Source organism: Yoonia sp., from assembly GCF_036007805.1.
Classification (GTDB): domain Bacteria; phylum Pseudomonadota; class Alphaproteobacteria; order Rhodobacterales; family Rhodobacteraceae; genus Yoonia.
Map to the genome: position 1 here is coordinate 1 of NZ_DASYOK010000043.1, position 44,266 is coordinate 44,266.

A 44,266-nucleotide genomic window follows, 5' to 3' on the forward strand; every position below is an offset into this window, starting at 1 on the left:
CGCGAGACGGCGGGCCTGTCCCATATCATGCGTGGACATCACAAGGCGGGTACCGGCGGCAGAGGTTTCCTGCAAAAGCGCCTCGATGTCGCGTGTCGTATGGCCGTCAAGGTTGGCGCAAGGCTCATCCAGAAACAGCACCTGCGGTTTGCGGATCAGGGCGCGGGCAATGGCGAGTTTTTGCCGCTCGCCGCCGGACAGGCGTGTCGCAGGGTTACCCGCGCGCTCGGTCAGCCCGATCCGGTCAAGCCAATGGTCCACGGCCTGCGCGATTTCGGCTTTTGGACGCCCCAAGAGCCTGAGGGGATAGGCCAGATTATCCGCCGCGGACCGCCGCAGGACGATAGGCGATTGAAAGACAAAGGCATGTTGCGCGGGATCATCGTGGTGCCATGTCACCGTGCCGCTCGTGACGCGCTCAATCCCGTGCATCACGCGTAGCAGTGTGGTTTTTCCGGCCCCATTTGGCCCGATCATGATTGTCGGTCCCCCCGCATCAAGCACAAGGTCCGTTGGGCCAATCACAACCTTGCCACGGCGGCGTACCAGTACCTTGTTCAGGGTCAGTGGAAACATCTGTGTCACCAGCGGCCCTCCCGCTCGGTTTGCGAGAGGGTGTGGATGGCAAGATTCACAAAGATCGCAAGACCGATCAGGACAAAGCCAAGACCAAGCGCCAAGGCAAAGTCACCCTTGCCCGTTTCCAGTGCAATTGCTGTGGTCAGCACACGGGTGACGTTGTCGATGTTGCCGCCGACGATCATGATCGCGCCCACCTCGCCAATCGCGCGCCCGAATCCGGCAAGTGCGGCCGTCAGCAAATTGCGACGCCCGTCCCAGATCAGCGTCATGATCCGCTGCCTTTTCGATGTGTTGAGCGATATCAGCAGGTCATGATACTCGGCCCAGAGTTCCCGCATGGATTGGTGCGCGATCGAGGCAATGACCGGCGTGATGATAATGACCTGCGCGATGATCATCGCTGTGGGCGTAAAGAGCAGATTCAGCACACCAAAGGGGCCGGACCGCGACAGAAGTATATAGACAACAAGCCCGACAACGACAGGCGGCAGACCCATCAAGGCATTGATCATCGAGATAACGAACCGGCGATGGCGGAACCGCTGCACCGCAAGGAAAGTGCCTAACGGAATTGCGATGACAGAGGCAATCACCAGCGCGGTCAACGTCACGCGGAGCGAGCGCAGGCTGATTTCCCAAAGCTCGGCGTCAAAGGTGACGACCAGCCAGAATGCCGCGATGAGCCCGTCAAGAATATCAACCATGGAAGCAGCGCACTTGCTTTGTTGCTAGGGGCGCCAAGGTCCGGTCTTCGGGCAGAAAACACAAGCCTCAATCAGGCCCTGAGGCAGCCAAAACTCCGAAATATCTACCGTATTGAGCGGACTGGTGCTGCTAAGCTGACTCGCGCTGGCGCATCTGAGGTTACGAATTTTGATGCGGGATAAGGACAGTGCAAAGACTGTGGTGATGACTATTCTTCGCCAGGTCAAACTTGATGTCGCTACCAAGGTAATCAGCTAATCAGTATATCGGTGTATTGCTAGATGCTTGGGGGTGAGGACGCTGACCAAAATATGACGGCTGCAGCGAGAGCGATTGGCGACAGGAAGACCTTGGGGCAAAGATCATGGCGGGTTGAGACGCGTCGCCGGTCTTTGAGCCTACCAAACATGCGCTCGATACGATTGCGGCGTCGGTAACTGTGCTTATCGTCTCTGACGACCTTGTTGCGGGCCTTCGACCCGGAGTGCAGGGCCTTGTGGCCCTTTCCACCAAGGCTTCTCGGAAACAATCTGCATCATAGCCCCTGTTGGCCAAGAGCCATTCTGCCTCAGGTAAGCTGCTCAGCAAAGCCATGGCTTCCGTGTCGTCGCTGACCTGACCAGCCGTGATGAAGAAGCGGATCGGGAGACCACTGGTGTTCGTGACAGCATGCAGCTTGGTGTTCATGCCGCCCTTTGTCTGCCCATTCAGACACCCACGCCCCACTTTCTCAACCGCAAGCTTGAGGCTATGCAGTGCGCTTTGAGGTAGATCGCATCAATTGAGATTGTCTTGTTGTCCGGGCCTCTGCCGCCAACGCAGTCATGATCCGCGCAAATACATCTATATCACTCCATCGCTTCCAGAGGTTGTACAACGTCTTGGGTGGGCCATAGTTAGCCGGTGCATCACACCAGCGTAAGCCGTTGTGATTGATAAAGATAACTCCGCTTAATACCCGCCGATCATCAACGCGTTGTCGACCTCGGCTCTTGGGAAAGAACGGTCGGCGCCGCACCATTTGCGCTTCTGTCAGCCAATAGGGATTACTCATCTGTTCCCCAAATCAATGGGGTTCGTGAATCATGACAACAACTCAGCATCAAGCCGATTAATGGGTCCTGAACCTAACGCAACAGCCACCGACGAATGGAATCTGAACCCAATCAAAGCCGGTTGACGAACCACACAACCCAAGATTTTAGACATTCCAAACAATACTTTGGACATAATTTTACATCTTCGTCCTAATGCCAGACCAATTGCACTTCAAAAAAGAGGCAACGCTTTCAACAGGAGGTTGCGATGTCTCTCAATGCACGACTTTTGCTAGACAAGGTCAGGCAATCATTCATCGGAACACCAAGCGGTGTGGTCAATGGCAAACACGGCCGCCGTCCAGGTGATATCTTTCCGAATTTCACATCACCGACAACCGCAGGCCCGATAGATTTTTGGGACTGGGCCGAAGGGAACTGGGTCTACATTTTCGGATTGAGCGGTTCCTTCTCGGCATCATTTGACCAACTCTTTTCCTATGCAGTTGCATCTGATGTTTTATGTGACACAGGTATCAAAGTCTTGGGTGTCAGCACGATGAACCTTGGGCTACTGCAGGAATTGTCAGTCGATGTTTCTGCAATCGCGGGACAGTCCATGACTGCGAGACTGGTACCTGATCAAGACACCAAGCTTGCACAACGCCTTGGCCTTCAAGAGCAAAGGGACGGTTCTGGCGCGACCCTGCACAGAAGTTTCCTTATCGGGCCTGATCTTCGGATCAAGACAATCGAGGCCTCAACGTCACACACCAGACGGACCTGTCACCAAACAATGCAACTTGTGGCCGCGATGCAGAGCGCAGCGCCGAGAGTGTCACAGCCACCAAGATTATCTGACCTGTGGGCAGAGCTACCTGTACCGCAATCATAGAAAAGAAACTCCCCGCTGATGAAACGCAGAGTCCTCATTCTGGAATCGTCGCAATTGGACAATGACCGCCCGCATTCCCATCGGCCGGGTCTTTTCCACAAGAAAGGTCAACTATGAGTTTTCTGATAAGTGACGCTATCTTTTCTTCCAATAGCCCTGAAGTCGTCGGGCAGCTAACCACAGACCATTTTGGCGCCATCGCGGTCAACAATTTTGGCTTCAATTACTTTCAGGAACATATCGATACGTTGGGACTAACCGATATTCGCTTCCCCGGCGGTGAGGTGTCAGAGACTGGCTATGTTATAGATGGGCGTATCCGTCTCGGGACGGACGAGGTTAACCTTGCGTCCCTGCAAGGTGACAGGTCGAACTTTGCCTTTGATTTGACCCATCCAGAACTGATCAGCCCCGTAGCGCTCGAATATGACGATATAAACCATCTCCTGCGCGATGATGTGGCGACATTCAGCCAAGTCCTTGATCTTGCGGTGTCGCGCGGAGTGGACATAGGGGTCGTCATTCCTGTCCAGCGATATTTTCAGGGTGCGGATTTCACAGATGAGTCTGTGCGGCAGTTGGCAATGGGTATCGCCCGCGATGATGTCGCCGTGTTTCTGGAGAGATTGAAATCAGGACATTTCAACAATGGCGTTTTGCCCGAAGTCATCACGCTGGATATCGGGAACGAGGCATATTCAAATCCCATCGAATATGCATTGATTGCAAAGGCAATGATCTCGGAGATCACTGTTCAGTTGCAAGATAGCGACATCAACTATGAAATCAATTTCCAGATGGGCCGCGGCAGTTTCGAGTTCAACAACCTCAAGGATGCCGGCTACTTTGACGCGTTCTTTGATGGGTCCGGTGATCCAATTCCCGAACTCGAGGGATTGGACTACCTGCTTTCCGAGACACTCGGCTATAACGAAAGTCAGTTAGCTCTTGATCGCATTTTGGCCGGTATTCTTGACGATACTGTCCAATATATCGATGCAGTGCGTCACCATGTTTTAGCGGTCAATTCAAACGTATTGGGTCATGCGGAAAGCGCGCTCAACCAGCGTGGCGCGATTGTTGATTTCTGGGCCGAAAGATTGGCCGAGTATGGCATCGGCGAAGATGACTTCAAATACTACGTCTCAGCCTGGACAACGAGCACAAATGACGCTGGCGGTTTGCCATATGAGCTTGCCGGGGCGGCAAATACGCTAGAGTTATTTGCGTATTTCATGCAAGCGGGCGTCGACAGCGCCGCAGCATGGGGCATCACAAGCGAATTTCGCTTTAAAGATACTATGTCGTCGACAACAGTGACCGACAGGTTGTCTGATTTCCTTTCACCGCAAGCCGCGATCCTTCAACTTTTGACCGAGAATGTTATTGAAAGTGATTTCCTTGGTGCCGTGGGAGACTTTGCAAGCAGCCAGATGCGCTACTACTACGAAACTGATGATGCGTTCACGGTCTTTGTGACAGTCGGAAGTCTTGCAGATGAGGCGATCCAGTTTGACTTTGATTTGGGCGTCCTGAATGACGTCGAAGCTGTCACAATCACAAATCTGGACATCGCAGACGGTACAGCCAGTGGTGAATCCCGGCTAATCGAAACCTTACAAGTCGTGCAGGAGGGGAGTGTCGTCATCGACTTCGACCAATCGCATGAGGTCGTGATGTTAACAATCAACAAGAATGATAGCGCAAGATTCCTTGCACTAGAGACAATCGAACAGATTATCGGCTATGCTCTGGATAACCCGCTTGCGATCAATTTGATCCTCGGGGAACCCAATATGACCACGCTTGTTGGAGATTTGGGGACCGACATCATCCTTGGTGGCGATGGTGATGAGACCCTCAGTGGCGGCGGCGGATACGCAAGCCTGATGCAGGGAATAAACAGCGCAGAACAGGCAACCGAACTTGGCCGTGGTAATGGCGATTTCATCTTTGGTGGCGCCGGAAATGATATCCTGCATGGTTATTCGGGAAATGATCTGCTGGACGGCGGCTTGGGAAATGATGAACTTTGGGGCGGTAGCGGCTTTGATACCTTTGTCTTTAATGCAGGTCACGATATCATTCACGATTTTGATGATCGTGTGGATAGCATCTTGATCGCAAACAGTTTGTTGCAAGATACCTCTCTGGACAGCTGGGTGGCCGAGAATACCCATTTTGAAAAAGGTGATGCGATAATCTTTTTCTCGGATGATCACAGCCTGACTCTCATTGGTGTTGAAGAAATTGAGGATTTCCTCAGCAGCATGACTATTTATGAACACGCAGATCACTTTGTTTTCTGAGTGTACGCCTTCTGCTTGCCCCCAAAGCGCAGCTGATAGCCGTGCTTACAGAATTCCGTCCCTCAAACGGGGCGGATAAAAGGTCTGATACGAAATTTCACAACTCTTGAACCAATTTCACAGTTGGGTCCGTTACTTGGTTCATGAAGCGCATGAAATGCAATTGGAAGGATGGTCCGATGTATCTTTGCATGAAGAAAATCCAAAGTGACGACCTGGATGCGTTCAGGGAGTTTTCAGCTTCGACGCGGGAAAGTGCCGTGGCTTTCGCCTTGGCCGTACGCGTGCGCAAGTCCCTGACCAAGACATCCGGCGGCGGCTTTTGGCAAAGCAGCACGCAGGCCAAAGATCCAACCCGAAGAACCGCCATGATTTGAAAAAGTTACCCAACCCCGGCCACTCACCGGAAACAGGGCCTTCGCCATACCCTCACCTGGCGAGGGCCCTACCGTTTAGATGTGACCAGCCTGGTTTTGATTTGTTGTCGAACGCGGAATTTAAGATCGGAAATTGATATGGCGATTGCGTGCCCAAAAACGATAGTATTTCTACCGGTCCTTTTGCTGATTGGCTGCGGCGGAGGTGGTACATCCGACCAAGTAGAGACACCATACGATCAGATCAGCGGCGCCTACAGTCTGCTGGAAAAAGACTATGAAATCAACAACCTAACGCCGTTGGAAAATCTACCACAGGGGCATGGTGCAGGCAGTGCTCTCTACTCAGGCTATGTCATGCTGTCTGTCACGAATGCGCCCATTTCTGACATCGCCGGCGATATTCAAATCAATGTGGATTTCGAGACAACAAACGTGAGCGGCCACGCAAGCGGCTTTCACAGCAATGACGGCGCGAGCCTCACCGTCGTCGATGCGAATGCGGTTCCGATTTTAGCTGATGAAATCCCTTTTGTGGGCGGTTTTGACATGGCTAATCGGTCTAATGATTATCCGATCAGTTTTGATCTGATGGGCAACCTCCTAACAAATGAAGGAGCGGTCATTGGGATTGATGTGGCCATGACTGGAGATTTCATCGGAAATGATGCAGATGCTGTGGGCGGCATGGCTGCTGGTGTGGCCACTGTCACTGACGCTATTTCGGGTCCGGTTGTTGGAACATTTCTTGCCGTGCAGTAGTCCGCGATCATTCTATGTTCGCAACATCACTGACACTTCGGTTTTTCGGGCCATCCGCACCAGTTGATGCGCAAATTTCCGCAGATAACTCTACCGTCTGATCAGTCGTCGAAAACCTTGCGGACTTTTGCAGCGAGCGTTGCGCGCCTATAGGGTTTGACCAAAAGATCGACGCCCGGATCAACGCGCCCATGATGGACGATGGCATTTTCGGAATATCCCGAGGTATAGAGAACTTTGAGATCGGGTCTTTCCGCACGCGCGGCATCGGCGATCTGACGTCCGTTCATTCCACCTGGAAGAACGACATCCGTCAGGAGCAGGTCGATTTCGGGATGGTCGCGCAATTTGGCCAACGCTGACTGCCCCTCTGTTGAACTGAAAACTGTGTAACCGAGCCCGCGCAACTGCGCCGTCAGTTGCTCTTTGATCAGGCTATCATCTTCAACGACCAGTATCGTTTCCGCACCGCCACGCAGTCGTTGGTTTGCCTTCTCTGGCTGTAGACTCGCTTCTTTGGCGTAGGATCGTGGAAAGTAGAGTTTGAATGTCGTTCCTTCATCGGTCTCGGAATAGACCCTGATGTGTCCACCTGTCTGTTTGACATAGCCGTAGACCATGCTCAGCCCCAGACCAGTCCCTTTGCCGATGGCCTTTGTCGTAAAGAAGGGTTCAAAAACACGGTCGACCAAACCCTTACCGATGCCATGCCCGGTATCACTGACCGAGATGACCACATACTGACCAACGGTCAGCCCATCTTCCATGGCGACATAATCGTCGTCGAGGTAGGTATTTGCCGTCTCGATCGTCAAAGCTCCGCCATCCGGCATCGCATCGCGTGCATTGGTCACGAGGTTCAGCAAAGCTGTTTCCAGCTGCCCCAGATCTATCTCGGTTTTCCACAAGCCACCGGCGCGGACGATTTCTATGTCGATGTTCTCGCCCAAGGTGCGCCGCATCATCCCTTCCAGACCGGCAATCACAACATTCACATCTAGAACCTGAGGCTGGAGCGCCTGCTTGCGCGAAAATGCCAAAAGCCGGCTTGTCAGTTCCGCCGCCCGTTCTGCGGCCATAGCGGTAAGATCGGCATATCGGCGCAAGGGATGTTCCTTGTCCAATCTGTCTTGGAGCATCTCGCTATTGCCCATAATGACGGTCAGCAAATTGTTGAAGTCATGCGCAACACCACCCGTGAGTTGGCCAACTGCATCCATCTTCTGTGAATGGAAAAGTCTTTCCTCCATCCGTATCTTTTCAGACACATCCATCATGCTGCCGAGGGCGCGGATCGCCTTGCCGGTCTCGTCGCGGATGGCAAACCCGCGGTCTTCGACAGTGGTCCATGTTCCATCGGCCTTGCGGAACCGGTAACGTTCGCTGATTGCGTCCGTCTCGCCGGACAGCAGGCGGTGCATCGCGTCAAGTATACGATCAAGATCATCCGTATGGACATGTGACCGCCAGACGGTTGGGATGCTGCCTTCTGGTGCGGGGCGATGACCGAATATATCGGCCATTTCATCGCTCCACCAAAGGCGCTCTTGCTTGATATCCCAGTCCCAAATCGCGGTCTTGGTCGACTTGGACAAGAGACGAAAACGTTCATCGGAGAAACGCAGCGTTTCCTCGGCATGGCGACGCGCGGTGATATCTTTCTGGATCGAGACGAAATGTGTGCAACATCCGTCGCTATCGGTGATTGGCATGATTGCCAGCTCTACCCAATACTCTGTGCCGTCCTTGGTGTAGTTGATAAGTTCGGCAGTGACAGATTGGAATGCCGAGAGCGCCTCATTGATACGCCTCAGTTCCGCCTTTTGGGTCTTGGGGCCCTGCAACACGCGGGGGCTCTGGCCAATAATCTCCTGACATGAAAAACCGGTCAGATTTGTAAAGGCTTCGTTCACATAGATGATTTTGCTTTGCAGTGCTTTCTCGACAGTGTCGGCTTCGGTAATGATGACCACATCATTGATGTGTCCAACCGCCGCTCCCAGAAGCAACAATTGCTCGTCGCGATGACGCGCTTCAGTGACATCCTTGACGAAGACCGCAAGGCCTGTCGCGGTTGGGTGCGCGCTGATGTTGAATATCTTGCCGATTTGATCGCACCTGTGGTCAAGCCGCACGGTTTGGCCAGTCTCGAGTGCGGTGACAAGTTTGTTGTCCCGCATGCTCCCAAAGACCGCGGGAAAATCGTCAAAACGGTAGCGATTGACAAGTTCGCCACGGTCTTTTCCAAGCAGGTTTTCCGCCCAACTGTTCAGATATGTAAAGCGCCGCTCGCGATCGCATGTGAAGAACGCCTCGCCTAGATTTTCCAGGGTATCCGCGAGCCGCATGCTCAGCTCATCGGCTTCCCTTTGTGCGTTCGCAAGCTCGGTTATATCTTGCATCGCCCCTTGGACTGCGATGATCTTGCCATTGCTATCCTTTACGGGGACCCCAAGCGAACGCACTCTGATCCGGTTGTTCTTGGCAGTAACAAGATAGCGGAGGTCATCGAAAGGTATGCCTTTGGTTGCGCATGCTTCAAAAGCTTGCCGTGCCCCATCTTGGTCTTCCGGTGCGAAGTAGGAAATCCCACTTTCATAGGTCGGGCGGATACCCGGTGGCAACTCGTGGATCACCGCAATCTCATCGCTCCATGAGACCCGCTGATCATCCAGTGACACACTCCACCCGCCAAGCTTTGCCGCACGCCCCGCGATCTCCAAAAGTCTTTTGGACTGCGTGGCACTTCTTTTCTCCGTCATCAGTTCGGTGATGTCTTGAAATGCGCCTTGCAATCCGATTATTGCGCCGTTTTCATCATGTTCCGGTTCTCCGGTTGTCCGCACCCAAAGACGGCGGCCCTTGGCTGACATGATTTCGAAAACATCATTGAATGGCGTGCCGTTTTCGAGACAGGCGATAAATTTCTGATCAATACGGTCGCGGTCTGCAGGAAGGTAATATTCATTGGCCTCTGCGGCATTTGGTGAAAAGCCAGGTAATTCATCGTGAATACGCGCCGTCTCGTCAGACCAGTAAACACGCTGGGCTGCGATATCATAGCGCCATGCTCCGAACCTTGCTGCGCGCCCGGCAATTTCCAGCATCCGTCTGGCACGGGCATGGGTCCTGTCTGTCTCGACGCTTTGCGTGACGTTTTGGACCACACCCTGCAACACCACCCCTTGATCGGTATCGATACGTTCGGCGACGCCCTGCAAGTGAACCTCCTCGCCGTCGGGAAGGATAATGCGATGTCCAAACGAGAAGATACTCTGCTCCGACTCCATGAAGAGCCGGAAGTCTTCGAGCATCTCTTCGCGATCATCCGGATGGACCAAAGCGACGTAATCTTCGAACCCATGACCAAAGGTCTGCTTCTTTGCACCATACATGCGATAAAGATTGCCCGACCATTCGAGATAGTCCGCGTTGACTGCATAACTCCATGTCCCTGTGTCGAGCAGCCGCTGCGTCGTTTTCAGTTGGTTTGACTGCTTCAACAGGCGCAGATTGTCTTTTTGCAGCTCTGCGATATGGGCAACGCTCTCGAAGCTCAGGCTGGCAGGGGCGGACGTTTGATCATTCCAGCCAATATCAATATCACTCGGAATCCTTGAATCTGTCACATCCTGCAAACGCAACATGAGATAAAGCAATTTACCATCCGGACCCGCAACCGGAGAATTGGATGCTATCCAACGGTGTATCCGTTGGCCCTGCGCAGGATCGGCTAGCGGCACAAGGACGGAAAATATCTCAAGATTGTCTGTCGCGCCGCTTCCGACGACACGGTCGCATGAAGCACGCAGTTGCGTATAAGAGCCATCTTCCGGCAGATCCGGCAGGATATGAAACAGTGTCTGACCAACGACTTCATTGCGTTTGAGGCGCAAAGTAGCAAGGTAATCGTCACTCGCGGCGACAACATCAAAGCTATCCGGTGAGAAAACCAAAAACATGCCAGGAACAGCGTCAAACATACTCTGGAATTGACGGGCCAGCCCATCACTGGCTTTTCGAGCAGCCTGTTCGCGCTCAAAAGCATGTCTCGCGCTCTCTTCTGCCTCTACAAGTCGTGAAACATCTCGTGCTGCGACCAATTTTGCGGTGCGCCCATCGCGTGTGAGCGTGTGACTGGTGATATTGGCATGAATGATTTCCCCGGTCTTCACGACGTGCCGCCATACGCCGGATTCACTTCGCCCTTCGTTTGGCATGGCAAGATCGGCGGTCAGTGCAGGGAGGTCTTCTTGCGGGCGAATGTCAGCGATTGTCATCGTCAAAAATTCACGCCGACTATAACCGTATTTCGCAGTTGCAGCTTCGTTAACATCCAGGAACCGCAAAGTCTCAAGATCATAGATCCACATGGGGTCTGGGTGATACAAGAACAGATCGTCTTTCGTAACGTCCATGTTCGTCCCTCCATCATCCTATGGAATTATCGAATAGTGGAATTATTCGTATTAATTCCGTGTAAATACTCTTCAGAAAACCTCTTGCACGTATTCAACTTTGCAGTCGCCCAAACGTTGCAGAGTTTAGCCTTAAAGTGAAGGGTTTCAGGCGCTTTTTATCGTTTATGACAGGTTTGTTTTTTGCTTTTAGGGTGACTGCGCTTTTCTTGAATTTCATGGCTTTTTTGCACAAACCCGCGCCAGTCCTGAAAGCTATTGCAATCCCAAGGCCATGTTTAATTTCTCGATCAGCGTCGCCCTCCTATAAGGTTTTTTCAAGACATTCACATTTTGATCCATGATATTGTTGGTATGACTGACATCCGTCGAGAACCCGGTCGTAAAAAGCACTTTCAGGTCTGGGCGCTTCTTGATCGCCTTTTCTGCAAGCTCTCTGCCGGACACACCACCAGGCATCACCATATCTGTAAAGAGAAGGTCAACCGTGATGTCCTGATCCAGTTTTTCCAAGGCCTGCACGCCATCAGAAGCCTCAATGACGTTGTATCCCAGAGATTTGACCAACTCGACGACATGCTCAAGCACAAGCGCATTGTCCTCCACGATCATGATCGTTGTATTGTCCACTGAGGGTAAATCCACATTACTCATTAACGCATCCATTCTTGTTAGCCTCACACGACCGGAAACAGGAGCTCAACCTTTGTCCCCTCGCCAATTTCTGAAGTAATCGAAATATGTCCTTCGGACTGTTTCACAAAGCCAAAGACCATGCTCAGCCCTAAACCCGAACCGCGACCGACATCCTTGGTTGTAAAAAACGGCTCGAACGCGTGTATTAGCTGATTTTCATCCATGCCAGCGCCGGTATCAGAGACAGTTACCGAGAAATATTTTCCATCAGGAAGGTCATGGCCCACCCAATCACGGGCGTCTGAGATTGTCCTCTCGGCGATTTCGATCTTCAGTGTCCCACCATCCGGCATTGCATCCCGGGAATTCAATGCAAGGTTCAAGATCGCCGCTTCAAACTGTCCTGTGTCCACTTTGACAAGACACTCTTCTTCTTTTGTTATGATTTCAATCGAGATCAATTGACCGATACTGCGTTCCAGCAATTCATGCATGCCATCAAGAAGAAGTGAGATATCGGCAACTCTGGGTGAAAGTGGCTGCCTGCGGGAAAACGCGAGAAGACGAGAGGTCAACTCTGCACCACGTTCCGCCGCAGACAATACCATTTCCGCAGACCGCTTGAGTTCAGGACGATCATCCAGTTGGTCTGCAAGCATTTCGGCGCTGCCAAGGATGACAGTCAGCAGGTTGTTGAAATCATGCGAGATGCCACCAGTAAGCTGGCCGACCGCCTCAAGTTTCTGCGACTGACGCAGCTGCTCTTGCAACTGCTTTTCGGCCGATGCGTCACGGATGATTCCAATAAAGAAATGGCTGCTTTTCGTTTTCACTTCTGTAACGCCCAGCAGGATTGGAAAGACGGTTCCGTCTTTACGCTGCGCCCGAAGATCAGTGAGCCGGCCAATGACTTTCTTTCTGCCGGTGGCCAGATAGGTTTTGACAAAACCCGAATGGAAGATGGCCTGCTCTTCCGTCATGAGAATGGAAATATCACTCCCCAGTATTTCCTCACCGGTGTAGCCGAACATTTTCTCGGCTGCCTTGTTAAACGAAGTGATCTTTCCTTCGGCATCAATTGCGATAACACCGTCAATAACGTTGTCGAGGATCGCCCGTGTGTGACTTGCTGTCTCTTCAATATGGCGTTGTGTATTACGTTCCTCTGTCACATCCCGTGTCACGCCGGTGAGCCTCGTGTCACCATCCGACGTACGGAATGCGCCGAAGGTCGCAATCATCGTCCTGATCCCGCGCTCGCGGCATACAAAACGATATTCCAAAATCTTCGTTGTACCGATTTCGTGTATGTCACTGTTGAAAATATCTTCGACAAGACCTCTGTCTTTTTCGAAAATATGCGCAAGCCAGAATGACAAGAGATCGTCAGTCGCAGCTTCATCAAAGCCATGAAGCTTGTAGTTCAGGTCATTCCAATCAAGCGTGCCGGTCTTTTCATAATATACCCAAACGCCAAGTTCTGCGGCCTCGGTTGCAAGCTGTAGGCGCTGGAGCGAAGTATTGAGAGATCTGGTCAGATCCCTGCGCTCCGTTATATCAGTTTCGATTGCGATAAAGCCGGTGTGCCGCCCATCGCTTCCCACCATCGGGTTGCATCGGATCTCTACCCAATAAGGTGTGCCATCCTTCCTATGGTTCACAAGCTCGACATGAAAAGAATCCGCACGCGCAAGGCTGGTCTGCATGTTCTCAAGGACATGTTCCGCCGGAGGCTCCTTTTGAAGAACACTGCCAGGGGATTTTCCAAGCATTTCCTCCAGTTTATATCCGGTCAGACGCTCGAATGATCTATTCACCCAAGTCGTGTGTCCATGGTCGTCTGTAACAATTACGGCATCCGTTGTTTGCTGTGCCACCCGCGACATCAAAGAAAGCTGTTCTGTCCGCTCTCTGACGCGCTGTTCCAGTGTTCTCGCCAGATCGTCTTGCTTTTTGAAGCTCTCGGACAGCGTGTCGGCCATACCACACATTGTCCCTGCAAGTTCATCCAGTTCGCGTAGGTGGAAAGTTGGCAAAGGCTCTAGCTTCGTACCTGAGAGAATACGATCACCCAACTGCCTGCTGGCGGAAGAAAGAACAGACAATGGCGACACAAGCCAGGAAATCAGGACGTGGGTGACGCTCAGGATCAGGATGGTAATCGTGGCCATTAACAGTAAATTTTGCCGACCGTCGCTTTCCAGAAAGTTGATGACCGGTATGGCAGACAGCTCGATCGTGAGTGCGCCGTCAAAATCTGTCGACGCTACCTTGGCCACATGGATATAGCGGCTGCCCAATGAACGCTGCATTTCCGGCATCTCGACCGCCGGTGACCACCGGCCGAACTGCGGCGAATAAAAATCTGTATCGTCGTCAGAGCGGGAAAACGTGGGATCGCCCAGCAGAACGGCCACATTGCCATCTGGCGCGGTGACGGAAACCGACAGATCACGCAAGGGCTCGAAAGTGACTTGAGACAGGGAAAATAAATCGCGCAGCCTTTGCAATTCGGTCGGTTCAAGCGGTGCAACCTCGCCTGTTTCGCTGATGGTTCTTGCCACTGTTGTTGAGACCGCCGACAAAAGTCTTTCGACGTTATCGATTGCTTGTTGGTAGTGCGCGCGGCTTTCCAGAATGATGATGACGACCGTCGATGTAACCCCCACGAATGCGACGACTTTAAACATCATGGTCCGCAGGGTCATCTCGCCCAGCATCAATGCCCTTGACAGGCCGGCAAACCGCATGAGGAAAAGTAAAAGTCCCGCAAGGACAGCGTTGAAAACAGCATTGACCGCCTGTTTGATGGCAATGAACGAACCGCTCTCAAAAGACAGATCAAGCCCTATCACATAAAAAAAGGTGACAAGCGGTAGCCCGATAGCGCCCCAAAAGACCATATCTGCCAAGACCACGTTTTCCATTCGCCGCAGCAAATATCCAACGCAGGCCACCTCACAAACAACTGTGATGAGGGCAAAGTAATGCCCCCATGCAAAAACAGTGTAGATACCGCCGACGAATGCGACAAAGACAGCAGCAGGAAGCCCGACCAATCGCAGTGCGATAATGGCAAAAATTGAACCAAAAATGAAGGAAATCGAATTGAAGAGTGTCAGGTCTGCCGCATTCGCCGCACATGACAATGCCGCCAGAACGAGGACTGCAATCAAGCTCGTCTTCATTGGAGCGGTCTTTTGCCCGTATGGTGAACAAGAACTATCTTGGTGTAGGCTTGGAAAGGCATCCAGAGTTTTTGCTGCACTTTCACGCGCGTAACGATGTAACATGGTGCAGCCCCAAAGCTTTTCTGGTTCAGTTTAAGCGACGCGCTTGAGACTGTCTGGCAATGATAATTTCTGGCATAATTCGATTATGCGTGCCTCCGATAGCCTGATGGGAATGAACTGCGCGTCGATGAGGTAGGGTGTCATGATCCGGTCCTTGACAGACATCGTCATGATTTCGCGCATCGTCCAATCGGAAAACAATCTTTGAGCGTTATCACGTGCGCTGATGACCTCTATACTATTATGCCTGGGGTCTTTCATGATGCTTGTGAACCGCATTGCGACTTTTGCGCGGTTCCCTTCGAGGACCTGCAGAAAATAGCGTTCGCTGACAATCAGTGCGCCAGAAATATAATCGCGCGCATTGTTCGACCGAGAGACCGTCAGGATCTGATCAATTGCCTCAAAGCTGAGGTTGTTATGACTGGATGCATAGATCAGCCGATAATTTGTCACGATATGTTACTCCTTTTCACTCGTAGGTCCGAGGATCGCGGTCTCTCCATCCCGACAGGCGCAGGTTTCAGCGCAGGGGGATAAACGCCCACAACCTCTAGGGAGCGATCCGTTGTGATCTGATACGACATTTCAAACACGGAAGATGCACAGTCACGACACCGTCCCATAAGATGCCCCTGCAACCATACTTTACGGTCAGGCGCTTTTGTTTGGCGAAACTGTTAAACTTTATAAAAGTTTGTTAAAAACTCATACATGGATCGGATTGTTCCGCAGCCTAACCGGAAAGTCGCTTCCCAGCGGGGTGATCCAGACTTTTCAATTGCTTTAGTCGACACCCTGAAGGGTAATGTCGTCCTTAAAGACAGGTTTTGAGCTGACCCGCCGCGGCACAACCGGTTCGGCACGATCAAGCAACAACAGTGGGGCAATGGCTTGCTCTTGTGTCGTTGCGATCCGTCCGGCCGTCCGGTCATATTGCTGCAGGTTTGTCACATGACCCAAAGCTTCGGCCGCGTTGCGCATAATGCCAGCAGGATATTCGACCATGCTGCGAATTCTCTGCTTGGGGTCCAGCACAAAACTCTTCCTGATCATATGTTCAGAGCTTTCTTTGGGGTGGACCATCCCGAAACACTTGGCCAGCGCCAGGTTGGGATCTTCAATGAAAGGAATATCAATCTTGATCCCGAACTGTGCATCGACCATGGCAAACCAATCGCGCTGACACTGAACCGTCGATTGGCTGAACGCGATCAAACGTACACCGTTTGCATGAAAGTCGGCCTGGTAGCGGGCAAAACTGACAAGTTCTGCCGTGCAAACCGGGGTGAAAGCCCGAGGGAGTGAGAAAAAGTAGATCCAGTTGCTGCCGGAAAGCTCGGCAAGGCTCTTTGTCCCAACACTTGTGTTGAAAGTGCAAAAAGGGAAAGTGTCGCCAAGCTTGGGGTGCCAACGTGCCTTTTCACGATACTCTTGCGGAAGTCGTATAGGTGATTTGCTTGAACTGCGCGGTGCGAAAAATTGATACACTTGCTTACCTCGGATGATTGACTGATCCGAATAAGCAATAAAAATTAGCCCGCTGCGGGGCGCCGATGATGAAATTTATGAAAATTGGTCAAAAACTCGTAAACTCTAGGCATCCGTAAGGATATAGCCACGTCCATGGACAGTCCGAATTTTGCGCGGGCCATCCCCGCCACTATAGAGTTTGGAGCGCAATCTGCTGATCAAACCATCGACCTGCCGGTCGGCAAGGCCTTTGCCCATGCCAGAAGAGACATAGATTTCCTGCCGCGACAGGACCTTCCCTTGGTTCTCTGCCAAAATCCAGAGAACATCAAATTCACGCGTTGTGAGTTCGACCTGGTTGCCTTCGCTGTCGCATAGCTCTCTTCCTGCCCGTGCCAAAGTGAAACCATGGAACGTGAGTGTGGCATTCGTTGTTGGGATCGCAGAGCTGCTGCTATCGCTTGTGTCATTTTCGTATCGCCGCAGGATGGCACGAAACCGTGCGATCAGTTCGCGATGTGAAAACGGCTTCTCCAGATAGTCGTCAGCGACCATTTCCAGCCCAACAATCCTGTCGATATCATCCGCCTGACCGCTCATCATGACAATCGGTGTTGCGGAGGCAGCACGTATTTCACGCGCGAGATCAAGGCCGCTCCCGTCGGGGAGCCTCAGATCGATGAGTGCGATATCGAAGGTTTGCCTTTCCAGTGCATCTATGGCCGCTTTGCGGGTAGGCGCAATGACAACATCAAACTGTGCAACAGAAAGCGCTTCCTCAAGCATTGATGCGATATCAGGTTCGTCTTCAACAATTAGAACTGTTTCCAGGGCCATCAAAAGTTCCGTAGGTTGTATGCTTCAATCTGGTTCGCGCGCGCCGTGCGCGTCTCGACATTTACAAATACAAAAACTCGTAACAGCTGCGTTTTGCCACTCATTCACACAAATACGCTATAGTAGGTATTTTTCATACCACTGAATTACTCTGTAAAATAGATTGTTGCATTGTTTTCTCTTTGACCTGTGATCTGCCGCAGCCCAAATTCAGCATATGCAGAAGGCACTCATGGAGATGCACCTGCAACTTCATCGTGTTATCTCTGACATCACTGATACGACCGGCATGCGGATCATCCGTTCCATTGTCGACGGTGAGCGTGATCTGGAACCGTCCCGCCAGTCGCAGGCAGCGCACTGATATTGTTGTTTTGGCCTGCATTAAGGAATAGTTGCGTCTGAGCCGGGATAGCTATGGCAGGCCCTGAATGAACGAAAAGCTGAAGGAGGCCGGTGCAGATGTGGGGTACCGCCAGGTTGGGCCCTTGATGCACGAGATCGGGATGACTGTTGAGAGAACACGCAAGTTCAAGGCAACAACCGACAGCGATCATACGTTCAACATCGCCCCCAAAGCTGCTGGATCGGGACTTTGGTGCGGCCAGGCCGAACCAAAATGGGCAGGCACATCAGCTACATCCGGACCCGCGAAATACAAGCCACGCCGTCGGCACTCAGCACTGGGCTGGAAAAGTCCCGTCGCCTTCGAAAGGAAAGTGGCTTAAGCCGGCACCCGAGGCGGCAAAAATACGCGACAGGTCCGCTCAGGGTGGCATCAGATACGATCCGCCCCTGCCACACTTGTTCAATCATGTCATCATAGCTAAGCATTCCCGGAGCGACACGTGCCAATGCCACGAGTAGATCAAATACCTGAGGCTCCACATGTACAGGCTCACCGGAGCGTGAGACCTGATCGGTCGTCTCGTCGATCACGCAATCTGCAAAGTCATGGATCATGCGCGATTGTCGCCTGACGGTGCGGCTTTCGACAATTCCGCTACATCGTCTTAGGGTCAGGACCCATTGATTTCCGTCTAGTTGCGTGATTCATCGCAGCAAAAATGGCGGTGAACATGTCTGATCTGTTTTGGTTGAGCGATGGGCAGATGGCGCGTCTTGAGCCCTTTTTCCCGAAGTCCCATGGCAAACCTCGCGTTGATGACCGCCGCGTGTTGAGCGGGATTATCTTCATCAATCGCAATGGCGTAAGGTGGCGCGACGCCCCGGCAGCCTATGGCCCGCATAAGACGCTCTACCATCGTTGAGCACGCCTATGAGACGGACACATCGGAATTATATCGAACCAGCATCATGTCGGCAGCCAAGCGCTGACCACGGACCGAAGCATGTGCCCAAAGGACCTATTTACCAAGTGGAGTGACGATCAGGCACGGAACCCAAAAAATGCAGATCTCTTGCTTCGGCAGGATCAGCTTTTTTGTGGAAAATGACTTGACTCGGAAAGACCCGTTGCCGAAGTCCGGACCCTAACATGGCCGATGAGGGTGTGCCCCAGCGAGGTGGTTGGTGGGGTGCTGCCCCGGGAAGTGGGGCGGGAGCCGACCTTCGCTGTACCTGCAAAGGCAAACTGTCCTATACACGCAAGCGGCCATTCAGGGCTCAGGCTCAGGTGCGCCTGCAACGAAACGCTACTCGTCGCAGGTAGCACACACCTTTTGACTTTGACGCAATACCGTCAAACGACGGTCAGGTTGAGTACCGACAAACGACGTGACTTGTCCTTGTCGCAGCGTGGAATTGTATTTTGGCTTGGTGATCTTATTTTTCACTTACCCCGCGCTTTGCAGCCGAGGCGCAATTTTGTTTGAAGGATTTTCGTGAGATGCGCGTCTTGCTTGTTGAAGACCACCCTCCATTGGCGGATGCCGTTAGAGACGCTCTGCAACGGGCTGGTTTCACAGTTGATCATGTCGGCACTGCTGAAGATGCACGCGAAACAGCAAGACTGGCCGATTATGCCCTCGTCCTGCTGGATCTCGGCCTGCCCGATGGAGATGGGCTCCGACTGTTGCCAGACTTACGCCGCAACGGGCGGGTGCCGGTGATCGTGATGACCGCACGGGATCAGTTGACAGACCGTCTGGCGGGCCTGGATGGCGGGGCGGATGACTATATGGTCAAACCGGTCGAGATGCCAGAACTTGTGGCGCGCTGTCGCGCTGTTTTGCGGCGACCGGGGGATCGGTCAGACAGGCTACTCCGGATCGGGGAACTGGAACTGGATACGGCAGCACGCAGTGTCACAGTGAACGGGACGCCTATGGCCCTTGGGCGCAGGGAGGTTGCCGTTCTGGAACAATTGATGCGGGCAACGGGTCGGGTCGTTGCGCGGCGCATTCTTGAAGAGGCGATCTACGGCTTTGACGATGAGGTGACCCCAAATGCACTGGATGCTGCGGTGTCGCGGCTGCGGCGTGGTCTTGAAGCAGAAAAATGTGCCCTCCCGATCGTCACGGTTCGCGGAATTGGATGGATGATGCCGCGAGAGGCCATATGATGGGCGCGCCCACCCTCGCGCAACGTCTGACGCAGCGGCTGACGATGATTGCAGCGGTTATTGTCGTTCTGAATATCGCGATTGTCGGAATTTACTATGGCTCCGACCAGCGGGAATTGCAAAATGAGGCCCTGATCCACGAGATCGAGCGGTTGCAGGCCGGCATGGACGGCATGTCTGTGGTGCCGGATGCAAACCTGCGATCTCTTTATGCGGACCACCCCGCAGCCTATGCGTTTGCCGTGGTTGATCGCGGCGGCGCGGTTCAAGAAACGATGAATGCCGATCTGATCCCGCCGTTTGCCAATGATGTTTATGCGGATGACTGGGTAATCAGACTCGGCACTGCTGCCAATCCCTTGCTCATTGCGGGGCGTGAGCTTCCCGAGCGAACCGATGGCGTTCGAGTCGTATTTGTTATGGCTTCCGACCCTGCGAACCTGATGCGGGCGGCGTTTCTGCGTGAATTCTACCGTCACGTGGCTCTGCCCGTGTTACCCATGGCGCTGATTTTGATCATCGCCAGTGCGGTCCTTCTGCGTCGTGATCTCGCGCCGGTTGCTGTGGCCGCAAGGTGGGCCCGCTCCATAAAACCCGGCGCAGACGTACTGCCACCCTTCATAGAAAACGCCCCTGCCGAGATCGCCGATCTGGTGGATGCAACCCAAAGAGCGCTCGACCGGTTGGAGCAGGCCCTCGCCAGCGAAAAACGCAATGCAGCTGAGGCCGCGCATGCCTTGCGAACCCCTGTCGCAGTACTTGTTGCGCGTCTGGACGCATTGCCACCGGGCGAGATGACAGACCAACTGCGCTCAGATATCCTCGCCTTGTCGCGCACGGTCCAACAAGTGCTGGTCGCATCTCGTACAGAGGCCGTGGACGTGCCGCAGGACGCGGCGATTGACCTGTCAGAAGTGGCCGAAGCGGTCGTCGCGGGGCTTGCGCCTTTTGCGCACGCAAATGACGTTGATCTTGCGCTGTCGTTGCCTCAAGGCCCGGCAATTGCCAATGCCGACGCAGAAAGCGTCGAAGTCGCTCTGTCTAACCTCATTGAGAACGCTATCCTGCACGGCGGGCCGGGATCGGTTTCGGTCACGGTTGGCCCGGGTCCCGTCATTGCTGTGCGTGATCACGGACCGGGCGTTTCACTGGCGACCACGACCGAACTGTTCAAACCGTTCTGGCGGGGGGCGGACGCGGTTCCGGGCGGAGCAGGTCTCGGTCTGGCAATCGTGGATCGTCTCCAACGCGCGCAGGGTGGCAAGATCGTGGTGCAGGCTCCGGCGGGCGGCGGATGCGCGTTCCTTTTGACCTTTCAAAACCCGAAAATCTGACATTTCGTCAGACTGCTGTCAGGCGCTCCATCCATATCTTCTTTCACCGGGTCATGAAGACCCATTTGAATAGGAGAAAAACAATGAATGAGTCTAACAAAGTCGACCTGCGCAAAGTGGATAAATGGCTCTCAGGCGAGGTTGAAATCCGCGTACCCAAATCCTGGCTTGTCATCGCAGGCGTTGCCATCGTGGTCCTGTTGATTGTCGCCCTCGATTAATCACACTGCAATCCCGACCAAACACACCACCTATAATTCAGGAGAAAAACAATGAAGTTATTGGCAGCAACCGCACTGCTTGCAGTCCTTTCCACCACCGCGGCTTTGGCCGATCAGCTCACCGCCATCGTCGATGCGCAACGCGGCTCGATGGTGACTGTGCAAGGCACAGTCGAGCGCATTACCGACGAGGACGAATTCCGTCTTGCCGATGCAACGGGTTCTATCCGCATCTACGTAGGGCCAAACTGGGTGCCCGCAGAGGTGGGCGAAGAGGTCATCGTAAACGGGTTTGTCGATGACGACCTTGGCCCCCTTGAAATCTATGCCCGGACGCTAACCCGCGCCGACGGAACGGAGATCACCTTTAACTACTCATACGAATGATCCAAAAACAGAACGCTCCGTCCGCAGCACCCAAGCGTTTTCGCAGCCGCACACTTGCCCGCACGATGGTACGGTTGAACCGTGGCCGAGAGCTGAATAGGCAGATGTCGGTCGGTGAAATATCCGACCGGCTGAGCCAGCTTGGACCACTCTACCTCCTGATGGCGATTGCCTGTGTTGCCGTCAGCCCGCTTTCGGGCATTCCCTTGGTAACGACGGCCTGCGGGTTGTCCATTGCAGCACTCGCGATCCAGCTTTTGCTGGGGTGGCGGACCACCTGGCTGCCAGCGCGCCTCCGCCGCAAGACTATTCACCTCCAGCGATTGAATGCTGGTTTGCAACGCGCCGATTGGGTCGCAGGGCGCATCGAAACCGTCTTCAGCCGCCGCTGGATCTGGCTCACCCGCGGCCCGACGCGCGTCCTGCTGCTTTGCAATTGCATTGCCCTCGGCCTAGCAATGCCGTTTTTGGAAATCGTCCCGTTCGCAGGCACGGCTTTTGCATCCGTCGTTCTGGTGATCGCTATGGCATTCATCTTACGTGATGGTCTTGCGGCACTCGTTTCGGGATTATTGGTCTGCGCAGCCGTGGTCGTTGCAGGTTTACAGATTGTTGGGAGCTAGCGACAACCTCAGCGGCAACACGATTTGAAACGTTCAGAGCCGCTCCGCAGCTGAACCAAATCCGGTCTAGACTCAACCGTTTCTGTCACTGGCGGGATCGACATTTTCTGACAGACCGATTTCTCGCAAGCAGGCCTTGGCGCAGCCGCCGCGAAATAGCGCTTCGTCCGCTGAGCGACGTTTCACTGGTCAATATGCTGCGCTCTGCATGAACGGCAGCAATAACGGGCCGCACTGCAGCACCGACTACCATCAATGGAAGTTGGCTTTGGGCCGAAAGTACCCATTCCTATCAAAAAACCAGTTAAGAATAGTGCCGCATGACGGACTCGAACCGCCGACCTTGTCCTTACGAATTTTGAGGTCCGAGTGTTGGACGAGACCGGACGAAGCCGCTTGCAATCGGACAACCCATTATGATTGCTTGACTAATTTTCGTCTCTGTTTTGGAAAAAGTCGGACGATACAGGATAACGTTTGACGTACATCCCCTACTAATCCCCTACTAATGACCCTACCCTGTGCACGGCTTTTATGGCACTGGACCGCCTGGACGCTCTCGGGTCACGGCCTCTCTCGGGCCAACTTCGAAAGATGGATGGGATGGGTTATTTTTCAAATTCAAAACGTGGCTAGAGTCGCTTGCATTCTTTCTGCGACTCAAAGCCCCACTCCGTTGGTCAGTATCGGGCGATTGGTGAGTTTCACTAAATTCAGACCCAGTGGAAGCACCAAGAAGCGGCACTTCCACAAGCTGACACCGGGAAAAAGCGTTTGCCGGAAGTCTGATTAGCGTACAATGCGCTCTGGCAGGTTGACCATTCTCCTTCTCAAGTTCCTGTATTCACGGGCCACAGGCAACTTGTGGAAAACCATTTTCTTGCGGAAATTATTCCTGCCTGCGTAAGGCGCGCTTCAGACCTGGTGCCAGCGACCACAAAATAAATATAAGGGCGAAACCCAATATCGTAGCGCTGATGGGGCGGGTGAAAAACACTGTCCAGTCCTGCTTGAAGTTTGCCATGGATGTCAGGAAATAACGTTCTGCCAAGGGGCCTAGGATGACGCCGAGAACCAAAGGCGCCGATGGAAATCCAACCCGCTTCATTCCCCACCCCAATACCCCGAAGGCAAGGCAGACATAAACATCAAATATGTTGTTGCGCACCCCGAAGGCGCCAACGACGCTTAGTACGATGATAAAGGCCGCGAGAATTGCGGGAGGTGTCCGCATCAGGGTCGAAAAGAGCTGGGCTACACCGATCCCGGCAAAGATCATCAGAATGTTGGCGATGATCATAGCGGCGAAGATGGTATAGACCATCGTGGGGTCCATGATGAACAAAAGCGGTCCTGGGCTGACCCCGTGCAACATCATCGCGGCCAGCATGATCGCGGTGGCGGCACTTCCAGGGATGCCCAATGTCAGCAGCGGGACCATTGCGGCACCCGTCGTTGCATTCTTGGCGGCTTCGGGGGCTGCAAGGCCTTCCTCTACCCCTGTTCCAAACTCGCTGCCGCGTTTGGAGACCTGCTTTTCGATGCCATAGGCGATCACGGCACCTGGCGTGGCACCCGCGCCTGGGATCATACCAATAAGGCAGCCGATTCCGGTGCCACGTGCAATCGCCCCTTTGACATTGAGAATGTCACGAAATTTGGCCCCGATCGCTTTGCCGCCTGTTTTCTTGGGTCTCAGGTCCCTGTCTGTGGCCAAAAGGTCGATAACTTCACCAATGGCGAAAAGGCCAATCATCACCACAACAAAACGAATGCCGCTTTCCATTTCGGGCACGCCAAAACTGAACCGGGCCTGACCGTAAAGGGGATCAACACCGACAGTCCCAATCGCGATGCCGAGCAAGAGCGAAACCATCGTGATGACAGGCTGATCCTTGGCGATCGCAATCACGCTGACCAGCCCCAGCAAAGTCGCTGCAAAGAATTCAGGCTGCGAGAATTTGAGCGCAAAACTGGCAAAAGGAGCCGACAGAAATGTCAGCACCAAGGCACTGACAAGCCCGCCAACCGCCGAGGCGGTCACAGCAATCGTCAATGCGCGTTTCGCTTCGCCACGCTTGGTCATCGGGTATCCGTCCCAGGTGGCGGGTAAAGACGCGGGTGTGCCGGGCACATTGATCAGAATGGCCGATATCGAGCCGCCAAAGACGCCGCCGACGTAGATGCCGCCCAGAAACAGCATCGACTGCGTTGGTTCCATGACATAGGTAAACGGCAAGGCCATCGCCATGGCGTTGACGAATGAAATACCAGGCAATGCCCCAGCCACCACGCCGACCAGAAGTCCGGTCACGATGGTCATGAATGCCCAGAATTGGAATGCGGCCAGAAACCCGCCGCCAAGAAGTTCTAACGCAGCCATGGTGTTTCCTATCCGCTAGTAGATGCCAGTTGCGCGCAGCAACCAGATACTGAAATTGTCGAAGACACCGTAGCCTCGCGGCAACGGCATCAGCGCCAGGCCCATGAACAGCCACATCAGACCAATCGTCCCGATCACGGTGACCGGAATCAAGACCAAGACGTTTCGAAGCCCGCCAAACAGACACCAGATCATGATGAAAATGGTGGTCGTGACCGCAAAGCCGAAGACTGGCAGGGACCAGCCATAGGCGATGATCAACAGCAATCCGATAAGGGCTTTGCCAAAATGATAGTGGTCATCTTCGACCGGAAAAGACAGCGTCGGCCGACGGCCCGCCGCGCCAAGCGCCCAGACATCACGTGCAATCCACAGAACACAGAACACCGCCATGGCCATCAGGATCGCTTCTGGCCAAGCTGCCGGGCCCAAACCTATCGTGCTTGCTGTCTGATCGCTTTCGAACATGAAGCCGGGCAGGATCATGGCCATCACCAAGAGCCCGAGCGGCAAGAGTGTCGGCAAAAGAAGGCCAAGTCCGGGGGGGAGCCTCCCCCCGGTCCTTGGCGTCCGGTACTGCTCCTTGTTTTGGATCGACGCCATGATGCTTGCCAGCCTAGTTGGCGAGCTGTGCGGCAATCAGGTCGCGGAAGTCGCTGACCATGGCTTGTGCCGCTTCACCTGTGACAGGCGTGATGCATGAATAGGTCTTTGTACAAAACGCCCGCCATTCGTCTGACGCGGTCGCCGTCGCAACGGCTTCTGCAAGTTTTTCAACGATATCGCTCGGTGTTCCGGCGGCTACAGCGATGCTGCGGTAGTTATCAAGACCGGATATATCGATGCCGAGTTCAGCCGATGTCGGCACATCGGGGAATTCAGGATGACGCTCTGCGGCGAAGACGACAACCGGGGTAAGTTGACCGGCTTGTATAAATTGCGCGACATCGCCGGGTTCCTCGTAGATCGCAGATGTATGGCCACCGATGGGTGATGCATAGCGTTCGGCGGGCGCCTGAAACGGCACGTTTTCCATTGCGATACCCGCATTTGCCAACAGCTTCAGCGTCACATCGTCCTGTGTGCCATAACCGGACGTCGCTACTGTGATTGCGCCAGGATTTGCTTTTGCGAATTCAAAGAGGGCCTCGGCTGTCTGGTGGTCACCACGCGATGGCACAAACAGGAACGAAGGCGAGCTCTGCACGACTGCGATCACTTCGAAATCCTCGGGTTTGTTGTCGCCAAGGCCAGAGGCCCATGACGCCACCGTCAGCGAAATCAGCGTACCCATGGTATAGCCATCGGCGGGATTGGTGCGTAGCTGTGTCAGACCGGCGTTGCCCGACGCACCACCAACGTTGGACACAGGGATCGGAGCGCCCAGTGGACCTTCCATCAGTTGCGCCATTGTCCGGCCCATCAGATCCGCGCCACCGCCAGGACCAAAGGTCACGATCAGTTCTATCGGACGGTCTGGGTAGCCTTGGGCCACAGCGGCCCCACTGATGGCCATCGCGCTCGTCAATATGGTCGCGCTAAGGGCAAGTTTTCCAAAAAGTTTCATTATTTAGTCCTCCCATTTGTTTTATCTTCCCGGATTGCCATTCTGGCCTTTCCGGGTTTGGTTGCGCGGCATCCCTCTCCTCCAAGAGTTATACCGCATCGATCAGGCGGTCATCTCAGCCAGCCTTAATCGTTGGATCTTGCCAGATGGTCCTTTAGGCAAATCTTCCAGTATGTGGATCACGTCGGGGCATTTGAATTTGCCCAGTTTCTCCATACAAAGCGCAAGAAGCTCGGATTGCGCGACGGTGGCCCCGTCCCGCAGTCTGACCGCGGCTTCGACCCGTTCGCCATAACTGGCGCAGGGGCGTGCAAAGGCCGCAGCCTCAACGACATCCGTATGGGTGTAGAGCACTTCGTCAACTTCGCGTGGTGCGATATTTTCCCCGCCCTTGATGATCAGCTCTTTCAGGCGACCGGTGACAAAAACATAGCCGTCAGCGTCAATTCGTCCCAAATCGCCGGTACGGAGCCAGCCTGTTTTGGTGAAAGTCGCGCGTGTCGCTTCGGGGTTCTTGTAGTATTCAAGCATGACATTCGGGCCACGAATAGCGATTTCGCCTTCTATATCCGCGCCCAGCAGTTCCTGCTGGTCTGACAGGATCGCGACCTCATTGCCATAGGCCTTGCCCGGCGATCCGATCTTGCGCAACCCCGGCGGCAACGGGTTTGACAATATCTGCGCCGCGGTTTCCGTCAGGCCCATAGTTTCAACAATCGGGATGCCGAAACGCTGCTCGAACGCCGCCTGTGTCTCAACCGCCAGCGCAGAAGAGGCAGACCGGCCAAACCTGATACGGGCTTTGGTTGCAGCGTCAGGATCCGTTTCGCCATGAAGCAGGTGCGAAATGATGGTCGGCACAACCGAAAACCACGTGACCTGTTGCTCTGCGCAGATCGCCCAGAACCGGCTGGCCGAGAATTTTTCGCATATGACAACCGAGCCGCCCGCGATCAGAGGGCCCATGACCGTCACGCAAAGACCGTTAATATGATAGATGGGCAGCACGCAAAGCCCACGATCACGCGGTGACAGGTCATGCGCCAAAACTGTGGTCCATCCGCCTGCCAGCAGGCTGGCATGCGTATGCAATACACCTTTGGGTCGCCCTGTTGTGCCCGAGGTATACATCAAAAGCGCATGATCCGACGCCGACAGGTCTGCCAGTGGGCCGTTTGGTGTGTCATCGGGCCAGGAGATGCTTTGTCCGACAATGACCGTGCGCGGATGGACGTCATGCGCAGCGGCGGCGGCGGTCAGCAGGTCCACCTGATTTTCGCCGACCAAAACGACAACAGCGTCGGAATGGGACAGGGCATAGCCCATCGCTTCTGCACCTGCGACAAGGTTGATCACTGCGGCCCGAAAGCCACCGTAAAGCACGCCAAACAGGCACAGGATGCTTTGGCGACTATTAGGCAACATCAGCGCAATGCTATCACCCTTGGATAGGCCCATGCCCGCGAGCTTGCAAGCAATGCTTGCAGCCTGCATACGCAGCTCCCGCCATGTCAGCGGGTCTGCATCGAGGAAATAGTGGCTGATATCAGCGCCCTGTTCGTCAGCGCGCCGGTCAACCCAGCTGCGAACGGTTCCCTTGGGGGGGGATTTTTCCGTGGCACTCATTTCCCGGCCTTATCCCAATAACCCGCAAAAATATCGGCAAGGCTTGGCTCGCGCGCAGCGATCGGGCGGACCACCTTGGTGCGCTGCATGAAATGTTTCCAATGCAGGTTGTCGTCAATAGAATTGCCGCCCCAGCTGCCGCACCCCATCGAAAGCGAGAATGGCAGGCCGTTTTCAAATGATCCGCCGGTTGCAAATGTATGCGCCTGGTTGACGATGACACGGCAGGTCGGCATGTGCCGACCAAGTGCGACAGGCCGATCCATATCGGCAGTGTGCAACCCAATCGAATGGCCCGCCCCCTGATACGCCAGAACACGCTTTGTTATTGCGACGGCATCGTCATAATCGCGGGCACGGTAAAGTGCCGCAACCCGGCTCAGTTTTTCGCCCGATAAAGGGTGGTCAGGTCCGATGCCATCCGTTTCGACCGCGATGAATTTTGTGCCCGCCGGGACTGACCCTGTCAGCCCCAGTTTTTCGATCAAAACATCCGCGTCCTTTGCGATAACTTCGCGGTTCAGGTGACCGTCGGGCCAGAGCTTTGCAATAATTCCGGGGGCTTTCGCGGCAGGAACCAGCGCCCCGCCCTCGGCCGCCATCGCTGCGAGAAAGGCATCATAAACCGCATCGACGACAACTAGCGCGTTTTCCGAAGAGCACGATGTCGCGTTATCAAATGTCTTTGAAGCGGCGATTTTTGCCGCCGCCGCCGCAAGATCGGCGGTTTCATCAACGATTACCGTCACGTTTCCGGCCCCGACACCGACCGCAGGCGTCCCACTGGAATAGGCGCGGCGTACATTGTCCTGACTGCCCGTGACAACCGCAAGATCCGCCAGTTCAAGCAGGCGCTGGGTATCCGCCTTTGTGCCCGGAGGGGGGATCATCTGGACCAGCCGCTTGTCCTCGCCGATCTTGTCGAATTCCGCGTGGATAAACCCGAGCAACATCTCACAGCAGCTGACGCCCTTGGGGGAAGGGGACAGGATGATCGCGTTACCGCATTTGAGCGCATTGATGACGTTGTTTGCAGGTGTGGCCGCGGGATTCGTCGAAGGGACAACGGCCCCGATCACGCCAAGCGGTCGGGCAATTTCGGTGATCCCCGTTGCGGCATTGTCGGACAGGATTCCAAAAGTCTGTACATCCGCGATATCGCGCATCAGCCCAAGCGTCTTGCGGTGGTTTTTGATTATCTTGTCGGGGACATTTCCAAGGCCCGTGACCTCTACGGCAAGTTCCGCCAGCATCCTGTTCCGCACAGGCTCCATGATGGCCCATGCGGCGGCTTGGGCCGCACGGTCATAGCGCGCCTGACTCCCATGCGCCTCATAGTCCGCCTGTGCCGCACGCGCCTGTGACATCAATGCATCAACGCGGCTGGTTGTGACGGAAATCGACATTCAAAGCGCTCCTGCTGATCATCTGACTATCCAAGGCTACGGGATGAAAACAGTATTGCAAACGTTTTCATAAAATTATAAAACCAGACTGAATTATGATGAAAAAACAATCGTATAAAGTAGATATCCTTTCGGTAGCAAAGGCTGCGGGTGTTTCTGCTGCCACAGTATCCCGCGTGATGAATCATCCTGATCTCGTCAATCCGACAACCCTCAAGAGGGTCGAAAAGGCGATTCGTAAAACCGGTTACGTGCGCAACCGTGCCGCCCAAATGATACATGGTCGGCGCAGTGCAACGCTGGGCCTTGTCGTGCCGACAGTAAACTATTCGATCTTTGCGGAACTGGTCCAATCGTTCAACGATACCGTAGTCGATCTTGGCTTTACGCTGGTGTTGGCGACCCATGGTTATGACCTCACGGCCGAGTATAAGGTTCTGCGCAAACTGCTGGAACATCGCGTAGATGGGATTGCCCTTGTCGGGCTTGATCACAGCGACGACACATACCGGCTTCTGGCTTCGCAGGATGTGCCTGTTGTTGCGGCATGGAGCTATGCCAAGTCGTCACGGATTTCCTGCATCGGGTCCGACAACCGCGAAGCGGGGCGTGTAGCCGCAGACCATCTGCTTGCGCTTGGTCACCGGCGCATTGGGCTGGTTTTTCCTCCAACACACGAAAACGACAGGGCCCGTGGCCGGCTAGAGGCGGTTGAACTTGCGCTGCGCGATGCCGGAATTGAGATTCCCGACGCATGGCGCGTCCGCTCACCCTATAGCGTGGCACACGCAAAGTCTGTTTGCCACGAACTCTTGAGCGAACAAAAAGGCATTACCGGTCTGATTTGCGGCAATGATATCATCGCGCAGGGCGCGCTGTCGTCTGCGATGCAACTTGGCCTGCGGATCCCGCAGGACCTGTCCATCGTCGGTATCGGTGATTTTGCGGGGTCCGCAGATATGTATCCCGCCTTGTCCACTGTCCAAATTCCGGCGCAGCAAATTGGTATGGAGGCGGGCAGGTATCTTGTTGAAAGTATCGCAAACCCGGACCCGGTAGAGATCGTAAGGCGGAAGATGGAGGTGGTCCTGAAACCTCGCGCAACGACCGGGCACGCTGACGGTGGATGACACCAACTGCACTTTCAAAAATAGCCGAGCCTATACGTCTCGGGTTGGCCGGTTGTGTTGGAGTTAAGGCGGAGGCTCTACGCTATGCTCGGAAATTTGAGACGGTCTCCAAGATCAGTCATCTCGTGCAAGACGTCATGTCGAGGGCTACGCGTTCAATGAAGGAATGGATGGATTATCGAGTTGGATCAATGTCGTAACCGCAGGAGATGCGCAATCCGTTTGCGACGCAATATGGAGGTCCACAAAGTTCACCAAAGCAACCAGCCGTGCAAACACAGCGAATTCACACTTCGTGCCGCCCAGCGGTGATTGCACCCTAGAAAATCGAACGTCCGTTTTAGTGAAATGCTGCAGCATCGCTATGTTAACCAGCCCCGCTGCCCCCAGCAGCCGTACCAAACCCGGTAAACACGGCAAACCCAGGGCACCCCACCCCATGCACGGCTTTTTGGGCTACAAGCCAGTGGGGCGCGCTCGGGTCACCGCCTCTCTCGGGCCACTTCGAAAACATGCATGGATTGAGTAGCCCTGTATACCAAAAGCGGACTTTCAGACAGCTTGCAGCGAAAGTTGGCAGTGAGCCCCAAAGTCAGAAATGCTGCACGATGCACCAAGGTCAGCAATGCCCAGATAGTGACCTTTGCAAAGTTTACGCCGTTTCCCTACAGCGGAAATTCATGCTGACTGCGGCAAACTGCAGGAACGAGCCCAAAGCCGACCTGTTGGTTTTCCTATTTCTGATTGGCCAATGCGTAAAGGTTGGACACCAGAAGTGCGCCTATAACAACCGCACCACCAGCCAACGCCCATGAGCCGGGGTTTTCTCCAATCACTGCCCACACGAGTAGCGGCGCCAATACCGCCTCCAACAGGAAAAGAAGTGAAACCTCGGATGCGCTGATGTATCTGGGCCCAAGAGCGAGAAGGCATGACGCTGCGGCGATGAATGCGCCATGTCCCAAGAACAATGGCCATTGCGTTTCAAATGGCTCGGCTGGTGAAACAAATAATCCGATCACAATCGCGGCACCGATGAAGGCAATTGGAATAGCTGGGATCATCGATGTCGCTTTTACCGTCCGTAAGGCTGTTAAAGCGGCTGCCATTGCCGCAGAAACGTAGCCGGCCCAGATGTCCCCTTTCCACGAAGCAGTCTGGGTTGAGCTGGAACCATAGACGATGATCGCTAGTCCAAGGATTACTGCAACCATGGTTAATACCATGCGCGCGCGAATGGGTTCGTCTAGAAAAATGCGGCTGAAGACTGCCGCAAATATGGGCATAGTGGCCAAGATGAACACGACGTTGGCCACGCTTGTATTGGCAACAGCTAGGACAAAGGCCGGTGCCGTCGTTGCTATCAGCACGGTATAGATCAATCCCGGCCAGCCAGTTCGTAGAACAGCTCGAAAATCCTGTAGTCCCCGAATTAACAGCAAGGCCAGGAAGACAAAGACCCCTGCAGTCAAAGCTCTCCAGAAAGCTGTGACCATTGGTTCAGCCTCTATCACCTTTACAAAAAGCGAGTCTGGCACCAACAGCAAGATGCCGAGTGTCGTGATAACCAAACCTTTTAAGTGATCGCCCATAATGCAGAATATCCCGCGTCTAGCCAGACTGCGTTCATCTACCGGAACAGCCTAGAACACTAGATCAAACATGTGTCGTTTCCTCAGGACAGCAGATTTTGGTGCGATTGGCCGCAGCAAACCATGAATAGCGTCCCGATAGTCTGCACCAAAATCATATTTGACCTGTAAAAATGCTGCAATGCGCTTGGATGGCCGGTTTGGGGAGCCACAGCGCAGCATCAGTGAGGCCAATGCACGGCAGGTTTGGGCCGTGAGCTGTCCTGTCCGCTCACTCCCCCACACATTCACCAATGCCTCCCGCATCACATCGTTTGCATGTCGGCGTCCTTTGGACGAACAAGATCAAGGTCTTTGGCGTAGATTTCGGGCGAGATGTCCAGACAGGATTTGATGGCATTGGTCGCGTCTTCTTGGTGGTCTAGCGCCGCATGGCTCGCGGCCAAGATAAAGTGCGCGAAAAACCACCGCGGCATCCGGTGGATCGCGCGCTCCGCCCATTCGTTGCCGTAGCGTAATGCCCGGCCATGTCGTGCGCCAACGCAAGACCCAAAAAGCGGAAGAAAATGCTTGGGTCGAGAGGACTCGAGCGGATGGCGATTTCCTGATTGGCCATGGCCTCGTCCGAGCGTCCAAGGATGCCGAGCAACGTGCCAAGGCTGCCATAGGCCAGCGAGCAGTTTGGGTTCAGGGCGACGGCGCGTTCAAATGCGGAAAGGGACTCGTCGGTTTTGAGCAGCCCCCAGCAAGAAATCTCCATAGCCTATTGGGCATCCTCAGCCATCATCAAACCGAAGCGATCTGATCGGCTGTACTTCGCGAACAGGGTTCAGTTTTATGGCAGGATTGACGACCCTGGTTTCGGACTCCGCTCAAGTCGGCGGATTGAATCCGGCTTTGCCTCAATCAAGCAAAATCCTCCTCAGGTTGCAGTCGGTCCGGCATTCCCGGGGCATTGAATTTAACTTGTGGTATGTTGTCGCATGTCGATCATTCCCGACAGGTCACCCGCCCGATCATGCAAGCGTTAATTTGCCTAAAGCAACTGCTTCCAGCCTAAAGCATACTGGTTTTGAAGGATTTTTGGGGCTGCTTATTGAACTGCGAATGATCCGGAATGTTTGACCGTATTTTTGATTGCTCCAATAAAATCAGGCCTCTTTCACGGATTTATCCCCGGTTGACTGTCCAATGAATTGGACCTTAATGTGCCCTCGAGATTTTATTGAAGTTGACTTCATTTTTAATTTGGCGTGTGCGTCATGGACGATTTTTCTTTCTGGTTGCAAAATCACGGTCTTACCACAGACTTCGTGAATGATATCATCCAAGCCAGAAATGCTGGCGCTTTGGCAGAGGTGCCGGCTCATTGGTCATCTTTCTGCGCTGATCAACTGCAGGATGAGCCCGCAATTGACCGCCAGCATGCGTTCGACGCGATCGTACGTCCCGCGCTGTGCGAACTTCTGGACCCGAGCGCGCGACGCGGACTTGATCCGCAGCTTGGACAGGTCCTTTTTGACTGGCGTACCCCTGACCAGATTGATGCGCCACACACTTTCCGTCACCCGGACACGCGAACGCTGCACATCGTCATGGCATGGCAGGGCACTCCCAATGATCTATTGTGCCTCGCGCACGAAACCGCCCACGCGGCACAAATGATCCTGAGCAATGATGATCACATGCCGCCGGTCGCGCGCGAAACATGCGCTTTTCTGGGCGAGCTTTGCGTGATGCAACATGTCTACCATTATGATCGCGCCTGTTTTCAGTCGCTTATGCATTACTGGTTTGAGGACAACGGCCGCTATTTTGGCCAGGACTGCGCGGCGATTGTCGCAGGTCTGAAAGCGCCGCAAAGCCCCTATCACTACCGGTTGAACTATCCGCTTGCACGCCTGTCGGCGGTCTGCATTTTCAACGACCTTGCAACGCAGCCTGACGAAACCGTCCAGCGGATCAAGGACATGTTTGCAAGCGGCAAGAATGGCATGACGCATTTGCCGCTTGAAACGCTCGCAGGGTTTGCAGATGCACTGGAAAACTACCTCCCACCCTTCCCACGTTCTGAGCCGTCTGCATTGACTGCCTATCAGTCAATTGGTGCCATGGCGCTGCTTGATATTGATTTCTACCAAGGTCGGTCAGAGCAGAAGATCGGCGATTACTATCAGGAGGTCCTAGAGAACCTGCAGAAACAAACCGCCTTTGTTGCGTTGCGGCAGGATCAGCGGCCGATCGGATATGCAACATGGCAAAGTGATCCACAGACCAATCAGGTCACGCTGACCCATCAGACAGCCCCCTTTGGTGATCACCTGGCTTTGCAGCGAACCCTGCGCCAGAGGTTTGGCGCGAACGTGGCCGTTTGCGCGCACCACAGTCGCAGCGCCCGAAAGGAGCAAGTCACATGGCAACATTAGATTACTATGGATCGGTTGGTTACGCCACAGAGCTACTGGCGCAGTCAGAATATCACAGCAAGCAACCTTTGGGTGATTACTTCAGAGCCGAAATCCTGCCCGCCTTGTGGGCAAATCAAGCGCGCTTTTACGTCACCGACGACGGCCTGCCCACTGCTATGGTCACATGGGCATGGCTGTCAAACGACATCGAAAAAGAGGTCCATCACACTGGGCGTGCGTTGATGCAGCACGAATGGAATTGCGGTGAACACCTGTTTTTCAACGACTGGGTGACGCCTTACGGCAATATTCGCGAGGTCATGAACGATATGACACACAACATTTTCCCCAACCACATCGCAACCAGCTTGCGACGCAACCCCGACAACAGCGTGCGGCGCATCAATCGCTGGACCGGCGTCAACCTGCGCAAAACCAGGCAAGAGGCTGTGGCATGAACATCGCATACCCAGAGCAAAACTTTCAAACGCCAGAGGCAACCGTGGCGGGCTTTATCGGCCTGTTGCAGGGCGGTTTTGAAAACCCTGAGAACCGCAAAGGCACCGTGCGTTTTGCGGTCCCAGAACACCCACATCTTGGCTTTCGCGCAAGGTTCGCAGACACATTGCTGATAGATCGCCCTGAGTCAGACTATGACGCAGACACCGAAATGGTTTTTCCGATCAAAACACTTGAGAGGATGTTCCGGGAATTCGAATTCCTCGACTGGCGCAGCCCGGACATTCTGGGAACGATGAAAATCACCGGCGATCTTGGGCTTGCCTTTGTTGTCGGGTTGTCCTGCCTACGGCCAAGCAACTGGACCCAAGCGCGCCTGCGCAAGGCAGAACGGCTCCACCGTGCGAAAGGCTATCGTGACCTCACGCAGATCCCCCGCCTGCACCAGCCCAGCCAGATGCAGCTTTTGAAGGCAATGGAGGACAGCCTTCCGGTCATTATTACGGGGCTGGAGCCCGATCCACCCTGCCGCGACTGGACGCTCCAGCGGCTTATGGACCGCTATGCGGATGTCGTAGTTTGTGTGCGCTCGGACGACCAGCACCTGACTTTGCGTGAATTTGTCGAGGATATGAGCAAGTTTGATGCGAACCCGGAACTGGTCATGTCTGAAGGCCTGTTCAAACCATATACTGAAGGGTCCGCACTGCCCGTAGAGATGTGGGACGACTTCGGCCCTGTGTTCTTCAGCCGCGAGGACTTTATCCCGCCGCAACTGTGGTTCGGGTCTGTACGCACGGATATTCCCGCAACCCACCTGCATCGCGATCCCCTTACGGGTTTCCTGTTTCAGATCATGGGCAAAAAACGGCTGGATTTGTATTCCGCGGATCAAGCGGACAGCCTTTATCCCCTCAAGGCCTATAACAACTATCAACGTTGCTGGTTCAAACCCGAGGCCCCTGACTATGACATTTACCCGGATGCAAGAAACGCAAAGTGTATTTCGGTTGAACTGATCCCGGGCGAACTTTTGGTACAACCGGCCGGTTGGTTCCATCAGGTCTACACCCTGGACAGTCCGACAATGTCAGTAAGCTATTTCTGGCGATATTAGCGCCGACCCCGAATACGCCTTTGTTATGGCAACAAGGCGTAGTCGGCGGGAAGGAGTTACAGCTCCCCCCCGCCATATTGAGCCGCCGGGCAAAGGAATGTTCGGCAAACACCAACAATGAGCAATTAGCACATCCTGCTCACGTGGCAAAGGAACACACGCAAATGTCAAACGTTTACAAATCGGCATTCAACGACCTCAACAGTACCGTCAGCTTTGGCGGTGGCGGTGGTGGTGGCGGCGGCGGCGGTGGCGGCAACAGCCGCAACACATGCACCGCCAGCGATCCACGCGGCACACGCAACCAAACATTTGCCGGGCCTGCGCCAACCCGCTCGGCGCCCAACAACAGCAACGTGTCCGCGATGTGTAATTTGGGACGCTCACTCTCTGCAGCTGGTCAGGCCCAGTCAAACCGGGGCGGCCGTGCAGGCGCCATCGGCGGTGCGGTCGGCATCGTCGGCGAAGGCATTGCATCGGTTGCATGCCCCGCATCCGGCACCACCCGCTGGTAAGAACCGCCAAAAGACCGGTCGGGCATTTGCCCGGCCGGCACCTCATTCATAAGGGAAGCAACAATGCTTAGTTTTGACGCCTTCGGAAAATCGCTACAGCTTATCAGGTCATACCCCATCCTGTTGGGCATCTTGTTGATCGTTTTCGTCACTGTTGACTGGGTGGTTGGTTTTGCGCCGGGACCTGCGGGCACAGCCACGGCTGGGCTGGTCTATCTGGTCATGTTTTCATTTGTTATCAGCCTGTTCGCGCTGCAAAACGGCATCCTTACTGAGGGCAGCGTCACAAAAGAAGTTGCCCTGCGCCACTTCGCGTCGGCCGCCCTGCTGATGCTCTATGTGGTTATCGCGGCTGTGCTGTTTCTCTCGGCCGTGGTTCTAGCACTTGATATGTTTGGGATAGACACTGTGCGCTTCGCAGAGACAGGCTTGGCGGTTTGGGTCGTTTCCGTTCTTCTCAACTGGGTGCTCTTGCGGGCAAGTACGCATATACCCGTCTCGCACGCACAAAAGCCGCTCAGGAAATCGCTGATCGAAGGATGGAGAATGTCACGTCGGTTCAACAAGGAAATGATACTCATTTCAATTGTTCTGTCATGTTTGTTTACTGGTCTGGTGATGATCCAGAATGACACAGTGGGGCAGGTTATCTCGGTCGTTTTGAGCCTAATTGTATTGTTGTTTACTGCGTCATTTCTCGTGATGGCTGCAAGGCAATTGCACGTTGATACAGACAAACCAGTCTAAACTTCTCGTCAAGGGAAAATAGAATGATCAGAGTTGCTCTTACCGGATTGGCAGGAAAGGTTGCGGCTGCAATAGGGCATAGGTCTTTGTGGGCAATCACTGCCGTTTTGGTTGCAGTCTGCGGATTCATCGCGTTTACCCCGCCGCACTCTGCGGCCACGCATCTTGTCAACGACGGTCAGGATCGCGTGACCGTCAAGGTGATCTTTCCCACTGCAGAAGGTGCGCCCGGGCTGTTGCATTACACAGAGCATCTTGCCTGGCTCAATGCGATAGGCGGCGCGCGCAGTGCAAATCAGCATTCGAATGCATGGACCAGCAGCCATGCGGTTGCTTACTGGCTTAGCGGGACCACCGATGATTTGCCGCAGTTGTTGACGCGGCTGAAAAGGATTTTCGATCCAATCGAGCTGCCTGAAACCTTTGCACTGGAAGAACGGGACATTGTGCTGCGTGAGTATGACTTTGCCCTTGCCGGCAATCCCACCGCCCAAGCATCCGAGGAAATGAACGCCTTTCTTTATGAAGGCAGCCTGCTTGGGCGCTCGATCATCGGGACGCGCGACGAAATCAGATCGTTTACCTATGAAAGTGCGATGGCACTTCACGCAGCCACCCATCAACCCGGCAAGGCAACGCTTATCGTCACGGGCGACCTAAGCAATCGGCAACTGCAGCGTGCCCTGCGTAAAGCAGAGTGGCCGGACATCCCCCGCGAGGCACAAACCCTTGCGCCGATTGAATTTGAACCGGAACAGCGGGCGGAACGCGTTTTCACTTTTGCCAATGACGACGCGACACCACGCCTGATCTGGCGCCGTGTTGTCGACCTACCGGAGCGGATGGACTTTGACCGTCTGGAAGCACACACAGCTCTCTTGCGTGACATCCTTGATACAAACCTGCCCGGTGGCCTTGCTGGGCCGCTGCGGTTTGACGCCCCCGTCGCCCGGCACTTCAACGTCAATATCTGGCCAATTGACGACAACAGCATCGAGATCAGCTTTTCAGCGACCCCGGAAACAGGCGTGCAGATCGCGGACCTGCAAGAGGCATTCGAAACAACACTCGCGCAGCTTGCAGAAGGCGGTATTCCACAGGAAACCTATGACCGTGTCTTGGGGCGCTTTGATGATTTCTGGCCCAACTGGGAAGACACCGACGAAACGGCGGACTGGATGGCCGGCTATGTCATAGACCGCGTCTCTTTCCAGCGAGAACCCCTTGATCAATCTGCGCTCAAGGCGCTTGACGGTGATTTTTCTTACGTAACGACCAACCTTCTTCTCAGCCAGTTTGTAACAGACGGGCGTACCGCGATTGCCTTTATCGGGCCAAAGGACACTTTTTGATGATCCGCACACTCACATTCGTGGCAGCTTTTTTCGCGCTTGCGGCATGTCAGGATGGCACCCTGCAGGCAACTAGCCAGACAAGTCCCGGTGGCACCGCCTATACGTTGATCACTATGCCTGACACCGAAGATGTATCCATCCATGTCGCTTGGTCCAGCGACTGGGGGTATCGCGCAGACACCAACAAGGCCGCACCCTATATCGGCATGCAGTTGATCCTGATGGGCGGTGCGGAGGGTTTCGAGGCCGGAGAGGTGGGCGAACTTTTTGCCGACATGAACTCCGAGGGCGACATCTATGGCGCCGCCAACGACAACGTCATTGGCGAATTGACGTTCGCGAGAGATCAGATCGACCGGACCATCGAAATCGCCAATGCACATCTGCGCGCACCGGCTCTTGATCAGGTATGGTTCGAACGTATCCGCGATGATCTGACAGAGAGCATGACAGCAGCGCAGGCACAGGCCGCGCACGCAAGCTTTGATGCCGCGAGATGGGCGGTCTTTGGCGAGGCACCTATGCGCAACGCCCTGTCTCTTGACGACCCGGCGACGTTCTCGGACGTTTCGCGCGCTGATATCGTTGCATGGCATCAAAGCACAATCACCCGCACACCAGAGGCCATCGTTGTGACCGGCGCAATTGACGCAGACGCCGCCGGCGCGGCGATTGATGCGCTTTTGACAGGTTTGCCCGAAGCAGCACCCCAGCTCCCCCGGGAGATTTCCATTAATTTGTCACCACGCCGCATCCTGTTGCACATGCCTGATGCCACCGTCACCAATCTTGCCTTTATTGCGCGACTCCCCCCGACCAGCCAAGGCGGCGAGATCGAGGACCTGATCCTTGTGCATGCTCTGGGGGGTGATGATCAAAGCGTCCTTTTTGATGCCGTGCGTACTCAGTTGCGCGCGACCTACGGCTTTGGGGCGGGCATGGCGAACTACAGCCGCAATCACCGTATTCTTTTCATGACAGGCGAGGTCGAGGACGCAAAACTTGCCGATGCCGCGCAGGTTGTCCGTGATGCATATGCCGACTTCAAGCAGACCGGCCCGGAAGGCGAACTTGCGGACCGCAAGCAGCCGCTCAACACAAGCTTCACCGGGCTTTCGGAGTTCGTGATTGATCTGGCCAGATCGGAAATTCAAAGCGCGCTGGACGGTTTTCCCGTTGGGCGCTCACTCGCTCTTGTCGAGGAACTGGCCGAGGTCAGTGACACGGATATCATGAACCGCCTGACCGATGACTTTCCCGGACCGGATGATTTCATTGTGATCGCCGTATCACCCAACGCCGACGCACTGCCCGGCGCTTGCGTTATCACGACCCCATCGCAAGCCGCCGGCTGTCCATGACAAACAGGAATGAGAATTCCGGCGAAATACCGCTTTCATGGTTTGGCAAAACGCTTTGGAAATTTACACCGCTCTATCTTGAACTGATCTTTCTCGCGATTTGTCTGCGGTTGATTGGCCTGGTTGAACCCTTTGTGTTTCAGGTCATTATCGACCGTATTCTGCCCTTCGAACGCGAAGCTTCGCTGCTTGTTGTTGTTGCTGTTTTTGCGGTCGTAAGCCTGTTCCAGCTTGGTTTTCAGGTCTTGTCCGAGCTTTTGGGAATGCTGACCGCAAACCGGGTAACGCGCGAATTGGGCGCGCGCATTTTTGAACATCTGTTCAAGCTGCCTTTCAGCCATTTCAGGAAATGGTCGGTCGGCGAAATCATGGCCCGTGTCAGCGAAACAGACACGATCCGCGCTTTTCTGGTGGGTACGACAACAGGCGTTTTCCTCGACCTGATCTTTGTAGTGATCTACATCGCCGTGTTGTTCATGTTATCACCAACACTGACCTGGATCGTTCTGGCCGCGCTGCCCATCCAGATCCTGATCTATTTTGCCTTCGGACCATTTCTACGGCGACGGCTGCGCACGCAGTTCGATGCGGGCGCGGCACACCAGACCCAAATGGTCGAAAACATCTCGGGGATTGCGTCGGTAAAGGCGTTGAGCGCCGAAAATAAAATGCTGGAGCGGCTCGATCAGACGCTTAATGAAACCCTGAACGCGTCCTACCGCGTCGGCATCCTCAATATCTGGAGCGACAAGCTCCTGTTTGTCGTTGAAAAGACGATCACCATCAGCATCATCTATTTCGGCTCGCAACTGGTGTTTGCCGGTGAATTGACCCTTGGCCAACTCATCGCCTTTCATCTGCTTGCCGAAAGGGTCACCGGCCCCATCGAAAATTTCTCCAGCTTGTGGGAAAGCTGGCAGAACGTCCGTGTATCACGTCAGCGCATGGGCGATGTTGTGAACACGCCAATGGAAGCGTTTGACCAACTTCCAAAGCTGCCTGCAAATGTTGCGCCACGACTCCGGTTCCGATCCGTGGATTTCGCCTATAACCCGGCCGTGCCAATCCTGAGGAATTTCAATTTTTTGGCCGAACCCAACACCCTGACGCTGGTTGTAGGCCCATCTGGTGTTGGTAAATCAACCTTTGGTCGGCTTGCCTCCGGAATTGATGTTCCCAACTCCGGCGATGTGTTGCTTGGCGATGAAAACATCGCCGACTATGAACCTAAAAGCGTGCGATCGCATATCGCTTACGTGCCGCAAGAACCTTATCTGTTTTCGGGGACCTTGCGCGAAAACCTTGTCCTCGGTGAGGAAACCGCCACAGAGGAAAGGATCGTCTGGGCCTTGCGGGTTGTGGCGGCTGATACGCTGATTGCGCAACTTCCATTGGGTCTTGAGACAGACGTTGGAGAACGCGGCTCCGCGCTTTCGGGCGGCCAGCGACAACGCATCGCGATTGCCAGGTCGCTTATTCATGGGCCCAAGGTGATCGTTCTGGATGAGCCCACCAGTTCGCTGGATCAAGAGGCGCAGCGCCGCGTGGCATATGAGCTTCAGAAAATGAAAGACGTCGCAACTCTCGTTATCATCACCCACAACCCGGCCAACTTTGAAAATCCCGATCAAGTCGTCGATTTCGGAGCACTGTAATGGCAGTTTATTCGGAACCGATGAAAATCACCTCTCCCACGTTGCACGCAACGATCTGGTTCACGATGCTGGTTTTCGTCGTTATCATCGTCTTGTCATTCGTCTTTCGGGTCGAGGTCGTGGCGCGCGGCGAAGGCCGTGTTGTTCCGATCAGCCGGGTTCAGGTCGTACAGCCCGAATTTTCAGGGCCGATCACGGCTATAAACGTGCGAAACGGATCGACAGTTGCGCAGGGCGATGTGCTGATTGAACTCGACCAGACAGAAGCGCTCGCCCATTGGGGCACCATTCGCGCAGAGACCGAACGCCTGCAAATAGAGATGGCACGTATCGAAGCCAATGTCGGGGCATTGCGCCTTGATATGACAGACCCGAACTTCGCTGAAACGGCGCTCGCCTTGTTTGAGATACCGCTAGAACTGGAATCACACCAGTTCACAACCGAGCAGCGCCGGCTTTTTGAGGCCCAAATTGATGATCTGCTCGCGTCATTTGCGCAAATTCAGGCGCGTGAGACTGCCAATCTGCGGTCAGAGGATATCACGAATGCCAATATTGCACGGGTGAGCGCGGCGCTTGATATTCAGACCGAACGGTTTGCTATCACCGAGCGGTTGTTGGAGCAAGGGACCGCCAGCCGTGCGTCGTTTCTGGATGCCCAGCAAGCCCTTGCAGAGCTTGAGCGCGAAAGGGACGTCTATCTGCGGGAACTTGACCAGAAAATCGCTCAAGGCGCGACGCTACTTCAGGAACGCAGGCGCATTGTCACCGAACTCAGAAGCAATTTCCTTGATCGCAGAGCACAGATCGATTCCCGTCTTGCAACACTCGCCCAAGAAGCTGACGCCGCGCAGCGCCGTATTGACGCAGCAACCCTGACAGCGCCTGCGTCCGGGATCGTCGACCAGTTGTCTGTCTTTACGGTAGGTGGCATCGCAGAGGTAGGGTCCGAACTCATGCGAATTGTCCCGACTGATGTCGAAGTCGAAATTGTCGGCACTTTCAGCAATCAAGACATTGGTTTCATGGAGATCGGGCAACAGGTAAACATCAGTCTGGACGCCTACCCCTCTGCTCGATTTGGTTTCTTAAAGGGCAACCTGTCCGATATCTCTGCTGACTCGACCGAAGTAACCACAGGCCAATGGGGCTTTGTCGTCCGCGTTACCCCCGAAAGGCCCTACCTTGAGACTGGCGAAGAGCAATTCGCACTACGGCCCGGCATGACCGCCCGGATTGACGTGACCACCGGAGAAAGACGGATCATCAGCTATTTCTTCGCCCCGATTGTCGAAACCCTGCAAGACTCAATGGGCGAAAGATAGTGTTGGGATGTTCGAGAATTTTGGATGCGATGTGACATCTTTAATCCAGGTCCTGACCCTATAGCGTATTAGACCGATCAGTTCACCGAACACCTAGTGCTTGATTAACTTCCGGTATAGCAGGATGACAGATGTCCTCGTGCGGAGGCAAAGCATAAACCCCTTAATGGAGTCGGCTCAGAATTATCAGGTCCGGACCTGTCGCGGATTGATGTCGCTCCTCGTTTGCCGCTCGCGGTTGCGGCGATAGGACAGTTCAAATACCGCCCCCAGTCTGGCTTTCAATGACCGGTATTGCGACAGAGACTGCCACCCATCAATGAGTGTGCTACATCTGCAAATGAATGCTGCACCAGCAAACATTCGCAAGGGCAACGGCAGGTTTGTCCAGCAACTCGTCCACGCGCACTTGGAAAATGCTGCGCGATGCACGAAAGGCTGGTCTGGTGAAGCTGCGGCGCGGCATCCGATTGTTAAGTGGAAGTCGGCTTCGGACCGATCTTGCATATTTGTCGTGCGTAAGTTGGCTAGGTTCGGTAACGCGTGCCCGCAGTTCAGGTCTGCGGACAATGTATTGAATGCTCGAGAGTTGGTGACCACATTCTTTAGATGAGATTTGCAATTTCCAACAACACTCGACTCGACGCCAATCCAGGCGCTAGTGGGAAGTGCCCAGCATGTGGGGCAGAAATGGTAGCGAGATGTGGATCACGAAGGGTCTGGCATTGGTCGCATAGGGGAACCAATCATTGTGATCATTGGTGGGAGCAAGAAACTGAATGGCACAGGAACTGGAAGGGCCGCTTCCCTAAGAGTTGGACCGAAGTCGCGCAACATGCGCCATCAGGTGAACGGCACATCGCCGACGTTAAGACAACCAGTGGACACGTCGTTGAATTTCAGCGTTCCCACATTGATGATGCAGAAAGGTCTGCGCGTGAGCGATTTTACGAGCAATTGATTTCGGTTGTTGACGGTTTGAGGCTGAAACGAGATCGGAAGTTCTAGGACAGGGTTCGGTTAGGGCAAACGGTATCGGGTCGTTCAGATCGGATTGTTTTCAATGCTGAGGGTTACCAAATCACCCATAGATGGATGAAGAGCCGAAACATAGTCTCCTTAGATTTTGGTGAGGATGATCTTTGGTGTGTTTCGCCGCATCGAAACAACTGGCAATCCTTCGCAGTGCAGATTCCCAAGACTCAGT

Annotated in this window: 35 protein-coding genes and 3 pseudogenes; 22 read left to right on the top strand and 16 right to left on the bottom strand. The window is 54.3% G+C overall.

Features of this window, described 5'->3' with window-relative positions:
* From VGP75_RS02425 to VGP75_RS02435, 3 genes and pseudogenes are all read right to left on the bottom strand, one after another.
* Positions 1 to 576 (bottom strand): ATP-binding cassette domain-containing protein (locus VGP75_RS02425; protein ID WP_327542165.1); only part of this gene is annotated, 576 nt, incomplete at its 3' end.
* A 5-nt stretch (positions 577 to 581) separates the two neighbouring features.
* Positions 582 to 1,286: an ABC transporter permease gene (locus VGP75_RS02430; RefSeq protein ID WP_327542133.1), complete on the bottom strand. Its 705-nt coding sequence runs from the start codon at positions 1,284 to 1,286 to the stop codon at positions 582 to 584.
* Positions 1,287 to 1,564: 278 nt separating this feature from the next.
* Positions 1,565 to 2,341: pseudogene (locus VGP75_RS02435) on the bottom strand (IS5 family transposase).
* 991 nt (positions 2,342 to 3,332) lie between these two features.
* On the opposite strand from VGP75_RS02435, the gene VGP75_RS02440 reads away from it, so the two are divergent.
* From VGP75_RS02440 to VGP75_RS02450, 3 genes are all read left to right on the top strand, one after another.
* Positions 3,333 to 5,528 (top strand): calcium-binding protein, encoded by a 2,196-nt coding sequence (locus VGP75_RS02440; RefSeq protein WP_327542134.1) that lies wholly within the window; start codon positions 3,333 to 3,335, stop codon positions 5,526 to 5,528.
* Positions 5,529 to 5,719: 191 nt separating this feature from the next.
* Positions 5,720 to 5,905 carry a hypothetical protein gene (locus VGP75_RS02445; protein WP_327542135.1) on the top strand — a complete coding sequence of 62 codons (186 nt, stop codon included), beginning with the start codon at positions 5,720 to 5,722 and terminating at the stop codon, positions 5,903 to 5,905.
* Positions 5,906 to 6,043: 138 nt separating this feature from the next.
* Positions 6,044 to 6,667, top strand: a complete 624-nt coding sequence (locus VGP75_RS02450; RefSeq protein ID WP_327542136.1) for a hypothetical protein — start codon at positions 6,044 to 6,046, stop codon at positions 6,665 to 6,667.
* Positions 6,668 to 6,768: 101 nt separating this feature from the next.
* Here the strand turns inward: VGP75_RS02450 and VGP75_RS02455 are convergent, their stop codons facing one another.
* The 6 genes from VGP75_RS02455 to VGP75_RS02480 all read right to left on the bottom strand — a co-directional run bounded on the left by VGP75_RS02455 (position 6,769) and on the right by VGP75_RS02480 (position 17,324).
* Positions 6,769 to 11,085 (bottom strand): PAS domain-containing protein, encoded by a 4,317-nt coding sequence (locus VGP75_RS02455; protein ID WP_327542137.1) that lies wholly within the window; start codon positions 11,083 to 11,085, stop codon positions 6,769 to 6,771.
* A 255-nt stretch (positions 11,086 to 11,340) separates the two neighbouring features.
* Positions 11,341 to 11,751, bottom strand: a complete 411-nt coding sequence (locus VGP75_RS02460; protein WP_327542138.1) for a response regulator — start codon at positions 11,749 to 11,751, stop codon at positions 11,341 to 11,343.
* Between the two features lie 11 nt (positions 11,752 to 11,762).
* Positions 11,763 to 14,909 (bottom strand): PAS domain-containing sensor histidine kinase, encoded by a 3,147-nt coding sequence (locus tag VGP75_RS02465; protein ID WP_327542139.1) that lies wholly within the window; start codon positions 14,907 to 14,909, stop codon positions 11,763 to 11,765.
* Positions 14,910 to 15,044: 135 nt separating this feature from the next.
* Complete coding sequence (locus VGP75_RS02470; protein ID WP_327542140.1) at positions 15,045 to 15,470, bottom strand: BLUF domain-containing protein; 426 nt, start codon at positions 15,468 to 15,470, stop codon at positions 15,045 to 15,047.
* 330 nt (positions 15,471 to 15,800) lie between these two features.
* Complete coding sequence (locus tag VGP75_RS02475; protein WP_327542141.1) at positions 15,801 to 16,505, bottom strand: redoxin domain-containing protein; 705 nt, start codon at positions 16,503 to 16,505, stop codon at positions 15,801 to 15,803.
* A 105-nt stretch (positions 16,506 to 16,610) separates the two neighbouring features.
* A complete protein-coding gene (locus VGP75_RS02480; protein WP_327542142.1) occupies positions 16,611 to 17,324 on the bottom strand; it encodes a response regulator transcription factor in 714 nt (237 codons plus the stop codon).
* 238 nt (positions 17,325 to 17,562) lie between these two features.
* Here VGP75_RS02480 and VGP75_RS02485 point away from each other — a divergent pair, with 238 nt between their 5' ends.
* From VGP75_RS02485 to VGP75_RS02520, 8 genes and pseudogenes are all read left to right on the top strand, one after another.
* Entirely contained in the window at positions 17,563 to 17,688 is a 126-nt protein-coding gene (locus tag VGP75_RS02485; protein ID WP_327542166.1) for a hypothetical protein, read from the top strand.
* A pseudogene (locus VGP75_RS02490) lies at positions 17,657 to 17,979 on the top strand (IS3 family transposase); the annotation flags it as partial. The gene VGP75_RS02485 and the pseudogene VGP75_RS02490, both read left to right, overlap by 32 nt.
* A 424-nt stretch (positions 17,980 to 18,403) precedes the next feature.
* Positions 18,404 to 18,592 (top strand): annotated as a pseudogene (locus VGP75_RS02495) (transposase); the annotation flags it as partial.
* 581 nt (positions 18,593 to 19,173) lie between these two features.
* The gene (locus tag VGP75_RS02500; RefSeq protein ID WP_327542143.1) at positions 19,174 to 19,848 is read left to right on the top strand and encodes a response regulator transcription factor; all 675 of its coding nucleotides are present in this window, start codon (positions 19,174 to 19,176) and stop codon (positions 19,846 to 19,848) included.
* On the top strand, positions 19,848 to 21,182 hold the full coding sequence (locus tag VGP75_RS02505; protein WP_327542144.1) for a sensor histidine kinase: 1,335 nt from the start codon (positions 19,848 to 19,850) through the stop codon (positions 21,180 to 21,182). Before VGP75_RS02500 ends, VGP75_RS02505 begins: the two co-directional genes overlap by 1 nt.
* An 83-nt stretch (positions 21,183 to 21,265) precedes the next feature.
* Positions 21,266 to 21,403 carry a hypothetical protein gene (locus tag VGP75_RS02510; RefSeq protein ID WP_327542145.1) on the top strand — a complete coding sequence of 46 codons (138 nt, stop codon included), beginning with the start codon at positions 21,266 to 21,268 and terminating at the stop codon, positions 21,401 to 21,403.
* Between the two features lie 51 nt (positions 21,404 to 21,454).
* Positions 21,455 to 21,790, top strand: a complete 336-nt coding sequence (locus VGP75_RS02515; RefSeq protein ID WP_327542146.1) for a single stranded DNA-binding domain-containing protein — start codon at positions 21,455 to 21,457, stop codon at positions 21,788 to 21,790.
* Entirely contained in the window at positions 21,787 to 22,413 is a 627-nt protein-coding gene (locus tag VGP75_RS02520) for an exopolysaccharide biosynthesis protein (protein ID WP_327542147.1), read from the top strand. Before VGP75_RS02515 ends, VGP75_RS02520 begins: the two co-directional genes overlap by 4 nt.
* Before the next feature lie 889 nt (positions 22,414 to 23,302).
* On the opposite strand, the gene VGP75_RS02525 is transcribed toward VGP75_RS02520, so the two are convergent.
* From VGP75_RS02525 to sauS, 5 genes are all read right to left on the bottom strand, one after another.
* Positions 23,303 to 24,796, bottom strand: a complete 1,494-nt coding sequence (locus VGP75_RS02525; protein WP_327542148.1) for a tripartite tricarboxylate transporter permease — start codon at positions 24,794 to 24,796, stop codon at positions 23,303 to 23,305.
* Positions 24,797 to 24,811: 15 nt separating this feature from the next.
* Entirely contained in the window at positions 24,812 to 25,399 is a 588-nt protein-coding gene (locus VGP75_RS02530; RefSeq protein WP_327542149.1) for a tripartite tricarboxylate transporter TctB family protein, read from the bottom strand.
* Between the two features lie 13 nt (positions 25,400 to 25,412).
* Positions 25,413 to 26,363, bottom strand: coding sequence for a tripartite tricarboxylate transporter substrate binding protein (locus VGP75_RS02535; RefSeq protein ID WP_327542150.1), 951 nt, complete (start codon positions 26,361 to 26,363; stop codon positions 25,413 to 25,415).
* A 102-nt stretch (positions 26,364 to 26,465) separates the two neighbouring features.
* Positions 26,466 to 27,989: an AMP-binding protein gene (locus VGP75_RS02540; RefSeq protein ID WP_327542151.1), complete on the bottom strand. Its 1,524-nt coding sequence runs from the start codon at positions 27,987 to 27,989 to the stop codon at positions 26,466 to 26,468.
* The gene (sauS, locus tag VGP75_RS02545; protein ID WP_327542152.1) at positions 27,986 to 29,395 is read right to left on the bottom strand and encodes an acylating sulfoacetaldehyde dehydrogenase; all 1,410 of its coding nucleotides are present in this window, start codon (positions 29,393 to 29,395) and stop codon (positions 27,986 to 27,988) included. Before sauS ends, VGP75_RS02540 begins: the two co-directional genes overlap by 4 nt.
* Before the next feature lie 98 nt (positions 29,396 to 29,493).
* Between sauS and VGP75_RS02550 the strand changes: the two genes are divergently transcribed.
* Entirely contained in the window at positions 29,494 to 30,525 is a 1,032-nt protein-coding gene (locus VGP75_RS02550; protein ID WP_327542153.1) for a LacI family DNA-binding transcriptional regulator, read from the top strand.
* 734 nt (positions 30,526 to 31,259) lie between these two features.
* Here VGP75_RS02550 and VGP75_RS02555 read toward each other — a convergent pair.
* Positions 31,260 to 32,117 carry a DMT family transporter gene (locus tag VGP75_RS02555; protein ID WP_327542154.1) on the bottom strand — a complete coding sequence of 286 codons (858 nt, stop codon included), beginning with the start codon at positions 32,115 to 32,117 and terminating at the stop codon, positions 31,260 to 31,262.
* A 421-nt stretch (positions 32,118 to 32,538) separates the two neighbouring features.
* Positions 32,539 to 32,877, bottom strand: coding sequence for a tetratricopeptide repeat protein (locus VGP75_RS02560; RefSeq protein ID WP_327542155.1), 339 nt, complete (start codon positions 32,875 to 32,877; stop codon positions 32,539 to 32,541).
* Between the two features lie 502 nt (positions 32,878 to 33,379).
* Here VGP75_RS02560 and VGP75_RS02565 point away from each other — a divergent pair.
* From VGP75_RS02565 to VGP75_RS20575, 10 genes are all read left to right on the top strand, one after another.
* Positions 33,380 to 34,543, top strand: a complete 1,164-nt coding sequence (locus VGP75_RS02565) for a hypothetical protein (protein WP_327542156.1) — start codon at positions 33,380 to 33,382, stop codon at positions 34,541 to 34,543.
* Positions 34,531 to 34,983, top strand: a complete 453-nt coding sequence (locus VGP75_RS02570) for a toxin-activating lysine-acyltransferase (protein ID WP_327542157.1) — start codon at positions 34,531 to 34,533, stop codon at positions 34,981 to 34,983. The genes VGP75_RS02565 and VGP75_RS02570 overlap by 13 nt, the downstream gene beginning before the upstream one ends.
* Positions 34,980 to 36,101, top strand: coding sequence for a cupin-like domain-containing protein (locus tag VGP75_RS02575; protein ID WP_327542158.1), 1,122 nt, complete (start codon positions 34,980 to 34,982; stop codon positions 36,099 to 36,101). The genes VGP75_RS02570 and VGP75_RS02575 overlap by 4 nt, the downstream gene beginning before the upstream one ends.
* Before the next feature lie 164 nt (positions 36,102 to 36,265).
* Positions 36,266 to 36,616, top strand: a complete 351-nt coding sequence (locus tag VGP75_RS02580; protein WP_327542159.1) for a hypothetical protein — start codon at positions 36,266 to 36,268, stop codon at positions 36,614 to 36,616.
* A gap of 63 nt (positions 36,617 to 36,679) precedes the next feature.
* On the top strand, positions 36,680 to 37,363 hold the full coding sequence (locus VGP75_RS02585; protein WP_327542160.1) for a hypothetical protein: 684 nt from the start codon (positions 36,680 to 36,682) through the stop codon (positions 37,361 to 37,363).
* Between the two features lie 23 nt (positions 37,364 to 37,386).
* The gene (locus VGP75_RS02590; RefSeq protein ID WP_327542161.1) at positions 37,387 to 38,715 is read left to right on the top strand and encodes a M16 family metallopeptidase; all 1,329 of its coding nucleotides are present in this window, start codon (positions 37,387 to 37,389) and stop codon (positions 38,713 to 38,715) included.
* On the top strand, positions 38,715 to 40,079 hold the full coding sequence (locus tag VGP75_RS02595; protein WP_327542162.1) for an insulinase family protein: 1,365 nt from the start codon (positions 38,715 to 38,717) through the stop codon (positions 40,077 to 40,079). Before VGP75_RS02590 ends, VGP75_RS02595 begins: the two co-directional genes overlap by 1 nt.
* Positions 40,076 to 41,734: a peptidase domain-containing ABC transporter gene (locus VGP75_RS02600; protein WP_327542163.1), complete on the top strand. Its 1,659-nt coding sequence runs from the start codon at positions 40,076 to 40,078 to the stop codon at positions 41,732 to 41,734. Before VGP75_RS02595 ends, VGP75_RS02600 begins: the two co-directional genes overlap by 4 nt.
* Positions 41,734 to 43,059, top strand: a complete 1,326-nt coding sequence (locus VGP75_RS02605; protein ID WP_327542164.1) for an HlyD family type I secretion periplasmic adaptor subunit — start codon at positions 41,734 to 41,736, stop codon at positions 43,057 to 43,059. The genes VGP75_RS02600 and VGP75_RS02605 overlap by 1 nt, the downstream gene beginning before the upstream one ends.
* 609 nt (positions 43,060 to 43,668) lie before the next feature.
* On the top strand, positions 43,669 to 44,067 hold the full coding sequence (locus tag VGP75_RS20575) for a competence protein CoiA (RefSeq protein WP_414727760.1): 399 nt from the start codon (positions 43,669 to 43,671) through the stop codon (positions 44,065 to 44,067).
* Positions 44,068 to 44,266: the final 199 nt, after the last annotated feature.

Coding starts and splice junctions, on each gene's coding strand:
- VGP75_RS02430 (WP_327542133.1), bottom strand. CDS start 1,286: ATGGTTGATATTCTTGACGGGCTCATCGCGGCATTCTGGCTGGTCGTC.
- VGP75_RS02440 (WP_327542134.1), top strand. CDS start 3,333: ATGAGTTTTCTGATAAGTGACGCTATCTTTTCTTCCAATAGCCCTGAA.
- VGP75_RS02445 (WP_327542135.1), top strand. CDS start 5,720: ATGAAGAAAATCCAAAGTGACGACCTGGATGCGTTCAGGGAGTTTTCA.
- VGP75_RS02450 (WP_327542136.1), top strand. CDS start 6,044: ATGGCGATTGCGTGCCCAAAAACGATAGTATTTCTACCGGTCCTTTTG.
- VGP75_RS02455 (WP_327542137.1), bottom strand. CDS start 11,085: ATGGACGTTACGAAAGACGATCTGTTCTTGTATCACCCAGACCCCATG.
- VGP75_RS02460 (WP_327542138.1), bottom strand. CDS start 11,751: ATGGATGCGTTAATGAGTAATGTGGATTTACCCTCAGTGGACAATACA.
- VGP75_RS02465 (WP_327542139.1), bottom strand. CDS start 14,909: ATGAAGACGAGCTTGATTGCAGTCCTCGTTCTGGCGGCATTGTCATGT.
- VGP75_RS02480 (WP_327542142.1), bottom strand. CDS start 17,324: ATGGCCCTGGAAACAGTTCTAATTGTTGAAGACGAACCTGATATCGCA.
- VGP75_RS02485 (WP_327542166.1), top strand. CDS start 17,563: ATGCACCTGCAACTTCATCGTGTTATCTCTGACATCACTGATACGACC.
- VGP75_RS02500 (WP_327542143.1), top strand. CDS start 19,174: ATGCGCGTCTTGCTTGTTGAAGACCACCCTCCATTGGCGGATGCCGTT.
- VGP75_RS02505 (WP_327542144.1), top strand. CDS start 19,848: ATGGGCGCGCCCACCCTCGCGCAACGTCTGACGCAGCGGCTGACGATG.
- VGP75_RS02510 (WP_327542145.1), top strand. CDS start 21,266: ATGAATGAGTCTAACAAAGTCGACCTGCGCAAAGTGGATAAATGGCTC.
- VGP75_RS02515 (WP_327542146.1), top strand. CDS start 21,455: ATGAAGTTATTGGCAGCAACCGCACTGCTTGCAGTCCTTTCCACCACC.
- VGP75_RS02520 (WP_327542147.1), top strand. CDS start 21,787: ATGATCCAAAAACAGAACGCTCCGTCCGCAGCACCCAAGCGTTTTCGC.
- VGP75_RS02525 (WP_327542148.1), bottom strand. CDS start 24,796: ATGGCTGCGTTAGAACTTCTTGGCGGCGGGTTTCTGGCCGCATTCCAA.
- VGP75_RS02530 (WP_327542149.1), bottom strand. CDS start 25,399: ATGGCGTCGATCCAAAACAAGGAGCAGTACCGGACGCCAAGGACCGGG.
- VGP75_RS02535 (WP_327542150.1), bottom strand. CDS start 26,363: ATGAAACTTTTTGGAAAACTTGCCCTTAGCGCGACCATATTGACGAGC.
- VGP75_RS02540 (WP_327542151.1), bottom strand. CDS start 27,989: ATGAGTGCCACGGAAAAATCCCCCCCCAAGGGAACCGTTCGCAGCTGG.
- sauS (WP_327542152.1), bottom strand. CDS start 29,395: ATGTCGATTTCCGTCACAACCAGCCGCGTTGATGCATTGATGTCACAG.
- VGP75_RS02550 (WP_327542153.1), top strand. CDS start 29,494: ATGAAAAAACAATCGTATAAAGTAGATATCCTTTCGGTAGCAAAGGCT.
- VGP75_RS02555 (WP_327542154.1), bottom strand. CDS start 32,117: ATGGGCGATCACTTAAAAGGTTTGGTTATCACGACACTCGGCATCTTG.
- VGP75_RS02560 (WP_327542155.1), bottom strand. CDS start 32,877: ATGGAGATTTCTTGCTGGGGGCTGCTCAAAACCGACGAGTCCCTTTCC.
- VGP75_RS02565 (WP_327542156.1), top strand. CDS start 33,380: ATGGACGATTTTTCTTTCTGGTTGCAAAATCACGGTCTTACCACAGAC.
- VGP75_RS02570 (WP_327542157.1), top strand. CDS start 34,531: ATGGCAACATTAGATTACTATGGATCGGTTGGTTACGCCACAGAGCTA.
- VGP75_RS02575 (WP_327542158.1), top strand. CDS start 34,980: ATGAACATCGCATACCCAGAGCAAAACTTTCAAACGCCAGAGGCAACC.
- VGP75_RS02580 (WP_327542159.1), top strand. CDS start 36,266: ATGTCAAACGTTTACAAATCGGCATTCAACGACCTCAACAGTACCGTC.
- VGP75_RS02585 (WP_327542160.1), top strand. CDS start 36,680: ATGCTTAGTTTTGACGCCTTCGGAAAATCGCTACAGCTTATCAGGTCA.
- VGP75_RS02590 (WP_327542161.1), top strand. CDS start 37,387: ATGATCAGAGTTGCTCTTACCGGATTGGCAGGAAAGGTTGCGGCTGCA.
- VGP75_RS02595 (WP_327542162.1), top strand. CDS start 38,715: ATGATCCGCACACTCACATTCGTGGCAGCTTTTTTCGCGCTTGCGGCA.
- VGP75_RS02600 (WP_327542163.1), top strand. CDS start 40,076: ATGACAAACAGGAATGAGAATTCCGGCGAAATACCGCTTTCATGGTTT.
- VGP75_RS02605 (WP_327542164.1), top strand. CDS start 41,734: ATGGCAGTTTATTCGGAACCGATGAAAATCACCTCTCCCACGTTGCAC.
- VGP75_RS20575 (WP_414727760.1), top strand. CDS start 43,669: ATGAGATTTGCAATTTCCAACAACACTCGACTCGACGCCAATCCAGGC.